The organism is Nocardioides bruguierae (assembly GCF_023656415.1).
Classification (GTDB): domain Bacteria; phylum Actinomycetota; class Actinomycetes; order Propionibacteriales; family Nocardioidaceae; genus Nocardioides; species Nocardioides bruguierae.
In genome coordinates this window covers 1-48,702 of sequence record NZ_JAMOIL010000033.1, presented here as the reverse complement: position 1 = coordinate 48,702, position 48,702 = coordinate 1, and the positions used below count along the sequence as shown (strand labels likewise).

Annotated in this window: 50 protein-coding genes, 2 tRNA genes and 2 pseudogenes; 22 read left to right on the top strand and 32 right to left on the bottom strand. The window is 73.8% G+C overall.

Translation table 11 applies throughout. The features are described from left to right. Positions 1-112 (top strand): annotated as a pseudogene (locus M8330_RS22765) (IS5-like element ISMt1 family transposase); the annotation flags it as partial. Between the two features lie 11 nt (positions 113-123). Here the strand turns inward: M8330_RS22765 and M8330_RS19020 are convergent. The 6 genes from M8330_RS19020 to pilM all read right to left on the bottom strand — a co-directional run bounded on the left by M8330_RS19020 (position 124) and on the right by pilM (position 6,726). Beyond that, positions 124-1,422: an MFS transporter gene (locus M8330_RS19020; protein WP_250828604.1), complete on the bottom strand. Its 1,299-nt coding sequence runs from the start codon at positions 1,420-1,422 to the stop codon at positions 124-126. A gap of 146 nt (positions 1,423-1,568) precedes the next feature. Beyond that, positions 1,569-2,402, bottom strand: coding sequence for a prepilin peptidase (locus M8330_RS19015; protein ID WP_250828603.1), 834 nt, complete (start codon positions 2,400-2,402; stop codon positions 1,569-1,571). Then, positions 2,399-3,955, bottom strand: coding sequence for a diguanylate cyclase domain-containing protein (locus M8330_RS19010; protein ID WP_250828602.1), 1,557 nt, complete (start codon positions 3,953-3,955; stop codon positions 2,399-2,401). The genes M8330_RS19015 and M8330_RS19010 overlap by 4 nt, the downstream gene beginning before the upstream one ends. A 1-nt stretch (position 3,956) precedes the next feature. Next, entirely contained in the window at positions 3,957-4,571 is a 615-nt protein-coding gene (locus M8330_RS19005; RefSeq protein WP_250828601.1) for a hypothetical protein, read from the bottom strand. Continuing rightward, positions 4,568-5,569, bottom strand: coding sequence for a PilN family protein (locus M8330_RS19000; protein ID WP_250828600.1), 1,002 nt, complete (start codon positions 5,567-5,569; stop codon positions 4,568-4,570). Before M8330_RS19000 ends, M8330_RS19005 begins: the two co-directional genes overlap by 4 nt. Next, entirely contained in the window at positions 5,566-6,726 is a 1,161-nt protein-coding gene (pilM, locus tag M8330_RS18995) for a pilus assembly protein PilM (RefSeq protein ID WP_250057621.1), read from the bottom strand. The genes M8330_RS19000 and pilM overlap by 4 nt, the downstream gene beginning before the upstream one ends. A 218-nt stretch (positions 6,727-6,944) precedes the next feature. Here pilM and M8330_RS18990 point away from each other — a divergent pair, with 218 nt between their 5' ends. Genes M8330_RS18990 through M8330_RS18970 form a run of 5 tightly spaced genes read left to right on the top strand, consistent with a single transcriptional unit; the run spans position 6,945 to position 13,401 of the window. Further along, positions 6,945-8,237, top strand: coding sequence for a type IV pilus twitching motility protein PilT (locus tag M8330_RS18990; protein WP_250828599.1), 1,293 nt, complete (start codon positions 6,945-6,947; stop codon positions 8,235-8,237). Continuing rightward, positions 8,234-8,743: an RsiG family protein gene (locus tag M8330_RS18985; protein WP_250828598.1), complete on the top strand. Its 510-nt coding sequence runs from the start codon at positions 8,234-8,236 to the stop codon at positions 8,741-8,743. Before M8330_RS18990 ends, M8330_RS18985 begins: the two co-directional genes overlap by 4 nt. Beyond that, positions 8,740-10,521, top strand: a complete 1,782-nt coding sequence (locus tag M8330_RS22590) for a GspE/PulE family protein (RefSeq protein ID WP_250828597.1) — start codon at positions 8,740-8,742, stop codon at positions 10,519-10,521. The genes M8330_RS18985 and M8330_RS22590 overlap by 4 nt, the downstream gene beginning before the upstream one ends. After that, the gene (locus M8330_RS18975) at positions 10,508-12,187 is read left to right on the top strand and encodes a type IV pilus twitching motility protein PilT (protein WP_308196316.1); all 1,680 of its coding nucleotides are present in this window, start codon (positions 10,508-10,510) and stop codon (positions 12,185-12,187) included. Before M8330_RS22590 ends, M8330_RS18975 begins: the two co-directional genes overlap by 14 nt. After that, entirely contained in the window at positions 12,184-13,401 is a 1,218-nt protein-coding gene (locus M8330_RS18970; protein WP_250828596.1) for a type II secretion system F family protein, read from the top strand. The genes M8330_RS18975 and M8330_RS18970 overlap by 4 nt, the downstream gene beginning before the upstream one ends. Before the next feature lie 160 nt (positions 13,402-13,561). Here the strand turns inward: M8330_RS18970 and M8330_RS18965 are convergent, their stop codons facing one another. Genes M8330_RS18965 through M8330_RS18950 form a run of 4 tightly spaced genes read right to left on the bottom strand, consistent with a single transcriptional unit; the run spans position 13,562 to position 18,072 of the window. Then, positions 13,562-15,037 (bottom strand): hypothetical protein, encoded by a 1,476-nt coding sequence (locus M8330_RS18965; protein WP_250828595.1) that lies wholly within the window; start codon positions 15,035-15,037, stop codon positions 13,562-13,564. Further along, positions 15,034-15,750, bottom strand: a complete 717-nt coding sequence (locus M8330_RS18960) for a PilW family protein (protein ID WP_250828594.1) — start codon at positions 15,748-15,750, stop codon at positions 15,034-15,036. The genes M8330_RS18965 and M8330_RS18960 overlap by 4 nt, the downstream gene beginning before the upstream one ends. Next, the gene (locus M8330_RS18955; protein ID WP_250828593.1) at positions 15,747-17,606 is read right to left on the bottom strand and encodes a type IV pilus modification PilV family protein; all 1,860 of its coding nucleotides are present in this window, start codon (positions 17,604-17,606) and stop codon (positions 15,747-15,749) included. The genes M8330_RS18960 and M8330_RS18955 overlap by 4 nt, the downstream gene beginning before the upstream one ends. Beyond that, complete coding sequence (locus tag M8330_RS18950) at positions 17,590-18,072, bottom strand: GspH/FimT family pseudopilin (RefSeq protein ID WP_250828592.1); 483 nt, start codon at positions 18,070-18,072, stop codon at positions 17,590-17,592. The genes M8330_RS18955 and M8330_RS18950 overlap by 17 nt, the downstream gene beginning before the upstream one ends. A gap of 278 nt (positions 18,073-18,350) precedes the next feature. Between M8330_RS18950 and M8330_RS22175 the strand changes: the two genes are divergently transcribed. Together M8330_RS22175 and M8330_RS18940 are read left to right on the top strand one after the other, a co-directional pair. Continuing rightward, on the top strand, positions 18,351-18,803 hold the full coding sequence (locus M8330_RS22175; RefSeq protein ID WP_308196315.1) for a type IV pilin protein: 453 nt from the start codon (positions 18,351-18,353) through the stop codon (positions 18,801-18,803). Between the two features lie 110 nt (positions 18,804-18,913). Beyond that, entirely contained in the window at positions 18,914-19,909 is a 996-nt protein-coding gene (locus tag M8330_RS18940) for a FliA/WhiG family RNA polymerase sigma factor (RefSeq protein ID WP_250828591.1), read from the top strand. Positions 19,910-20,006: 97 nt separating this feature from the next. Here the strand turns inward: M8330_RS18940 and M8330_RS18935 are convergent, their stop codons facing one another. From M8330_RS18935 to M8330_RS18920, 4 genes are all read right to left on the bottom strand, one after another. After that, complete coding sequence (locus M8330_RS18935) at positions 20,007-20,360, bottom strand: DUF1304 domain-containing protein (RefSeq protein WP_250828590.1); 354 nt, start codon at positions 20,358-20,360, stop codon at positions 20,007-20,009. Between the two features lie 34 nt (positions 20,361-20,394). Further along, positions 20,395-21,345, bottom strand: a complete 951-nt coding sequence (locus tag M8330_RS18930; RefSeq protein WP_250828589.1) for a DMT family transporter — start codon at positions 21,343-21,345, stop codon at positions 20,395-20,397. A 236-nt stretch (positions 21,346-21,581) separates the two neighbouring features. After that, positions 21,582-22,259, bottom strand: coding sequence for a response regulator (locus tag M8330_RS18925; RefSeq protein WP_250057647.1), 678 nt, complete (start codon positions 22,257-22,259; stop codon positions 21,582-21,584). Continuing rightward, positions 22,256-23,464 carry a sensor histidine kinase gene (locus tag M8330_RS18920; protein ID WP_250828588.1) on the bottom strand — a complete coding sequence of 403 codons (1,209 nt, stop codon included), beginning with the start codon at positions 23,462-23,464 and terminating at the stop codon, positions 22,256-22,258. The genes M8330_RS18925 and M8330_RS18920 overlap by 4 nt, the downstream gene beginning before the upstream one ends. A gap of 121 nt (positions 23,465-23,585) precedes the next feature. Here M8330_RS18920 and phoU point away from each other — a divergent pair, with 121 nt between their 5' ends. Next, positions 23,586-24,239: a phosphate signaling complex protein PhoU gene (phoU, locus tag M8330_RS18915; RefSeq protein WP_250057651.1), complete on the top strand. Its 654-nt coding sequence runs from the start codon at positions 23,586-23,588 to the stop codon at positions 24,237-24,239. Between the two features lie 144 nt (positions 24,240-24,383). Here phoU and M8330_RS18910 read toward each other — a convergent pair whose 3' ends face one another. The 3 genes from M8330_RS18910 to M8330_RS18900 form a co-directional block, all read right to left on the bottom strand. Then, positions 24,384-25,124 carry a phosphoglyceromutase gene (locus tag M8330_RS18910; protein WP_250828587.1) on the bottom strand — a complete coding sequence of 247 codons (741 nt, stop codon included), beginning with the start codon at positions 25,122-25,124 and terminating at the stop codon, positions 24,384-24,386. 5 nt (positions 25,125-25,129) lie between these two features. Then, positions 25,130-25,666: a copper chaperone PCu(A)C gene (locus tag M8330_RS18905; RefSeq protein WP_250828586.1), complete on the bottom strand. Its 537-nt coding sequence runs from the start codon at positions 25,664-25,666 to the stop codon at positions 25,130-25,132. A 77-nt stretch (positions 25,667-25,743) separates the two neighbouring features. Next, positions 25,744-26,505, bottom strand: coding sequence for a UbiA family prenyltransferase (locus tag M8330_RS18900; RefSeq protein WP_250051428.1), 762 nt, complete (start codon positions 26,503-26,505; stop codon positions 25,744-25,746). A gap of 285 nt (positions 26,506-26,790) precedes the next feature. Here M8330_RS18900 and M8330_RS18895 point away from each other — a divergent pair, with 285 nt between their 5' ends. Then, positions 26,791-27,276, top strand: a complete 486-nt coding sequence (locus tag M8330_RS18895; protein WP_250051431.1) for a CarD family transcriptional regulator — start codon at positions 26,791-26,793, stop codon at positions 27,274-27,276. Positions 27,277-27,384: 108 nt separating this feature from the next. Here the strand turns inward: M8330_RS18895 and M8330_RS18890 are convergent, their stop codons facing one another. Beyond that, entirely contained in the window at positions 27,385-28,203 is an 819-nt protein-coding gene (locus tag M8330_RS18890) for a dioxygenase family protein (RefSeq protein WP_250828585.1), read from the bottom strand. A 124-nt stretch (positions 28,204-28,327) separates the two neighbouring features. On the opposite strand from M8330_RS18890, the gene M8330_RS22585 reads away from it, so the two are divergent. Continuing rightward, positions 28,328-29,083 carry a 2-C-methyl-D-erythritol 4-phosphate cytidylyltransferase gene (locus M8330_RS22585; RefSeq protein ID WP_250828584.1) on the top strand — a complete coding sequence of 252 codons (756 nt, stop codon included), beginning with the start codon at positions 28,328-28,330 and terminating at the stop codon, positions 29,081-29,083. A 30-nt stretch (positions 29,084-29,113) separates the two neighbouring features. On the opposite strand, the gene M8330_RS18880 is transcribed toward M8330_RS22585, so the two are convergent. After that, positions 29,114-29,845: an IspD/TarI family cytidylyltransferase gene (locus M8330_RS18880; RefSeq protein ID WP_250828583.1), complete on the bottom strand. Its 732-nt coding sequence runs from the start codon at positions 29,843-29,845 to the stop codon at positions 29,114-29,116. Positions 29,846-30,070: 225 nt separating this feature from the next. On the opposite strand from M8330_RS18880, the gene nirD reads away from it, so the two are divergent. Continuing rightward, positions 30,071-30,436 carry a nitrite reductase small subunit NirD gene (nirD, locus tag M8330_RS18875; protein ID WP_250051438.1) on the top strand — a complete coding sequence of 122 codons (366 nt, stop codon included), beginning with the start codon at positions 30,071-30,073 and terminating at the stop codon, positions 30,434-30,436. 24 nt (positions 30,437-30,460) lie between these two features. On the opposite strand, the gene M8330_RS18870 is transcribed toward nirD, so the two are convergent. Beyond that, positions 30,461-31,399 carry an alpha/beta fold hydrolase gene (locus tag M8330_RS18870; RefSeq protein WP_250828582.1) on the bottom strand — a complete coding sequence of 313 codons (939 nt, stop codon included), beginning with the start codon at positions 31,397-31,399 and terminating at the stop codon, positions 30,461-30,463. Positions 31,400-31,460: 61 nt separating this feature from the next. Next, positions 31,461-31,949 carry a 2-C-methyl-D-erythritol 2,4-cyclodiphosphate synthase gene (gene ispF, locus M8330_RS18865; protein ID WP_308196314.1) on the bottom strand — a complete coding sequence of 163 codons (489 nt, stop codon included), beginning with the start codon at positions 31,947-31,949 and terminating at the stop codon, positions 31,461-31,463. Positions 31,950-32,068: 119 nt separating this feature from the next. Here ispF and M8330_RS18860 point away from each other — a divergent pair, with 119 nt between their 5' ends. Next, the gene (locus M8330_RS18860; protein WP_250828581.1) at positions 32,069-33,613 is read left to right on the top strand and encodes a molybdopterin-dependent oxidoreductase; all 1,545 of its coding nucleotides are present in this window, start codon (positions 32,069-32,071) and stop codon (positions 33,611-33,613) included. Positions 33,614-33,637: 24 nt separating this feature from the next. On the opposite strand, the gene M8330_RS22580 is transcribed toward M8330_RS18860, so the two are convergent. Next, complete coding sequence (locus M8330_RS22580; protein ID WP_250828580.1) at positions 33,638-34,933, bottom strand: C39 family peptidase; 1,296 nt, start codon at positions 34,931-34,933, stop codon at positions 33,638-33,640. Between the two features lie 204 nt (positions 34,934-35,137). Between M8330_RS22580 and cysS the strand changes: the two genes are divergently transcribed. From cysS to M8330_RS18840, 3 genes are all read left to right on the top strand, one after another. Beyond that, positions 35,138-36,547 carry a cysteine--tRNA ligase gene (gene cysS, locus M8330_RS18850; RefSeq protein ID WP_443689929.1) on the top strand — a complete coding sequence of 470 codons (1,410 nt, stop codon included), beginning with the start codon at positions 35,138-35,140 and terminating at the stop codon, positions 36,545-36,547. Positions 36,548-36,550: 3 nt separating this feature from the next. Beyond that, the gene (rlmB, locus tag M8330_RS18845; RefSeq protein ID WP_250051447.1) at positions 36,551-37,501 is read left to right on the top strand and encodes a 23S rRNA (guanosine(2251)-2'-O)-methyltransferase RlmB; all 951 of its coding nucleotides are present in this window, start codon (positions 36,551-36,553) and stop codon (positions 37,499-37,501) included. A gap of 262 nt (positions 37,502-37,763) precedes the next feature. Next, positions 37,764-39,545 carry a metallophosphoesterase gene (locus M8330_RS18840; RefSeq protein WP_250828578.1) on the top strand — a complete coding sequence of 594 codons (1,782 nt, stop codon included), beginning with the start codon at positions 37,764-37,766 and terminating at the stop codon, positions 39,543-39,545. Positions 39,546-39,563: 18 nt separating this feature from the next. Here M8330_RS18840 and M8330_RS18835 read toward each other — a convergent pair whose 3' ends face one another. Both M8330_RS18835 and M8330_RS18830 read right to left on the bottom strand, forming a co-directional pair. Beyond that, positions 39,564-40,790, bottom strand: a complete 1,227-nt coding sequence (locus M8330_RS18835) for a DUF4032 domain-containing protein (protein WP_250828577.1) — start codon at positions 40,788-40,790, stop codon at positions 39,564-39,566. 37 nt (positions 40,791-40,827) lie between these two features. Then, positions 40,828-42,702, bottom strand: a complete 1,875-nt coding sequence (locus M8330_RS18830; protein WP_250828576.1) for a glycoside hydrolase family 13 protein — start codon at positions 42,700-42,702, stop codon at positions 40,828-40,830. Positions 42,703-42,820: 118 nt separating this feature from the next. Between M8330_RS18830 and M8330_RS18825 the strand changes: the two genes are divergently transcribed. From M8330_RS18825 to M8330_RS18805, 5 genes are all read left to right on the top strand, one after another. Further along, a tRNA-Thr gene (locus M8330_RS18825) sits at positions 42,821-42,919 on the top strand. Positions 42,920-42,936: 17 nt separating this feature from the next. Continuing rightward, positions 42,937-43,012: transfer RNA gene (locus M8330_RS18820), tRNA-Thr, on the top strand. A gap of 50 nt (positions 43,013-43,062) precedes the next feature. Then, positions 43,063-43,329: a DUF3263 domain-containing protein gene (locus M8330_RS18815; protein WP_250828575.1), complete on the top strand. Its 267-nt coding sequence runs from the start codon at positions 43,063-43,065 to the stop codon at positions 43,327-43,329. A 157-nt stretch (positions 43,330-43,486) separates the two neighbouring features. Then, positions 43,487-43,687: a hypothetical protein gene (locus M8330_RS18810; RefSeq protein ID WP_250828574.1), complete on the top strand. Its 201-nt coding sequence runs from the start codon at positions 43,487-43,489 to the stop codon at positions 43,685-43,687. Between the two features lie 31 nt (positions 43,688-43,718). Then, positions 43,719-44,288 carry a hypothetical protein gene (locus M8330_RS18805; RefSeq protein ID WP_250828573.1) on the top strand — a complete coding sequence of 190 codons (570 nt, stop codon included), beginning with the start codon at positions 43,719-43,721 and terminating at the stop codon, positions 44,286-44,288. A gap of 78 nt (positions 44,289-44,366) precedes the next feature. Here the strand turns inward: M8330_RS18805 and M8330_RS18800 are convergent, their stop codons facing one another. Genes M8330_RS18800 through M8330_RS18780 form a run of 5 tightly spaced genes read right to left on the bottom strand, consistent with a single transcriptional unit; the run spans position 44,367 to position 47,023 of the window. Then, positions 44,367-44,876, bottom strand: coding sequence for a hypothetical protein (locus M8330_RS18800; protein ID WP_250828572.1), 510 nt, complete (start codon positions 44,874-44,876; stop codon positions 44,367-44,369). 2 nt (positions 44,877-44,878) lie between these two features. After that, the gene (locus M8330_RS18795) at positions 44,879-45,778 is read right to left on the bottom strand and encodes a hypothetical protein (RefSeq protein WP_250828571.1); all 900 of its coding nucleotides are present in this window, start codon (positions 45,776-45,778) and stop codon (positions 44,879-44,881) included. A gap of 17 nt (positions 45,779-45,795) precedes the next feature. Beyond that, positions 45,796-46,077: a hypothetical protein gene (locus M8330_RS18790; protein ID WP_250828570.1), complete on the bottom strand. Its 282-nt coding sequence runs from the start codon at positions 46,075-46,077 to the stop codon at positions 45,796-45,798. Further along, a complete protein-coding gene (locus M8330_RS22160) occupies positions 46,077-46,736 on the bottom strand; it encodes a hypothetical protein (RefSeq protein ID WP_284704942.1) in 660 nt (219 codons plus the stop codon). Before M8330_RS22160 ends, M8330_RS18790 begins: the two co-directional genes overlap by 1 nt. Continuing rightward, complete coding sequence (locus tag M8330_RS18780) at positions 46,733-47,023, bottom strand: hypothetical protein (RefSeq protein ID WP_250828569.1); 291 nt, start codon at positions 47,021-47,023, stop codon at positions 46,733-46,735. Before M8330_RS18780 ends, M8330_RS22160 begins: the two co-directional genes overlap by 4 nt. Positions 47,024-47,197: 174 nt before the next feature. On the opposite strand from M8330_RS18780, the gene M8330_RS18775 reads away from it, so the two are divergent. Continuing rightward, positions 47,198-47,470: an excalibur calcium-binding domain-containing protein gene (locus M8330_RS18775; RefSeq protein WP_250828568.1), complete on the top strand. Its 273-nt coding sequence runs from the start codon at positions 47,198-47,200 to the stop codon at positions 47,468-47,470. Between the two features lie 356 nt (positions 47,471-47,826). Here the strand turns inward: M8330_RS18775 and M8330_RS18770 are convergent, their stop codons facing one another. From M8330_RS18770 to M8330_RS22760, 3 genes and pseudogenes are all read right to left on the bottom strand, one after another. After that, the gene (locus M8330_RS18770; RefSeq protein ID WP_250828567.1) at positions 47,827-48,243 is read right to left on the bottom strand and encodes a hypothetical protein; all 417 of its coding nucleotides are present in this window, start codon (positions 48,241-48,243) and stop codon (positions 47,827-47,829) included. Continuing rightward, positions 48,240-48,566, bottom strand: coding sequence for a hypothetical protein (locus M8330_RS18765; RefSeq protein ID WP_250828566.1), 327 nt, complete (start codon positions 48,564-48,566; stop codon positions 48,240-48,242). Before M8330_RS18765 ends, M8330_RS18770 begins: the two co-directional genes overlap by 4 nt. 24 nt (positions 48,567-48,590) lie before the next feature. After that, a pseudogene (locus M8330_RS22760) lies at positions 48,591-48,702 on the bottom strand (IS5-like element ISMt1 family transposase); the annotation flags it as partial.

The following is a 48,702-nucleotide window of genomic DNA, read 5'->3' as shown; positions in this document are numbered from 1 at the left end:
CTTCAACGACCACAAGCAGTGGCGAGGGATCGCCACCCGCTACGACAAGCTGGCTGTCGTCTACCGAGGCGGCGTCGTGCTCCGCACCATCACCATCTGGCTACGCGAATAACCAGACACTCCCTAGGAGCGCGCGCCCCGCGTCCGCCAGAACACCACGAGCGCGGCGAGCACGCCGATGCCGAGGTAGGCGAAGGACAGGTCGGCCAGGCCCACGACGTGGGTGAGGCGGCCGGCGACCAGGCTGGGGAACGCCGCCCCGGCGTAGGAGAACAGGTACACCGACGCCATGACGCCGGAGCGCTGCGCGGGGGCCACGTGCGGCAGCAGCGTCTGCACCGAGCCGGTGAATCCGGTGCCCATGCCGGTGCCCGCGACGACGCCGGCGGCCAGCACGAGCGCCACGCTGCCCAGGTGCAGGCCCAGGACGATGCCGGCGACCCCGACCGCGAAGAGGGTGATACCCAGGCGCTGGGCCCCCACCGGCGTCATCCGCGCCGTGATCGGGATGCCCAGGCCGTAGGTGATCATGAACGAGGCGAAGACCAGCGAGCCGATGAACGGGTCCTCGGTGCCCAGGTAGGTGGCCGAGATCGTGGGGCTGAAGGACTGGTAGAAGCCGCCCAGCGACCAGGTGCCGCAGAAGACCGCGACGGCGGCCGGCAGCAGCGGGCGCACCGACGACGGCAGGGCGACCTGCGGCCGCAGCGAGCGCAGCAGCCCGGGACGCACGTCGCTGCTCGGTGCCAGCGCGAGCAGGGCCAGGCACACGAGGAGCAGCGCCAGCACCACGACGTAGGAGCCGGTGGTCGGCCACGGCGAGAAGCTGGCGAACAGGCCGGTCAGCAGCGCGCCGGTGGTGATACCGACCTGCGGGCCGCCGGCCACGAGGGCCGGCGCGATCCATGCGCGCCGCGGCGGGGAGAGGTCGAGCAGGTAGGCGGCCACGGCGGAGGTGGCGAAGCCGCACGCGAGCCCCTGGAGGACGCGGGCCGTGGCGAGCGCGCCGAGCGAGCCGACGTCCAGGAGGACGAGGGAGCCGACGATCGCCAGCACCACCGACGTCATGGCCACCGGCCGGCGCCCGAGGTGGTCCGAGACGCGGCCCAGCACGAGCAGCGCGACGAGGACGGAGGCCAGGTAGGCGACCGTGGCCAGCGCCAGGTCGGCCGTGGTGAGCCCGTCGGTGACGCGGTAGGTCTCGTACAGCGGGATCGGGGACCCGGAGGAGATGAAGACCGCCACCAGCGAGACCGCCGCCGCCACGAACCCGAGCGTCGGACGGTGCCGGCGGGTGCGCCGGGCGCGGGGGCCGCCGTGCGGGTCGGGCTCGACGACGTCGGCCACGCCCGCCCGCGGCACCGGACCGGTGACCTCGTGCTGGGGCGCGGTGGCCTGGTGAGCGGTCGACTGCTCGGTCACGGGGTCCTCTCGGGGACGGGGAGGGCGGCTCGTTGCCGAGGTCCACCTTCTCCCGCGCCGGGGCTCGCTGACCAGGGTCGACGACGGCGAGAGTCATCACAGCGAGCGTGGGAATGCGCCCGCGCCCGTCCTCCGCGGAGCAGCCGCTACAGGCCCACGAGCCCGGCGTACGCCTCCGCGAGCGGCACGCCGCAGGGCACCGCGAGCAGCGCGCCGCCCACGAGGAACGGCCCGAACGGCAGGACGCGGCGGCGCGAGCGGTCCGCCAGGAGCAGACCGCCGCCCACGAGGGCGCCGCCCACGAAGGCGAGGGCGAGGCCGACCAGCGCGGCCCCGGGCACGAGACCGGTGACCGTCAACGACCCGGTGGCCGCGCCGAGCACCGGCGCCAGCGCCACGTCGCCCAGGCCCATGCCGCGCCCGGCGGTGAGCACGTGCAGGCCGCCGATGACGGCGAGCCACACCAGCGCACCGACCAGCGGCGGCAGGAGCAGGCCCGGGTCGCCGACCGCGACGGCACCGCCGGCCAGGCCCGCGAGCACGAAGCCGCCGGTCCAGGCCGTGACGGCGAAGGGCAGGCGGTGCAGCGCGAGGTCGACCGCCACCAGCGGCACGCCGCCGGCGACCACGGCCAGCCAGGCGACGAGGCGGCCGGCGTCCCAGGCCGTCCACGACCCGACGGAGTCGGGCAGGAGCAGCACCGCGAGCAGCACGAACAGCACGGCGGTGGCGGCCTCGACGGCCGGATAGCGCCACGGGATGGTGGTGGCGCAGTCGCGGCACCGACCGCGCAGCAGCACCCAGGAGAGCACGGGCACGTTGTCACGCTCGCGCACCGCGTGCCCGCAGGCGGGGCAGGCGGAGCGCGGACTGACCACCGACAGCCCGGCCGGCACGCGGTGCGCGACCACGGTGCCGAAGGAGCCCAGCGCCAGCCCGAGCAGCCCGAGGACGACGCAGACGGCGAGCAGGACGCTCACCGGCTCGCCCCGCCCACCGCGTCGGGGCAGGTCTCGCCCGCCGCCGCCGACTCCGACTCGGTGGCCGCGGACACCGCCTGCCGGCCGCGACCGCACTGGACCGCGTCGCAGCCCAGCGAGAGCAGCCGCTCGGCCACGTCCTGGTCCGCGACACCCTGGGCGACGACACGCACCCCGAGGGTGTGCGCGGCCCCGGTCAGCCGGCGGACGCGCTCGGCCTCGCCGGCGTCCTGGGCGGCGCGGGCCACGAAGGACGGCTGGAGCCGGACCTCGCCGACCAGCGGGTTGGCCCACACCAGGGCCAGCGCCGGTCGGGTGCCGCCGTGCTCGGGGATGCTGAGCCGGGCGCCGGTGGAGGTGAGGGCGTCGAGCGAGGCCGCGTCCCCCAGCAGCGAGCCCGCGGACTCGCTGACCTGGAGCAGCAGCCGGGCCGCGGGGTGGTCGGGGTCGTGGTCGGCATGGCCGGCCTGCCGGGCGGCGCGGGTGATGATGCCGGGCAGCGCGGGGTCGAGCAGGGTGCGGGCGGACACGTCGACGGCCACCGTCGTGCGCGGCGAGCCCACGCGGGGCACGGTGCCGGTGGTGGCACCGGGCGTCCCGACGAGCGCGGCGAGGCCCTCCAGGGCGCGGCCGACGGCCCAGGCGTCCAGGCAGCGGGCCAGCCCGTGCCGCTCGGCCAGCGCGCGGGTGCGTGCCGCGGGGATCGACCCGTGCCGCAGGTCGCGCCACCGGAGCACCGCCTCGACGCCGTACAGCTCGCCGTCGGGCCCGGTCCGCGGGTGCAGGCGCACCCCGAGCCCGGCGCCGTCAGGGTCGGCGACGGCCGAGGCGAGGGAGGGGAGGAGCACCTCGTCGGAGGGTCCGGTCACGACCTCGGTCTCGGCGGCGCCGCGGGCGCGCTGCTTGTCCCGGTACATCCGCTGGTCGGCACCGGCGACCAGGTCGGGCAGGGTGGTGCCGTCCTGGCCGGCGACGGCCACGCCGACGGAGGCCTGGAGCAGGTTGCCCGGGGCCCCGTCGGGCCCGAGCGTCGGGGTGCGCGAGCCGCCCAGCTGCTCCCGCAGCCGCTCCTCGAAGGACGCGGCGACGGCGGTGTGGTGCAGGGGCTTGACCAGCACGAACTCGTCCCCGCCCCAGCGGGCCACGAGCGCGCGGGGGCCGGCCACGGCCCGCAGCCGCTGCGCGGTCTCGACGAGCAGGTGGTCGCCGGCGCTGTGGCCGAGCGCGTCGTTGACCTGCTTGAGCCGGTCGACGTCGACCAGCGCGACCGCGACGGACGCGCCCTGCTCGAGCGCCTGGGTGACGAGGCCGGGCGCGGTGCGCTCCATCTCGTCGCGGGTGAGGAGACCGGTGAGCCGGTCGGTCTGCCACGACGCGGGCGCCCCGGCCCCGCTGGGGGCGGGGCCGGGGTTCCGCGCCGGGTCCGGGACGGGGACCGGTCGGGGGGTGGGGTGGTGGGCGTGGGCGCGCGCCGGCTCGAGCGGGCTCAGGCGGGCCGGGGGGAGGACCTCGGGGAAGGGGCCGGGCGTGGCGGCACGGGGGGAGTGCTGCACGTCAGGCGCCCGGGACGGAGGCCGGCTCGGCGATCTCGGGGGCGAGGAAGGTGCTGCTCTCGACGAGGAGCACCCACTGGTCGCTCTCGGACTGCGACAGGGAGACCGAGGAGACGAGCATCGCCCGGTCGAGCTTGCCGATCTCGGCGAGCATCGTGCGGCAGGCGTCGTAGTCGGCCTCGACGCTGATCGTCACGGTCTGCACGGCCAGCTCGGCGCCGGTCGGCACGCCCGCGGCGGCGACGCCGGAGGCCGAGGCCCACTCGACGGGCGTGCTGGGGGAGAGCGCGGTGACGTGGTCCAGCGGGATGCCGGCCTTCTTGGCGGCCTTGTCGACCAGCTCGAACAGGCCGGGCTGGTCGGCGGTGGTGGGCACGAGGACGTCGAGGTCGGCGGCGAGCGAGCGGACGTCGCCGAGCTCGTCGCGCAGCTTCTCCAGGCCGGCGAGCTTCACCTGGAGCAGGTTGTTGGCGTCCTGGGCGGCGACCGTGGCGTCCCGGGTCTCGCCGAGGGCGCCGAGGTAGCGGCCGACGACGCCGAACCAGCCGGCCACGAGCACGAGGAGGACGACGAGCGACCCGACGACGACCGTGGCGAGGGGGGTGCGGAGGTTCACGGGGTGGTCTCCTCGTCCTCGGTGGTGGTGGCGGCGGTGGCGTCGGTGGTCTCGGTGTCCTCGGCCGTCGCCAGCGGCGGCAGCAGGGCCGAGGCCAGGTCGTCGTAGGTGCCGGTGAAGGCCACCGACGTGACGCCGACCGTGCCCGCGAAGGTGACGCCGTCCTCGCCGGCCGTGGTGGTGGTGATGAAGGGCTCCGAGAACATCTCGTCGGACTCGAGCCGCTCGACGAGGCGGGCCACGGCCTGGCGGTCGGGTGCGGTGCCGGCGATCGAGACGCAGGTGAGCACCGGGTTGGCGCCGAACGGGTCCGGGCCGGCGCAGGTGGCGCCGATGCCGCGGTCGGGGTCGACGGCCGCCGTGGCGTCGGTGGCCGCGCCGTCGGTGGTGGTGCCGTCCGTGGTCGTGGCGGCGTCGGTGGTCGTGTCGGCCGCGGGGGCGAGCGTGAACGTCAGGCTCGCCAGCTCCGCCCCGTCCGGGAGAGCCTTGTCGAGGCCCTTCACGACGGCGGCGGTGTCGACCTGGGTGCTCATGAGCGTGCGGGTGACGAGACCGCGGCCGCGCACGGAGCTGACGTAGGCGGAGACGTCGTCGAGCGCCGAGATGCGCAGCTGGAGCCCGTCGGTGACAGCCTGCTCGCCGCTGAGCTCGGCCTCGGCCTGGGCGAGGGCGAAGTGCATGCCGGTGCCGACGAGGCCCAGGACGAGCACGAGGCTGCCCACGCCGTAGACGAAGCGGCGGCGCAGGTGCCGCACCCGGTGCTGCTCGAGCACCCAGGGGGAGACGAGGTTGACGCCGTGCCGGGGCGGCGGGGCGACCGGAGCCTTGCCCGCCTTGCCGCCCTTCGGCGCCTTGCCGGGCTTGCCCCCCTTCGAGCGGCCGCCCTTGCGCGAGGTGAGCGCGGCCGGGCTGTCCGGCACGGGCACGGTGGGGTCGAGCGGGGCATCGGCCGCGCGGCGGCCGGCCTTGCGGGTGCCGGTGGTGGCGGCGCGGCTCATCGGCGGCCTCCCGTGGTGGTGGCGGGCAGGCCGGGGCTGCACAGCCCGAGCGGGACGACGAGGTCGCTGCTGGGCAGCAGCGGGCCGTGCGGGCCGTCGCCGAGGACCTCGACGGGCAGCCCGACGACGGCGCGGCAGTGCTCGGCCAGGCCGGGCAGCAGGGAGCCGCCGCCGGTCAGCAGCATGTGCGTGGGGGAGTGCCGGGGGTCGTGGGAGACCTGGAAGTCCAGGGTCGCGCGCACCTCGGCGAGCATCCGGGAGACGGCCTCCTGGGCGAGGGCCTGGTCGCGGTCGACCGGCTGGGCGCCGGGCACCGGCAGCAGCCGCGTGCGGCGCTTGAGGTCCTCGGCCTCGTCGCGGGTGCGTCCCGTCTGCTCCACGAGCATCCGGGTGAGCAGCTCACCGCCGAGGCCGGCGGCCACGCGCACGGAGCGCGGCCCGTCCGGGCCCTCCACGGTGACGCCGACGGTGTCGGCGCCGACGTCCAGCACCGCGCGGGCGGGCAGCGGAGCAGCGGCCACGGCGGACGCGGGGAGCCGCTCGCCCTCCTCGCCCGGAGCACCCACGAGGGTCGGCACGGGCGTGACCGCGGGCTGGGGCGCGGGAGCGGGGCCGAGGCCCGCGGCGCCGAGGCCGCGCAGGGCGGCGAAGGCGGTGAGGTCCGCCGAGAGCACCCGCAGCTTGGCGGACTGCGCGGCGCGGACGAGGCCGTCGACGGCCTCGCGGGCGGAGGCGACGAGCAGGATGCGGGTGATCCGGCGGGTGCGGCCGTCCTCGTCGACGATCGTGTCCTCGCCGAGCGGCAGGTGGTCGATGTTGGCGTCGTCGATCGGCACCGGCAGCAGGTCGGCCACCTGGTAGCGCAGCGAGCGGCGCAGGTCCTCGTCGCTCATCCAGTCCAGCTCGAGCTGGCGCACGAGCACCGAGGCCGAGCCGACCGCCAGACGGACGTCGCGGGCCTTGGGCTGCAGCGTGCCCACCAGCTCGCGCAGGGCGTGCGCGACCGCGTCGTCGTCGCGCACCACGCCGGCCTCCACCGCACGGGGAGGAAGGGGGACGCGGGCGTGCCGGCGCAACGTCGGTGCACCGCGTCTGGTGCGTACCTCGACGGCGCGCACGCTGCTGGTCCCGATCTCGAGACCCACGAGGTTCGCCATGGATGATCTCCGTCCTGCTCGAGGAGGTCATCGGCCGCGCGGAGCAGCGACTTGACGATCGGGACGGAATTCCTGGGATGAAAATTTTACGACGTTCTTGGTCAAGTCCGGAGTGTCGGAGCCCGATCACTCTCACGATACGTCAAGTCGGAATGGACCGGTCCGCCTGCGCCCCCAGCGCTGCGACCCCCGTTCCGAGGGACGGAGGACGACCCCCAGTGAGCACGCACGCCCACCACCTGACCGACGGGACGGCCGGCCGGGACGCCGCCCACGCGGCGCCCCTCGGCGCGCCCTCGAGCGCGCCCGCAGCCACCCCCACGCACGCCGCCGGACACGCCGCCGGACACGCAGCCGGACAGTCCGCCGCGCCGTCCGCCGGCGGCCTCGACGCCGGCCAGGTCCTGGAGGCCCTGCTCGCCGAGACCGTCCGACGCGGTGGCTCCGACCTGCACCTGCGCGCGGGCGTGCCGCCCCGCGTCCGCGTCGACGGCGACCTGCTGCCCCTGGGCCGCGCCCTCCCGGGCGCCCTGCTCACGCAGATGCTGCGCGGCGCCATGCCCGCGGACGCGCTCGAGGTCTACGACCGCGACCTGGAGGCCGACCTGGCCATCACCATGACCGGCATCGGCCGGTTCCGCGTCAACGCCTTCCGCACCCGCGGCGAGGACGCGGCGGTGCTGCGTCGCGTGGCCGAGGAGCCGCAGAAGCTCTCCTCGCTCGGCATGCCCCCCGTCATCCGTGACCTGGCGCTGCGCCGCCGCGGGCTGGTGCTCGTCACCGGCCCCACGGGCTCGGGCAAGACCACCACGCTCGCCGCGATGATCGACGCGATCAACGACGAGCGCGCCGTGCACGTGCTCACGCTCGAGGACCCCATCGAGGTCGTGCACTCCAGCCGCGCCGCCACCGTCACCCAGCGCGAGCTCGGCTCGGACTCCCGCTCGTGGTCGGGCGCGCTGCGCGCCGCGATGCGCCAGGACCCCGACGTCATCCTCATCGGCGAGATGCGTGACGCCGACACGGTGCACGCCGCCCTCTCGGCCGCCGAGACCGGCCACCTGGTCATGTCCACGCTGCACACCACCGACGCGCTCGAGACCGTCCAGCGCGTCATCGACTTCTTCCCGCCGCACGAGCAGCCGCGCGTGCGCGCCGCGCTCGCCGCCTGCCTCCAGGGGGTCGTGTGCCAGCGCCTCGTCCCCACCGTGGACGGCGGCCGGGCGCCCGTCCTGGAGATCGCGGTCGGCGACGTCCGGCTGTCCGAGGCCGTGGCCGACCCCGAGCGGACCGGCGAGATCCCCGACGTGCTCGCCGAGAGCGGCTACTCGGGCATGCAGACGTTCGACCAGCACCTCGTGCGCCTCGTGGTCGAGGGCGTGCTCAGCGAGGACGACGCGCGCGGCGCGGCCAGCAAGCCGCACGACTTCGGCGTGATGCTGCGTCGCACCGGCTGGCGCCCGGACGCACCGACGCCGGCTGCCTCCGCCTTCGCGGGAGGTGCGCGATGACCGCCCTCGCCCGCCGCCCGGAGCACACTGCCCCGCGCACGGCTGCCCACGCCGCTCCCCACGCCGGCCACACCGCCGGTCGCCCTGCTCCCGCCGACGCCCCGCTCGACCTGCACCGCCTCCGCACGCTGCGCACCGCGCTGCGCGAGGAGGAGGAGCGGATCAGCTACTGGCGTCGGCTGCTGCACGCCCGCATCGACCTGGTGCGCGCCGGCGCCGGCACCGACGGCCACCTCACCCTCGAGCAGGTCGAGCGCGCCCTGGGCGACACCGGCCGCGGCCACGGTCGCGAGGTGTTCCTCCGCGTCCGCGCCTTCGACCCGCTGCCCGGCCTGCCGGTGCTGCGGACGCTGTGGAGCAGCGAGGACGTGGCCGAGCTCGAGGTCGCCGCCGAGGAGCTCTCCGTCTACCGCACCGCCCTGCACGAGCGGATCGACTCGCTCACCGACGCGCTCGTCGAGCACTACCGGGAGGACCCGAGCCGGGCCCTGACGGTGCTCGGGTGAACAGCCTCGCCTGGGACAGCCTCGAGCCGGTCGAGCCCCGTCCGGAGGTGGACGCGGTCGCCCGCCGCCGGGCCGACCGCTGGCAGACCGAGGACTCCCGCATCCACACCACCGCGGAGACGACCACGGCCGCGCTCGTGGCGCACGGCCTGGTCACGGCCGAGCAGCTCGCGCAGGCGCAGGCGGCCGTCGCCTCGACCCACGGGTCGGTGATCGAGGCGCTGCTCGTGCTCGACGTCGACCGCGCCGCCGTCCTCGAGCTCGTGGCGGGCGTCGCGGGCGTGGGCTTCGTGGACCTCGCCGAGAACGGCGTGGACGGCGGGGCCGCGGCCCGGCTCTCCGGCGACGTGGCCCGCCGCTCCGGGGTCCTGCCCTACGCGTGGCTGGGCGACGCGCTGCTGGTGGCCGTGCCGGTGCGTCGCCTCGGCGACCTGGAGCTGAAGGACGACCTGGTCCGGCTGACCCGCTCGGCGGTCACGTTCGTGCTCGCCGGCCGCGCCGACATCGAGGCGCGGCTGAACGAGACCTACCGCGCCGAGGCCGAGCTGCAGGGCCTCACCACCGGCCTGGTCGAGGAGACCCCCGAGCAGGGGCTGGACTCGCTCACCGAGGTCGTCGACGACGCCCCCGTCGTCCGCTTCGTGAACCTGCTGGTCAGCCAGGCCATCGCCGACCGCGCCTCCGACATCCACCTGGAGCCCACGCAGGACGACCTGCGCGTGCGCTACCGCATCGACGGCGTGCTCGTCGACGCCCACCGTGCGCCCCGCGCGATCACCGGCGGCGTGGTCTCCCGCTTCAAGATCATGGCCGGCATGGACATCGCCGAGCGGCGCATCCCGCAGGACGGCCGCATCAGCATCAACCACGACGGCAAGACCGTCGACCTCCGCGTCGCGACCCTGCCGACCGTGTGGGGCGAGAAGATCGTCGCGCGTGTGCTCGACAACTCCACCGCCCGCCTCGACCTCGACGACCTCGGCTTCGAGCCCGGCAACCGGGAGCGCTTCGCCCGCTCCTACCGCAAGCCGTACGGGATGATCCTGGTGACCGGGCCGACCGGCTCGGGCAAGTCCACGACGCTCTACGCGACGCTGAACATCCTCAACAACGCCGACGTCAACGTCATCACCGTCGAGGACCCGGTGGAGTACCGGCTGCCCGGCATCAACCAGGTGCAGACCAACCCCAAGGCCGGTCTCACGTTCGCCTCGGCGCTGCGCTCGATCCTGCGCTCGGACCCCGACATCGTCCTCGTCGGCGAGATCCGCGACCACGAGACCGCGTCGATCGCGATCGAGGCCTCGCTCACCGGTCACCTCGTGCTCTCCACCCTGCACACCAACGACGCCCCGTCCGCGGTGACCCGCCTCGTGGAGATGGGGATCGAGCCGTTCCTGGTGGGCTCCGCGCTCGACTGCGTGCTGGCCCAGCGGCTGTGCCGGGCGCTGTGCGAGCGCTGCCGGCGCCCCTACCGCGCCGACCCCGCCGAGCTGGACCGGCTCGGCTTCCGGCTCCCCGCCGAGCACGACGGCGTCCTCTTCGAGGCCGTCGGCTGCTCGGCGTGCTCCCGCACCGGCTACCGGGGACGCACCGCGCTGCACGAGGTGATGCCGGTGAGCGAGGAGATCGAGCGGCTGACCGTCAGCCGCGCCCCGACCGACGAGGTGGCTCGGACCGCCCGCGAGCAGGGGATGACGACGTTGCGCTACGACGGGTGGGCGAAGGTGCTCTCCGGTCGTACGACCGTGCAGGAGGTGCTCCGTGTCGCAGGATGACCAGCAGACCGGTTCGACGGGGTCCTGGGACACGTCCTGGGCCCAGTGGGACACGCCGGCGGAGACGCCGGCCGCGCCGGCCCCCACCCCTTCTGCCGGGGCGCGCCGGCGGGCCGACGTGCCGGAGGGCTCCGCGCCGAGCACCGGCTCGACCTCCCTGTGGGACCAGGTGATGGCCGGCTCCGACGCCGACCCCACCGAGGACGTGCCGCGCGTCGCGCCCGGGGGTGGACGACGGGTCGCCGCCGCGTCCGCGGACGCGTACGAGCCGCCCACCTACGAGGCACCCACCTACCAGCCGCCGACCTACGAGCCGCCCTCGTACGAGGCCCCGGCCTACGAGCCGCCCACGTACGAGACCCCCACGCCCGCCTACCGGGAGCCCGAGCCGGTCGCCCCTGCTGTGGCCCCGGTGACCGCCGCGGCTCCGGTCGCGGCTGCGCCGGTCGTCGCGGCTGCGCCGGTACCCGAGCACGTCGAGCCCGAGCACGTCGAGCCCCTGGGCCTGGACGAGCTGCTGACCCAGGTGGTCGAGCTGAGCGGCTCCGACCTGCACCTCACCGTGGGCGTGCCGCCGACGGTCCGCGTGCGCGGCGAGATGCGCGCGGTCGAGGGCCAGCCGGCGCTGGAGGCGCGGTCGCTGCAGGAGGCGGTCTACGCGATCCTCACCGAGAAGCAGCGCAAGACGCTGGAGGAGACCCGCGAGCTCGACTTCGCCTACACGGTGCCGGGCGTGGCCCGCTTCCGTGCCAACGTCTTCTGGCAGCGCAGCGCGCTCGGCGCGGTGCTCCGCCTCATCCCGTGGGAGATCAAGACCGTCGGCGACCTGGGCCTGCCCGCCGTCGTCTCCGGCTTCGCCGAGCTCAAGCGCGGGCTGGTGCTCGTCACCGGGCCGACCGGCTCGGGCAAGTCCACGACGCTCGCGGCCGTCATCGACCAGGTCAACCGCACCCGGCGCGGGCACATCATGACCATCGAGGACCCGATCGAGTTCCTCCACGACCACAAGGGCTGCATCGTCAACCAGCGCGAGGTCGGCGGCGACACCCTCGGCTTCCGCAACGCGCTGCGCCAGGTGCTGCGCCAGGACCCCGACGTCGTCCTCGTCGGCGAGCTCCGCGACCTGGAGACCATCTCGGTGGCGCTCACCGCCGCAGAGACCGGTCACCTCGTGCTCGCCACGCTGCACACGCAGTCGGCGCAGGACACCGTCTCCCGCGTCGTCGACGTCTTCCCCGCCGAGCAGCAGCAGCAGATCCGCACCCAGTTGGCCGCGACCCTCCAGGGCGTCGTGTGCCAGACCCTCGTGCCGACCGCCGACGGGCGCTCCCGCACCGCCGCGCTGGAGATCATGGTGTGCACCACCGGCGTGCGCGCGATGATCCGCGAGAACAAGCTGCCGCAGATCCCCGGCGCGCTCCAGGCGGGCGTGGACGTCGGCATGCAGACCCTGGACGGCCACCTGGCCGACCTGGTCAAGCAGGGCCGGGTCACCCGTGCCGTCGCGCTGGAGCACTGCGCGGACAAGGAGAGCCTGCTGGCCCTCATCACCAGCACCGGCCTGCGCGGCCCGGGCCAGGGCGGCCAGGGCGCGGCCTCCGCGCACGGTGAGCTGCTCACCGGCTGGAGCGCCCCGCTGGCCACCGACGAGGAGAGTGCGTCGTGACCGCCCAGAGCTTCGAGTACAAGGTCCGTGACGCCGACGGCAAGTTCCGCGAGGGCAAGGTCAAGGCCGCCTCGGCCGAGGCCGTCGCCGACCGGCTGCGCTCGCTGGGCTACGTGCCGCTGCAGATCAGCAAGGCCGGCCAGGGCCTGCAGACCGAGATCAAGCTGCCCGGCTCCAAGCGGGTGCCGCCCAAGGAGCTGGCGATCGCCACCCGGCAGCTGGCCACCATGGTGCAGTCCGGCCTGCCGCTGCTGCGCTGCCTGGCGATCCTCTCCGACCAGGTCGAGCACCCCGAGCTGGCCCGGGTGCTGGGCGAGGTCCGCGCCGGCGTCGAGGCCGGCCACAGCCTCTCCTCCTCGCTCCAGGGCGAGCCGCGCACCTTTCCGCCGCTGATGATCAACATGGTCCGCGCCGGCGAGCTCGGCGGCTTCCTCGACACCGCGCTCGCCCAGGTCGCCGAGACCCTCGAGGCCGAGGTGCGGCTGCGCGCCAAGGTGAAGTCGGCGATGACCTACCCGGTGGTCGTGCTGGTGATGGCCGCCCTCATGTGCATCGGCATGCTGCTGTTCATCGTCCCGGTCTTCGAGAAGATGTTCACCGACCTCGGCGGCGTCCTGCCGCTGCCCACCCGCATCCTGGTGTTCCTCTCCGACGCGATGGTCTTCATCCTCCCCGCGCTCGCCATCGGCACGTTCGTCTGCGTCGTCTGGTGGCGCCGCAACGGCCACGAGCGGCGGGTGCGCGAGGTCGTGGACCCGCTCAAGCTCAAGATGCCGGTCTTCGGTGACCTCGCGGCCAAGATCGCGCTGGCCCGGTTCAGCCGCAACCTCGGCACGCTGCTCGGCGCGGGCGTGCCGATCCTCCAGGCCCTCGACATCGTCGGCGACACCTCCGGCTCCACCGTCATCGCCCACGCCACGGAGGACGTGCGCCGCTCGGTGGCCGGCGGCCAGTCGATCGCCGGCCCGCTGGGCCGCCACGAGATCTTCCCGTCGATGGTGGTGCAGATGATCGCCTCGGGCGAGGAGTCCGGCGCCGTCGACGTCATGCTCGGCCGCATCGCCACGTTCTACGACGAGGAGGTCGAGGCCACCACCGAGGCGCTCACCTCGCTCATCGAGCCGCTGCTCATCGCCGGCCTCGGTCTCGTCGTGGGCGGCATGATCGTCGCCCTCTACATGCCGATCTTCTCGGTCTTCGATCTGATCCAGTAGGGCGCGACGAGCCTCGTCCCCGGCAGTCGCGGGGGCGGGTCACCCAGCGCAGCAACACCAGGACGCCGGCGGGGCGATGCCCCGCCGGCGTCCTGCTGTCTCCGGGTCTGTCGTCCCCGGGTCGTGCGTGGTCCTGGGTGGTCCTGGGTGCCGTTCCGCCTCAGCGGTCGACCTCGAGGTAGCGACCCACGCCCTGGCGCAGGAGGCTGGGGGAGACGTTCGCGAGGAAGCACTCGTCGAGGGAGAGGTTGGCCGTGCCGGTGAGGTCCACGGCGTCGGCGAACAGCGTGCCGATCAGGTCCGCGGTGCCGTTGTTCTTCGACACCTTGCCGTAGGGCGAGCGGGAGGTGAGCACGATGCTCGCGGCCATGTTCGTGTTGCTGTTGAGCCGCACGTCGCCGTTGACGATGACGATGAGCAGGCTCTGGTCCGGGCACTGCGCCGAGTCGGCGACCACCTCGCCGGTGTCCTCGCGGCCCCAGTCGTCGAAGTCGGCCTGGGAGAGGTTCACCAGCGCGCTGCTGGAGTTCGTGGGGCTGAGGTCGAAGAACATCACGGCGTGCGGCGTCACCGACGGCGAGGGGACGCTCCAGCCGCTGTTGGTCGTCCAGTAGAGGCCCTGCGACTGGGCCACGGCCCGCAGGTCGTCCAGCTCGTCGGCGCTGAAGGGGTCCTCGCCGATGCCGAACAGGGTGCGCAGCGCGTCCTCGGAGCCGATGCGGGAGCCGTCCACGTCGGTGGTGCCGTCGCCGTCGAGGTCCTGCGCGCCGTAGTAGGCGGGGTACGCGGCGGCCACCGACGCGCACGCGGTGCCGGCCAGCGGACCGCCGTAGGCGTCCTGGTCGTAGGGGAACTCCTCGTTGCAGGCGCCCGCGGCGTTGCTCGCGCTCCAGGAGTGGATGGGGCCGTTCTTGCCGCTGCCCTTGGCGTCCGAGCAGTACTGGTTGTTGCCGTTGGCGTTGGTGATCACCTGCGAGGAGTGCACGGCGGCGGGGATGCCGTAGGCGGCGTCGATGGTGTCGGCGACGTCGATCTTGTCGCGGCGGTAGACGCAGCCGGTGGAGAAGACGCTGACCCGGGTCGTGGAGTAGTTGCCGCCGCCGGAGATCTCGCGGCCGAAGAGGCCGAGCGGGAGGCTGGCGATGGGGCTGAGCGAGACGTCGACCTCGACGGCGCGCACGCCGGAGCCGGAGCGTCCGGTGCTGTGGATGCGGTACGTGGCCGGGTCGTTGTCGGGCCAGGGGGCGATCGGCTCGATCCAGGCGGTGTAGGACTGGCCGGCCGAGCCGGGCAGGTCGTCGCCGAACGGGGCGCTGCTGCTGCCCCAGGCGTTCGTCGTGCAGTCCGGCGAGCAGCGCAGTGAGCGGGAGCCGCTGCTGCGCAGGTAGGCCAGGGCCTGGGCGACGCCGGCGTCGGCGGCGTCCAGGGCGGCGGCCGAGGCACGCGAGGCCGAGGAGGCCTGCATGCCGTTGACGGTGACCCGCAGGATCGTGGTGCCGAGCACCAGCACGAGAGCCACCACCGTCATGGTGATGACCAGGGCGGAGCCGGTGTCGGCGGGCCGGTCCGGCCTGGGACGGGGGCCACCGGTGGCTCGGCGGGCGGCACGGTGCCGGTGGGCGCGCAGGGCGATCATCCGGCGCCTCCTTCCTGGTTGCGCAGGTCGACGCGGAGGGTGAAGTCGCGGCTGACGTCGCCGTCGCGCACGGTCATCGAGACCTCCACGAGGTCGAGGTGGGCCAGCTCGGCGCCGTCGGGGCGGCCGTTGCCGTTGCCGCCGAGGGCGGGGTAGGCGTCCAGCTCCTGCCAGGTCGTGCGCCCGTCGCCGTCGGCGTCGGGCTCGAAGGCGGAGGAGAGCAGGCGCAGGTCGAAGCGGCTGACGACCTCGGCCAGCACGGGTCGGGTGATCGCGGCGCCGTCGGCGTCGTTGGCGGTCAGGGTGAGGCGGCCGCCGGTCGGGTCCCACCGGTAGGTGAGCACCTCGGGGTCGGAGATGCCGGTGTCGCGCAGGCCGTCGCCGTCGAAGTCGGTCCACACCGTCAGCGAGGTGGTCTCGTCGCCGAGCGAGGTGAGCTCCACCTTGTCCACGGCGGCGGTCTGCCGCAGCTCGCGGGAGAGCCGCTCCACCGCGAGCCGGGACTCCTGGGTGACGTCGGCGGTGGACTGGATCTCGTCGGTGACCTCGGCGGTCGAGAGCGCGAGCCCGAGCAGCAGGGTGGAGACCACCCCGAGCAGCCCGATCGCCACGAGCAGCTCCACCAGGGTGAAGCCGCCGTCGCCCGGGTCCTGTCCCGGGGCCTGCGCAGGCTCGTGCCCAGAGTCGTGTCCGGATTCCTGCGCGGCGCTCATCGGTCGTCCTGCGCGGTGCACGAGACGGCGCCCAGCGTCACCGAGAGGGTGGAGGACGGCTCGGCGACGGGCTGCCCCGCCTCGTCCGTGACGACGGCGCCGTCGGAGTCGACCTGCTTGCGCAGCGGCTGGGTGCGCAGCGTGATGACACCGGGGATCGTGACCTCGGCCGCGCCGCCGGAGGCGGTGCGCGTGGTCTCGCCGACCGTGAGCGCGGACCAGGAGGCGATCCAGTCGTCGAGGTAGCCGTAGGTGCCGACCGGCACGGTCGACAGGTCGATCGACTCCAGCGCGTCGGTGGTGGAGGCCTGGGTCGTGGTGGGCGTCGTGGGGGTGACCGCCACGTAGCCCGTGGGCGTCCACCGGCGGACCGTGGCCGACCAGGCCGCGGTGGTGGAGGCCGCGTGCCCCGTGCCGGCGACGCGGCAGCGGGCGGCGGCCCCGGTGAGGTCGACCTGGAGGATGCCCTCGGGGGCGAAGGTGGTGGGCAGCACCTGCACGGTGCCGGCCCGGGCGGTGCCGCAGGCCTCGACGGCGGAGGGGTCCGTGGTGTCGTCCGTGGCGGTCGAGGTCGCCCAGCCGGTGGCCGCGAGCCGGACGGTGCCGCCGCTGGTGCTCACGGAGCAGTCCGAGCCGGTGGCGCTGGGCACGGTGGCGCTCGTCATCTTCACCAGGCGCCCGGTGAGGGCGAGGCCGTCGCGGTAGAGGAGCAGGCTGCCCGTGCCGGCGCCGACGCCGAGGGCGGTGCCGCTGGACGAGGGGGAGGCCAGGGTGGCGCCCACGGGGGAGAGGGCCGAGCCCAGGCCGGGCAGGGCGTCGGCGACCCGCGCGGCCAGCGAGGTCGTCTGTGTGCCGCCCCAGCAGGCGAGCTGGCAGCCGCTGGCGCCGAGGCTCGACTCGCCCGCGCCCTGCGCGGCCACGGTGGTGGCCGGTGGGGCGACCACGTCGGCGGTGGCGCCGCGTCCGGTGAGGCTGGTGCCCACGTCGGCCGCGACCGAGGACGCGGTGCCCGAAGCGGTGGAGGCGTAGGAGAGGCCGGTGGCGAGCTGGAGTCGGCCCGCGTCCACGTTGACCGGCACCTCGCCGGTGACGGTGGGCGTCGAGGTGCCGACCGCGAGCGTGGTGACGTCCACGGAGGCACGCAGCCGGGTCGCGGCCTGGCGGGTACGGCTGATCTGGGTCCAGCTGCTCACTGGCGCCAGGGTGGCCCCGGTGCGCAGCACCGTGACACCGACGCCGATCTGCGAGGCGGGCCGCGCGTCGCGGCCGACCACCTGCGTGGTCCAGCCGCTCGCCGGCACCACCACGGTGGGCGGCGTGCCGTCGGAGAGCAGCTGGGTGGCCACGACCACGGTCCAGCCGTCGAGGTCGCCGTCCTCGGCGTCGGTGATCACCCGGCGGTAGAACGCGCCGGCCGGCTCCCAGGAGCAGCGGGTGGCGCCGGCGGCGACGAAGCCGTCGGACGCGGAGGTCGGCGCCACCGCGTCGCCGTCTGCGTCGGTGCAGGCCGGCGCCGTGACCGGGGTGGTGAGGTCGGTGTAGTACCGGTCGAGCACGTCGATGTAGTCCCCGGCATCCGGGGCCACGTGGAAGGGCAGGTTGCGCATCTGCTCCAGCTGGCCGAGCGCCAGGGACTTGGCCTGGGTGAGCTCGCGCGAGGTGGCGTTGCCGCGGATGCCGCTGAGGATCACCGGCAGGGTGGCCACCAGCACCACCACGAGGATGCCGACGCTCACCATGATCTCCACCAGGCTGAAGCCGCCGTCGGACGGCACCTCGGGCCTCGGCTCGGGCTCGGGCTTCGGATGGCGCTGGAGCGCGCCCTGGGTCGCGCGCGGCTCAGCGGCGGGAGACACGGCCGGTCAGCCCCTCGACGTGGATGACGATCTCGCGGTCGGAGTCGTCGCGGACGACCGTGACGGTGCCGGCGGTGGCGGTGCCGCGCGAGCTGAAGGTGACGCCAGGCAGCGTGCCGTCGTCGTCGGTGGTGAACGCGGGGTCGAGCAGGTGGGTACCCTGGCCGTCGAGCGCCACCGGCTCCTGGAGGGCGGTGCGGTCGTCGTCGGCGCACCGGCCGCTGAACAGCTGGTAGTCGGCGTCGGTGAACATGACGCAGAGCGACCGGCCCTCGGTGACGGCCCGCTGCTGGGTGGCGCGGAGCGCGGCCTGCACCTGCTCGGCGGTGCCCTCCTGGGCGTTGGCGCGCGTCCACTGGACCCAACCCGAGATGGCGATGCCGAGCACGATCGTCAGCACCGTCACCGTCGCCATCAGCTCCACGAGGGTGAAGCCGCGGTCGCGCGGGTCAGTGGGCTGCGTCACGGGCGGTCGCTCCGGGGTCGGCGGCGCACGGGGCCGGGCGCCGAGGGCTGGCTGGCGGCGTGCGGGCGGGCCGGGGCGGTGCTGGAGCAGCCGGACCCGGAAACCCGGACCCACTTGTTCTGTTTCGGCATCCGCGCAGGTCACCTTGAGCCAGAATGGAGACATCTAGACCGCTCTCAAGGCGGCCTGGGGTCGCGCCGATCCACCGGGATGAACCGTCCTCGCCCCGGTCTCATGCACCCCCCAGGGGGCCGGGCCGACCGCCATTGGAGACAACCGTGCAGACCACCACCAGCAACGCCCCGGAGAGCCGGGACAAGGGATTCACCCTGATCGAGCTCCTCGTCGTCGTCATCATCATCGGCGTGCTCGCCGCGATCGCCATCCCGGTGTTCCTGAGCCAGCGCCAGAAGGCCGCGGACGCCGGCACCCAGTCCGACCTCAAGAACGCCGCGACGCTCATGGAGACCTGGTTCGTCGACCACCAGACGTACCTCGACGGCACTGCCGCTGACGAGACGAACACCCTCGCGACCCTCAAGGGAACCACGAACGTCACGGTGGAGATCCTGAGCGCAGACACCAGCGGGTTCTGCCTTGAGGGAACCAACTCGGGCAGCACCAACACCTTCTACTACGACTCCAATGAGGGCGGTCTGCTGACCGGGGACGCGACGTGCAGCACCTCTTCGTACACGACCGCCGGCACCGTGGCCGCTGACGGCGAGTAACCCACTCGGCCGCACGGCCTCCGCGTGGCGCGCCGCCGCAGATTTTGCCGCGGCGCGCCCCGCGCGTCCGGGACACCGGACACCACCTTCCCCGAAGATCCAGGACCACCATGACCGAGCTTCTCGATCGCGTCACCCCGCCTGAAGGGCCCCGCCCCCACTCCGAGGCCGCCGCCACGCCGCAGCCCCGGAGTCCGGAGGAGTCGACCACGGAGTCGCGCCGTCCCGGCGCCCACCGCCGGCCCGAGCCCCTGCCGACCTCGTCGGACGCGCAGGGGCCCGGCCTCGCAGACCCCACCCCGGACGCCGCCGGCGTGCCGGGGCCCCGTCACGTCCGGCCCGTGCCCGACGACGAGCCCTTCGCGCACGTCAGTGCCGACGAGGGCGAGGACGGCGACGGCGCGCTGTGGCGCGCCATCCGCGAGCGCGGCGACCTCGCCGCCCGCAACGAGCTGATGCTGCGCTACGCCGGCCTGGTCAAGTACGTGGCCGGCCGGGTCCGCTCCGGGATGCCCGCCTCCGTCGAGACCGGCGACCTGGTCTCCGAGGGCATGATCGGCCTCATCGACGCGATCGAGCGCTTCGAGCCCGACCGCGGCCTGCGGTTCCCCACCTTCGCCGTGCCGCGCATCCGCGGCGCGATCCTGGACGCGGTGCGCGCCGACGACTGGGCGCCCCGCTCCGTCCGCCGCCGTGCCCGCGAGCTGGAGCGCACCGCGCACGCCCTGCGCACCGACCTGGGCCGCCAGCCCACCGACGACGAGCTCGCCTCCGCGAGCGGCCTGGAGACCGAGGAGGTGCGCACGGCGCTGCAGCCGCGCACCTGGGTGCGCTACGCCTCCGTCACCGAGCTCGACGAGCTGCACGAGGTCGGCCGCGACTGGACCGACGCGCTCGAGGACGAGGAGGTGCGCGAGCGGCTGCTGCCGGCCGTGCAGGCCCTCCCCGAGCGCGACCGCGTGATCCTGGCCCTCTCCTTCTTCGAGGGCCTCACCCTGGCCGAGATCGGCCGCGTGCTCGGTGTCACCGAGTCCCGCGTCAGCCAGCTACGCACCCGCGCCACCCGCGAGCTGCGCCAGGTCCTGCTCCAGCAGACCGCCGGCTGACCGCCGGCTACCCCCCCAGACCCGACGAGGGCCCGGCACCATCCCCCTGGCGCCGGGTCCTCGTCGTACGCCCGGGGCCCGGGCGAGCGGTGCGGTCTCAGACCGCGAGCAGCGCCAGCACAAGGGTGACCAGACCGGGCACGGCCTGCACCCACAGGATGCGGCGGCTCACGGTCAGGGCACCCACCGCGCCCGCGACGAGCACGCACGCCGCGAAGAAGACCTGCACCTCGGTGCGGGTGCTGAGCGCGCCCCACACCAGGCCGGCCGCCAGGAACAGGTTGTAGAGCCCCTGGTTGGCGGCCAGCACACGGCTGGCCTGCGCGAACTCCACGTCGGTGCCGAAGATGCGGCGCCCCGTGGGCGTCGCCCACAGCACCGCCTCGAGGTAGGCGAACCCGACGTGCAGGAGGGCGAGGAGGCCGCAGGCCACGCCGGCGAGTATGGTCACGAACCGGATCGTCCCACGTCCGGGTGCACGCGTGTCACGTCTGCGCGGAGACCGGCTCCTCACGCCGGGCACGGGCAGCCCGTGCGCGGCCACCGCGTCGCGTGAGCGCCACGCCCACCAGCGCCAGCGCGCCGCCCGCGTAGGCCAGCGCCGGCGGCGTCTCGGCCAGCAGCAGCCAGCCCATCACGATGGTCAGCGGCGGCACGAGGTAGGTCGTCACGCCCAGCGTGGACGCCGAGAGGTGCCGCAGCGCGTAGGCGTAGGTGGTGAACGCCAGCGCCGTCGGCAGCGCGCCCATGTAGACCATCCAGAACGTGGACGACGGCGGGGCGGCCGCGACCTCGCGCACCAGCTGCGGCGCGAACGGCAGCGACACGACGCACCCGATGGTGGCCGCCAGCCAGGTCACCTGGATCGCCGGCAGCCGCGCCACCAGCGGCTTCTGCACCACCAGGCTGATCGAGTAGGCCACCGCGGCCACCAGGCACAGGAGCACGCCCGTGCTGTCGCGGTCGGCCGCGTCGGAGGTGGAGAGCGAGATGACCACGACGCCGGCGAACGCCACCGCCAGGCCGAGCCCGAGCCACCGGGTGAACCGCTCGCCCAGGAAGATCGCGGCCAGCACCGAGATGAGCACCGGCGAGACCTGGATCAGCATCGAGGCGGTGCCCGCGTCGACCCGGGACTCGCCCTCGTTGAGCGCCACGCTGTAGAGCGCGAACCACAGGACGCCGATGACCGCCATCCCCGCCCACTCCCGGCCCGTTGGCCGGCGCAGCGAGCGGCGGGCCGAGAGGAGCGCGACGACCGCCAGGCAGACCGAGGCCACCACCAGCCGCCCCAGCGTCAGTGCGCCGGGGGAGAAGTCCTCGTGCAGGTAGCGGATCGCCACGAACGCGCTGGCCCACAGCACCAGGGTGGTGGCCACCGCGGCGAGCGGGAGCCAGGGAAGACCGGTGGGGGAACCGGGGGCGGGAGCGTTCACGGCCGCAGCCTAGGCGCCGGCACCGACACCGCTGCACCGGCCGGTGGTCGAGGTGCGACGAGCCCCGGCGAGGAGCCACGAGACCCCCGCAGCCGGCGTGCCGGCGGAGCAGATCTCGACACGGCCAGCACCGCCTCGTCCCTCGGCGGTGGGCCTGCTCGATCCTCCGGCGCCCACGCCGCGGGCTCGTCCCTCGCCCCCGGCTGCGCCGGAGGCGCGTTGGATCTCCTCCTTCGTCAGAGATCCAACTTGTACCCCAGCCCGCGCACCGTCACGAGGTACTTGGGCTCGCTCGGGTCGGGCTCGATCTTGGCCCGCAGCCGCTTCACGTGCACGTCGAGGGTCTTGGTGTCGCCGACGTAGTCGGAGCCCCAGACCCGGTCGATCAGCTGCCCGCGGGTCAGCACCCGGCCGGGGTTGCGCAAGAACATCTCGAGCAGCTCGAACTCCTTGAGCGGCAGCTTCTGCTCGTGGCCGTCCACGGTCACCACGTGCCGCTCGACGTCCATCCGCACCGGGCCGGCCTCGAGGGCCGCGGGTGCGGCGTCGGGCTCGATGCCGCGGCGCAGCACCGCCCGGATGCGGGCGGTGAGCTCGCGCGGGGAGTACGGCTTGGTGACGTAGTCGTCCGCACCGAGCTCGAGGCCGACGATCTTGTCGATCTCGTCGTCCTTGGCGCTGACCATGATCACCGGCACGTTCGAGCTCTGCCGGATGACCCGGCAGACCTCGGTGCCGGGGATGCCGGGCAGCATCAGGTCGAGCAGGACGATGTCGGCCCCGTTGCGCTCGAAGTCGTTGATCGCCGTGTTGCCGTCGGCCGCCACGGAGACCTCGAAGCCCTCCTTGCGCAGCATGTACGAGAGAGCCTCGGAGTAGCTCTCCTCGTCCTCGACCACCAGTACCCGTGTCACGGGCGTTCCTCCTGCTCGTCGTTCCCCGGGGAGCGCCCCCGGTCGTCCATCGACCCCAGGGAGAGGTCGTCGTCGGGGGTGCTGTCGGTGCCGTAGTGCTGGGGGAGCGTGAGGGTGAAGGTCGAGCCCTGACCCTCCGCCGACCAGACCCGGACCTCGCCGCCGTGGGTGGCGGCGACGTGCTTGACGATGGACAGGCCCAGGCCCGTGCCACCGGTCGAGCGGTGCCGGGCGGGGTCCACCCGGTAGAACCGCTCGAAGATGCGGTCCAGCTCCTCGGCGGGGATGCCGATGCCCTGGTCCACCACCGAGATGTCGACCGACCCCTCGTCCACCCGGGTCGTCACGACCACCGTGGAGTCGGGCTCGGAGTAGGAGACGGCGTTGGAGACGAGGTTGCTCACCGCGGCGAGCACCTGCTTCTCGTTGCCGTAGACCTGGACGCCGGGGACGCCGCCGACCAGCACGTGGATGCGCCGGTCCTCGGCGGCCATCGCGCTGGTGTCGACCGCGGTCGCGATCACCTCGTCCAGGTCCACGGCGATCGGCTCGTCGAGCGGGTCGTCGGCCTGGAGCCGGGAGAGCTGGATGATCTGCTGGACGAGCTTGCCGAGCCGGTCGGACTCGGTGAGCATCCGGGCGGCGAACCGCTTGACCGCGTCGGGGTCGTCGGCCGCGTCCTCCATGGCGTCGGCGAGCAGCCGAATGGCGCCCACCGGGGTCTTCAGTTCGTGGCTGACGTTGGCCACGAAGTCGCGGCGGACCTCCTCGACGCGCCGCTCCCGGGTGCGGTCCTCCACCAGCGCCAGCACCAGGCGGGAGCCCAGCGGCGCCACGCGGGCGCTGACGAAGCGTGCCGGCACGCCCGGGCGGGTCAGCCGCAGCTCGGTCTCGCGGATCTGCCCGTCCCGCCGGACCTGCCGCACCATGTCGGCCAGGTCATCGGAGACCAGCCGGGTGCCGCGCACCAGGCCGAGGGCGTAGGCGGGCGCGGAGGCCTTGAGCACCAGCTCGGAGGAGTCGATCACCACCGCGCTGGAGCGCAGCACCGAGAGCACGGTGGCCACGCCGTCGGGCAGGGCCGGCTGCTGGAGCGGCACGGCCGCGCGCTGCTGCCGGTCGGACACGTGCCAGGCGAACACGGCGCCGCCGGCGACCAGTGCTCCGACGAGGGCAGCGAGAAGTGCCTGCGTCGTCGGGTCCACGAGCAGGATCGTACGCACAGCCTTCACCCCCCGTTCGCCGCCGGAGGCCGACGTAGCAACAGTTCACCCCGCATTCACCGCCGGCAGCGCCGTCGTTCGCCGCGCGCTCTAGGCTTGCGCCATGCGTGACACGTTCGACGAGCAGCTCAGCCAGGTCTTCGGCGACCTGGTCTCCATCTGCGGCATGGTCCAGGTGGCGGTGAACGTGGCCACCCAGGCGCTCCTGGAGGGCGACATCACCCTCGCCGAGGAGGTCATCTCCGGCGACCGCGCCATCGACGTGGCGCGCGAGGAGGTGGAGGAGAACGCCATCGGCATGCTCACCCTCCAGGCGCCCGTCGCGCGCGACCTGCGCTCGGTCGTGGCCGCGCTGCGCATGGTCACCGAGCTGGAGCGCATGGGCGACCTCTCCGTCCACGTCGCCAAGATCGCTCGCATGCGGGTCCCCAACATCGCCATCCCGGACGAGGTGGCGCCGACGATCCGCAAGATGGCCGAGGTCGCGGAGGACATGGTCGTCCGCGTCGGCCAGATCATCGCCGACCGCGACGTCAGCGCCGCGATCGAGCTGGGCCGCGACGACGAGATCATGGACGGCCTGCGCCGCGCGTCCTTCGTCGAGCTGCTCTCCGACGACTGGTCCCACGGCGTCGAGGCCGCGGTCGACCTGGCGCTGCTGGGCCGCTACTACGAGCGGATCGCCGACCACGCCGTCTCGATCGCGCAGCGCATCGTCTTCGTCGTCACCGGCGAGACCGACAAGCGCGTCGGCTGAGGCTGCCACCGGGAAACGACCCAACGTCAGGCATGTTTCACGGCCCGTGAAACATGCCTGACGTTGGGTCGTTTCGCGTCCAGCCGGAACGACGAAGCGCCGGCCCCCTGGTTGGGACCGGCGCCTCGTGCGTGCTGAGCCGCGTCAGCGGCCCTGGTTCGCGACCGCGGCAGCGGCGGCGGCGGCCGCCTCCGGGTCGAGGTAGCGACCGCCCTTCTCCACGGGGGAGAAGGAGTCGTCCAGCTCGTAGACCAGCGGCTGGCCGGTGGGGATGTTCAGCCCGGCGATGTCGTCGTCGCTGATCCCGTCGAGGTGCTTGACGATCGCGCGCAGCGAGTTGCCGTGCGCGGCCACCAGGACGACCTTGCCGGCCGCCAGGTCGGCGGTGATGTCGGACTCCCAGTAGGGGAGCATCCGCTCGATGACGTCCTTGAGGCACTCGGTGCGGGGCATCTCGTCGCCGAGGTCGGCGTACTGGGGCAGGCCCACCTGCGAGAACTCGTCGTCGTCGGCCAGGACCGGCGGCGGCACGTCGAAGGAGCGGCGCCAGAGCATGAACTGCTCCTCGCCGTACTCGTCGAGGGTCTGCTTCTTGTTCTTGCCCTGCAGGCCGCCGTAGTGGCGCTCGTTGAGGCGCCAGGAGCGCTTCACCGGGATCCAGTGCCGGTCGGCCTCGCTCAGCGCCATGGCCGAGGTGTTGATCGCGCGACGCAGCAGGGAGGTGTGCACGACGTCGGGGAGGACGCCGGCCTCCTTCATCAGCTTGCCGCCGCGGACCGCCTCGTCACGGCCCTTGTCGTTGAGGTCGACGTCCACCCAGCCGGTGAACAGGTTCTTGGCGTTCCACTCGCTCTCGCCGTGGCGGAGCAGGATCAGGGTCGACATGCGTCTCAGTGCTCTCCGTAGGTGACCACGGGCTCCTCGGCCTCGCAGTCGTAGGTCTCGCCGGTCGCGGTGGTGCTGGCGGTGTCGAAGCCCTCGAACTCGCGGCAGGCCGGGACGACCGGCACGTCCATCGTCGCGGACTCGCCGTTGTCGAACGTGAAGGTCAGCTCGAGCACGTCGCCGGCGGCGAACGAGCCGGTCAGGCCGATGCCGTCCTCGGTGGTGCCGACGCCGGTGTAGCCGTCGGGGGCGACGTCGACCGGGTCGAAGTCGGCCACGGTGACGCTGGTGTCGGCGGCGCTGAGGCCGGTCAGCGACAGCTCGTCGGCGGCGGTGTTGGCCAGGCCCCCGACGAAGGTGCCCGCGTCGTCCTGCGCGGCGACCACGACGGCCGAGAGGACGTTGACCTCCGTCTCGCGGTCGTTGGTGCCCGCGGCGGGCGTGTACACCTGGTCGGTGGCGAGGTCGAAGCCGCACGACGAGAGGGTCGTGGTGAGCGCGACCGCGCCGGTGACGAGCGCGAGGTTGCGGCGCAGAGACATGTTCGGTGCCTTCGTGTCGGACGTGGAGCCAGCGGGTAGAGGGTACCGCTGCCGGGGGTCGGTGCCGCGACCGGGCGTCAGGTGCCGGACGGCGCGGCGACGCCCAGCCAGAGCAGGCCCGCGGCCACGGCGGCGAGGAACACGACGGTCAGCGCGAGCAGCCGGTTGGCGCCCAGGCCGAGCCCCAGCCGCAGGGGCAGGGTGTCCCACCCCTCGTCCCGGTCGTCGACGAGCCCCCAGACGGCGGTGAGCACGTGCACGCCGACGCCCGCGAGCGCGGCCAGCCCCACGGCCAGCGGGTGCGGCGGCTCGCCCACGTGCAGCCCGCCCCAGCCGCCGTAGGACAGGAAGCCCGGGTAGAGCGCCCAGGCCAACGCCCACGGCCACCACGACGCGGGCCCGCGCCGGCCGACGCGGGTGCCGACGACGCCGATCGCCACCGACGCCAGGTAGAAGCCGGCGGCCACCAGGCCGTTGGCCACCGACAGCGGGACGAGGACCAGCACCGCGCACGCCGCCGCGAACCCCGCCGTCCCCCGCTCGAGCCGGCCGTCGGCCACGGGCTTGCGGCGCCGCCGGTGCCGGGCGTCGAGGTCGGCGTCGGCCACGTCGTTGACCCAGCCGAGCACGAGCTGGCCGACGGCCACGGTGGCGGCCACCAGGGCGACCTCGCGGCCGGGCCTGCCGGTGACCGCGGCGGCGACGGCGAGGGCGACCGTGACGGCCAGGGCCCGCGCGGGGTGCGCCGCCAGCACCAGGGCCACCGGGGCGGGCAGGGGGCGGCCGGTGGGAGGCGCCGCCACGTCGTTGACGTCGGTCTGCTGCTCGGCGGGGGGCATGTGGCCAGTATCACCGTTCCCGCCCACGGTGGTGGGAGCGCCGTGCGGGCGGCCCTGACCTGGGGCGGGTGGTCCCGGGCGGGGGTTCGTCCGTGGCCGACGTTCGGCCCCCGGCGTCCGACCCACCGGAGGCTTGCCTGGCGGGGCGGGACTTGCTATCGCGTGCGTGAGCCACCCGGGTTTCGGCTTGTCAAGCCCGGATCAAGGCCCTGACCTGCACAAACAGTGGCCGGGGGCAACGAGGTCGTGCTATCGTTGTCCACCTGAGGAAGGGGAACCTGGCACATGACTTTCACTGTCGGCGAGACCGTCGTCTACCCCAATCACGGGGCTGCCGTCATCGAAGACATCGAGACCCGCAAGATCAAGGGCGAGGACCGTCAGTACCTGGTCCTGCGCATCGTGGCACAGCAGGACCTGGTGGTCCGGGTCCCGGCGTGCAACCTGGACCTCGTCGGCGTGCGTGACGTCGTCGACAAGGACGGGCTGGACCGAGTGTTCGACATCCTGCGTGCGCAGCAGGTCGAGGAGCCGACCAACTGGTCGCGTCGCTACAAGGCGAACCTCGAGAAGCTGCACAGCGGCGACGTCATGAAGGTGGCCGAGGTCGTCCGCGACCTGTGGCGCCGTGAGCGCGACCGCGGGCTGTCGGCCGGCGAGAAGCGCATGCTGGCGAAGGCTCGCCAGATCCTGGTCTCCGAGCTCGCGCTCGCGGAGTCCACCAACGAGGACAAGGCCGAGGCCATCCTCGACGAGGTGCTCGCGTCCTGACCTGACGGTCCGGCACGACCCACGCGACCGACCCCCGCCACCCACCAGGGTGACGGGGGTCGTCCGCGTCCGGAGGCCCGCAGGTGCCGAGCGGCCCGACCGGGGTGCTCAGACGTCGATCGGCACCTGGAGGTAGGCGCGGTAGCCCCGGCGGAGCGTGCCCTTCACCCGGGCGAGCTGGTCGACGCCGCCGTCGTCGCCGAACACGTTGTCGCTGGACAGCGAGATCTGGTCCAGGTTGGTGGCCGAGTCGCCGTAGAGCCGAGGACGCTTGCCGTAGACGTGGGCGGCCACCTTGCGCGGCAGCGCCAGCTGCGAGGTCGCCACCGGGGTGCCGGAGCGGGTCGCGGCGCGCTTGGAGCGGTAGACCTCGAAGTGGACGTGCGGCCACCGGCCCGGGTAGCAGCCGGGGAGGACGCTGCGGAAGCGCACGATGCCCTTCTCGCCGCTCACCTGCACCCCGCGCAGCCAGTTCTGGTCGGTCACCCCGGCGGAGTACATCGAGTAGCGGCCCTTGGCGTCGCAGTGCCACGCGTACACCGCGTAGCCCTCGAGGGGGTCGCAGTCGCCGGTGGAGACGAGCCGCAGCGTCAGGGTGAGGTCGATGCCCTGCGCGCGGCGGTGGGTGTCGCCGAAGCTGCGGCGGATGTCGCGGCGCACGACGCCGCTGTCGTCCAGGACGTTCGGTCCGTTGGAGCCGTCGCCGGGGTAGGGACCCGCGGTCTCGGCCGGGATCTCGCTCCCCGAGCAGGTCGCCGCCGAGGCCGGCGTGCCGGAGCCGAGCAGCAGCGCGCCGCCGGTGCCGAGGGCGCCCGCGCCGAGGAGGGAGAGGACCGTGCGACGGTCGCGGAGGTAGGCCAGGTCGAACCGGAGCCCGCGGTCGAGGAGGTCCCCGCCCTGCTCCTCGCTGTGGTGGTGGTCGGTCATGGCAGGGGAGACAAGCGCCCGCACCTGTGAGACCGGCCGCGACCCGCCGTGGCACGCCTGTGCGGGGCCCGCGTCCCGCGCCGACCCCGCGGCCGGGACGGTCGCGGGTCGCTACCGTGGCCCCGTGGACGAGCGCGACGACGACGTCCGGTTCGACCTCTCCTTCGACGTCGACGCGGACCCCGGCACGGACGACGGCACCGCGGAGACCCCGGACCAGGGCCCGGAGGACGTCGACGCGATCGAGGACCCCTACGCCGACCTCCCGGACCCCGACGGGGCCGTCGACGAGCTCGACGACGAGGACGATGATGAGGAGTGGGTCGAGCCGCCCGAGGCGCTGGCCGTGCTGCTCACCGACCACCGCGGCTCGCTGCCGTTCTCGCTCCTGCACGGCGAGGCGCTGGTGGCCTGCGCGGCCTGGGCGCTGGGTGAGTCCGGCGCGCTGCAGGTCGACGAGGGGACGGCCTGGCAGGCGCTCGTGGACGCCGAGGAGACCGTCGTCCTGCACGACGTGCTGTGCCCCATGACCCCGCCCTCCTTCCTGGTCGAGTGCGTCCGGCACTCCCAGGCGCACGGCGCGGTCGTCGTGGGCGTGCGGGCCGTGACCGACACCGTCAAGGAGGTGGACGAGGCGGGCGTGCTGGGCGAGACGGTTGACCGCGACCGCCTGCTGGCCGTCGCCTCGCCCGTGGTTCTGCCGCCGAGCGTCGTGGCCGCGCTGGACGACGGGCTGCCCACCGACGACCTGGCCGCGCTCGTGCCCCTGCTGGCCGCCCGCTGGCCGGTGCGCACGCTCGCGGCCCCGCCCCAGGCCCGCCGGGTGGCGGACGCCGACGACGTGGCCGTGCTGGAGGCGCTCACACGCGGCGAGCGCTGAGCCCGCTTCCGCCTCGTCCGGTGTGGCTGCTCAGCCCTGCGGGTGCAGGAGTCGCTCGGCCAGCGCCACGTCCTCGGGCCAGGTGACCTTGAGGTTGCGGGCCCCGCTCGGCACGACGACCACCGGCAGGCCGGTGAACCGGGCGAACGTGACGGCGGTGTCGGTGCCCCCGAAGCCCGCCTCCGCGGCCGCGGCGTAGGCGCCCAGCAGGTCCGCGGCGCGGAACGACTGCGGCGTCTGCACCCCCACGAGGGCGCCCACCGGCGAGGGGCGCAGGTCGCGGCCGACGAGGCCGGTCACGGGCGCGGCTGGCAGGGCGCCGCCGTGCTCGCGGGCCCGGGCCACGGTCTCGTCGAAGAGGGCGGACGCGGCCAGCGGCCGGGCGCCGTCGTGCACCGCGACCACGTCGACGCGGCCGGCGTCCACGTCGGCGCGCAGCGCTGCGAACGCCGCGTCCTCGGAGTCGTGCCGGGTGGCACCGCCCTCGACCAGGCGCACCTCCGGTGCCCCCGAGGTGGGGCCGGCCGGCAGCCAGGGGCCGAGCGCCTCGGCGACCTCGGAGGCCTCGCCGGGCGCGGCCACGACGACCACGACGCGCACGTCGGTCACCGCGAGGGCCGTGGTCACCGACCAGGCCAGCAGGGGGCGGTCCCCGAGCGGCAGGAGCACCTTGTTGCGGTCGGCGCCGACGCGGCTGCCGGAGCCCGCGCCGAGCACGACGACGGCGACGCCGGGAGCCGCGGAGGGGGAGGGTGCGAGCACGGTCGGAACGCTACCGCCGAGCGCGCCGCCCTCGCCCCGACGGGTGACACCGGCGCGTCAGGGCCGCCCGACGACCGCCTGGTCCCGCCGGGCCGTGAGGGCGCCGGGGAGGGTTTGCACGGACGTAACACTGTGAAACCTCCCGGGTACACGGCGGGCCCTAGTTTCGGCCCCGGGTCCGCGCACCGTCGGGCCCCGCGGACGACGCCGAGGGAGGGTGCTCGCGTGACACCCCGACGCGCGGCGAGCGAGGAGGGCTGGCAGCCGGTCTGCCGCCTCGAGGAGCTCGAGGTGGAGCGAGGCGCCACCGCCCTCGTCCACGGCCAGGCCGTGGCGCTCTTTCGCATGCCCGACGACCAGGTGCACGCCCTGGGCAACCACGACCCCTTCGGCCGCACCTCCACGCTGGCGCGCGGCATCGTCGGCGTCCGCGACGGCGTGCCGTTCGTGGCGTCGCCCTCGCACCGGCACGGGTTCGACCTGCGCACCGGCATCTGCCTCGACCAGCCCGGCGTCACCGTCCCCGCCTTCGAGGTCAGGGTGGACGGCGGCGTGGTGCTCGTCGGGGCGCGCAAGCACGTCGCGGCCTGACTCCCAGCCCGCGCGGCCGGGTGATCAGGCCGGCGCGGGCTCCGTGACGGCGGAGCGCACCGCCGCGTCCACGAGGGCGGCGAGCTGCTCGCTGACCACCGCGTCCCGCTCGAGCGGCAGGTAGTGGCCGGCGCCCGGCAGCACCAGCAGCCGTGCGCCCCGGATGCCCGAGGCGAGCCGGCGGCCGTGGGAGAGCGGCGTGAGCCTGTCGGCGGTGCCGACCAGGACGACGGTGGGCACGGCGTCCCAGGCGCGCAGCAGGTGCTCGCGGTCGTGCAGGCGCAGGTCGCGCACGAACCCGGCCATGGTGGCGGGGGAGGCGGCGGCCAGCTGGTCGGCGATGAGGCCGGCGTCGCGGGGGCGCACCGGGCTGCCGACGAGCATCCTGTCGACGACGGCCTGCTCCACCCGGGGTGAGCGGCGGCGGACGCCGGCCCGGGCGCTCAGGCGGCGCGCGCGGTGGCCGAGCACGGCGGGGAGCCGGTCGACGAGGTGCTCGCCACCCGGGAGCCGGGCGGCGAGGCGGTCGATGCCGGCGCCGAGGTGACCGGCCGAGGTGGCCACCAGCAGCAGGCCGGCGGCGCGGTCCACCAGGTCCGGGCGCAGGTCCGGCAGCGCCATGAGCGTCATGCCGCCGATCGAGTGGCCGGCGAGCACCAGCGGGCCGGCGGGGGCGAGCGCGTCCGCCACCGCCCCGAGGTCGCGGGCCAGGTCGGTGATCGTGCAGGCCGCCTCGTCCGGCACCTCGGAGCGGCCGTGCGCGCGGGCGTCCCAGGTGACCACCCGGACCCGTGCGCCGGGGTGGCCCGGCACCTCGCGGGAGAGCAGGGAGGCGACCTGGTAGTGCCACAGCTGCTCGTCGGCGGTCCAGCAGTGCGCGAGGAGCACGGTGACGTCGGCGTCGGCCGGGCCGTAGGCGGTGGCGTGCAGGCGCAGCCCGTCGTGGGTGAGCACGGTGGTCATGGGGCCTCCAGGGATGGGGGAGCGACAGGGGGTGGGGGCGAGGGTGGGGGTGTCGGGTTGCTCAGACCGGGACGACGAGCGCGGTCGCGAGGGCGGCGACGCCCTCGCCGCGGCCGGTGAGGCCGAGGCCGTCGGTGGTGGTGGCCGAGACGGTCACGTCGGCACCGGCGGCCGCGGAGAGCGCCGCGGCGGCCTCGGCCCGGCGGGGCCCGAGGCGGGGGCGGTTGCCGATCACCTGCACCGCCACGTTGCCGATCTCGAAGCCGGCGGCGCGGACGCGGCGGGCGGTCTCGGCGAGCAGGGTCGCGCCGGACGCGCCGGCCCACTGCGGCTCGGCGGTGCCGAAGTTCGAGCCGAGGTCGCCGAGCCCGGCGGCCGAGAGCAGGGCGTCGCAGGCGGCGTGGGCCGCCACGTCGGCGTCCGAGTGCCCCTCGAGGCCCTGGGGCTCGTCGGGCCACGCGAGGCCACCGAGGTGCATGGGCACCCCGTCGACCAGACGGTGGACGTCGGTGCCGATGCCGGTGCGCGGCAGTCCAGGAGGGAGGTTCACGTCTCGCATCCTGCCGCACCCGGGGCGCCGCGAGAACCTCTGCGGCGACCTTTATTGACATTTGTTCAACGAGTTGGCGCGGATGCACCGGGTGTGCACCGACCCGGCACACTGGAGGGGTGACTCCGCAGCAGCGCTACCTCTGGCCGGCCGCCGGGATCGTGACCCTCGTGGCGGGCCTGCTCACCAGCGAGGCCGCGGCGCGGCTGCTGTCGGTCCGCTCCTCGCCGGTCGTGGCGGTGGCCGAGTCGGTCATCGAGGTGCTGCCCGAGGCCGTGGTCAAGCCCGCGATCAACCTCCTCCAGGAGCTCGACAAGCCGTTCCTGGTCGCGGTGATCCTCGTGGCGCTGCTGGCGTTCTCCGCCTTCGTCGGCCGGGTCGCGCGCGACTCCGGCGACGGCTCTGCGCAGATCGGCTTCGCGCTGCTCGGCGGGGTCGGCCTGGCGGCGGTGCTGTTCCGCGAGAGCGGCGTCGGGCCGGTGATCCCGGTCGCCGTCGGGGCCATCACCTGGGTGGTCGTGCTGCCGGTGCTGACCAAGCCGCTGCGCGAGGGCGCGATGCTCGCGGCCGGAGCCGGCGACGACGCGGACCGGCCGCTCGGCGAGTCGCGCCGGGCCTTCCTCGTCCGCGCGAGCGTCGTGGGTGGCGTGGCCGTGCTCCTCGGCCTGGGCGGCTCGGTGCTCGGCGCCGGGCGCAGCGCCGTGGAGTCCGCGCGCCGCTCGCTGAGCCTGACCGGCGTCACCGACCCCGAGCCGCCGGCCGGGTCGTCCCTCGACGTCGACGACCTCGGCCCCTGGCAGACCCCGAACGACGACTTCTACCGGATCGACACCGCCATCGCCGTGCCCACCGTCAGCCCCGACGAGTGGAGCCTGCGCATCCACGGCATGGTCGAGAACGAGCTCACGCTGACCTACGACGACCTGGTCTCCCGGTCGTTCACCGAGTCGTGGGTGACACTGACCTGCGTCTCCAACCCGGTCGGCGGCGACCTGATCGGCAACGCCCGCTGGTCGGGCGTGCGGGTCGCCGACCTGCTGGCCGAGGCCGGTGTCACCGACGGCGCGGACGCGGTGAAGCAGACGAGCAGCGACGGCTGGACCTGCGGCACCCCGCTCGAGGCCCTCACCGACGAGCGCGACGCGTTGCTCGCCGTCGCGATGAACGGCGAGCCGCTGCCGATCGAGCACGGCTTCCCCGTCCGCGTGGTCGTGCCCGGGCTGTACGGCTACGTCTCGGCGACCAAGTGGGTCACCGACCTCGAGGTCACCCGCTTCGCGGACTTCTCCGCCTACTGGACCGACCGGGGCTGGGCCGAGAAGGGCCCGATCAAGCTCGCCTCCCGGGTCGACGTGCCACGCTCCGGCGCCTCGGTCGACGCCGGCACCGTCGCGCTGGGTGGCGTCGCCTGGGCGCAGCACACCGGCATCGAGGCCGTCGAGGTCTCCGTGGACGGCGGGGCCTGGCAGGCCTGTGACCTCGGCACCGTGCCCAGCGCGGACACGTGGGTGCAGTGGTCGGCGTCGCTCGACCTGGACGCCGGCGACCACACCGTCCGGGTGCGGGCCACCGATGCCGAGGGCACCGTGCAGGACTCGACCGTGCGCGACGTCCTGCCCGACGGCGCCACCGGCTACCACCAGGTCGACTTCACCGCCTCCTGACGCGGCCCGGGCTGAGGCGCTGGGTCAGGCGAAGCTCGCGCCGCGCGGCATGGCGCGGCCGTCGCTGATCACGTACGCGGTGCCTCCCGAGGCCTCGAGCCACGCCCGCTCCAGCTGGCCGCGGTCGTAGGTGCGGCGCACGCCCTTGTTGCGGGCCGCGGCCGGGTCGTTGACCACGACGTCGCCGTCGGCCCGGAACCCGACCACGACCAGCAGGTGGCCGTTGCTCGCGGAGATGGGGGCGCCGTCGAGCTCGCCGGCCCCGAACGCGATCGAGATGACGACCGGCACCCCGGCGGCCACGAGCCGCTCGGCCGCACGCAGGTCGGCCAGCCGGGTCACGTACGACTCCCGGGTGTGCAGCCCGGCGTAGGCGGTGTTGAACGGCCAGTTGCCGGCGCCGCGGTAGCCGTGGTCGTAGACGCGCCGGGCCGTGTCGTCCACCCAGGGGTTGCGGTGGTCGTCGGCCACCCACGACCACTGGCGCGCGTGCGGCAGGGCGTCGTAGTAGGAGAGCACCATCGAGGTGGAGGTCGGCGAGCACCAGGACTCCCCACCGCCGCCGTACTGCGGGTAGTCGCCCTCGTGGATCATCTGGCTGTAGCGCGGCACGCGCAGCACCCGTCCGCCGGCCCGGGCGACCACGCCGGGGGCGCTGGTGGCGGGCGTGCTCGCCGGCTGCCGGCTGACCACGGCGCCGACCGTGCTCAGCCGGGGCGAGGCGGTGCGGGCGCCGGCGCGGCGCAGCAGGCTCACCCGCAGCTGGTAGCCGCGCAGCCCGGCGTCCTCGCGGGCGACCCAGGTGTCGACGTTGACCGAGGCCAGGTCGTCGGCCTGGCCGGAGAGGGTGGTGCGCAGGACGTGCCGGTCCCCGGAGGTCCAGCGGGCCAGGGTGTCCCACGAGGACGTGGCCCCGTCGGCGTCCCGGCCGCGCACCTGCACCACCACCAGGCTGTCGCCGGGGGTGCGGGCGCGCCAGGAGGCGATCAGCTCGGTGAACCCGAAGGCGGTGGACTCCCACGGCGAGATCCAGCGCCCCACGTCGTACCGGGTGCCGCCGAGCCGGGTGCTGCTCGTCCGCTCGTCCAGCACCACGGCGCCGCGGGCGGTGCGGGTGCCGCTCAGGCGGCCGGCGCGGAACCCCACCCCGTCGTCGGTCTGCCGGTAGCTGATCTTCGCGGTGCCGGCGCGGGCGGCGGTGGCGCCGTCGGCCGCCGTCGCGGCCGTCGTTCCGGCAAGCGAGGCGGCGGGCGTGAGCAGGGCGAGCGGCAGGACCAGCGCGAGGAGGGTCGGTGCCAGGCGGGGAAGGGGGGAGGGCACCGGTCGACGGTACGTCACATCCGTCCCGTGCGCCCCAGGTTCCTCGTCTGCTTCACCGAACCTTGTCGGGGTGGCGCGACGGCGCGGGGTACGACCCACCACATGCGTGGTTCCGGACGGTCGGAACCACGAATGTGGTGGGTCGTACCGGGGTGACCGGCGACGATGAGCACCGCACACGTCGGCACTCCTAGACTGGCCTGCGTGAGCCTGCGCCTGTACGACACCGCGACCCGCGACGTCCGCGACTTCACCCCTCTCGTCGAGGGGCGCGTCGGGGTCTACGTCTGCGGCCTCACGGTGCAGAGCGAGCCCCACGTGGGCCACGTGCGCTCCGCGGTGAACTTCGACGTGCTGCGCCGCTGGCTGGCGCACCGGGGCTACGCGGTCGACTTCGTCCGCAACGTCACCGACATCGACGACAAGATCCTCACCAAGGCCGAGGCCAACGGCGTGCCCTGGTACGCCCACGCCGCCGCGATGAAGCGCGAGCTCGACCGTGCCTACGCGCTGCTCAACGTCGCCCCGCCGACCTACGAGCCGCTGGCCACCGGCCACGTGCCGGAGATGCTCGAGCTGATCGAGCACCTCATCGAGCGCGGTCACGCCTACGCCGCGCCCGACGGCTCCGGCGACGTCTACTTCGACGTGCGCTCCTGGGCGTCCTACGGCGAGCTGACCCGCCAGGGCGTCGAGGACATGGAGGCCGCCGAGGACGCCGATCCCCGCGGCAAGAAGGACCCCCGCGACTTCGCCCTCTGGAAGGGCTGGAAGTCCGAGACCGAGCCGCGCACCGCGTCCTGGCCGAGCCCGTGGGGTCGCGGCCGCCCGGGCTGGCACATCGAGTGCTCGGCGATGGCCGGCAAGTACCTCGGTGAGGCCTTCGACATCCACGGCGGTGGGCTCGACCTGCGCTTCCCCCACCACGAGAACGAGCTCGCGCAGTCGCGCGCGGCGGGCCACGGGTTCGCGTCCTTCTGGATGCACAACGCGTGGATCACCACCGCCGGCGAGAAGATGAGCAAGTCGCTCGGCAACAGCCTCACGATCCCTGCGGTGCTGCAGCGCTTCCGCGGCGCGGAGCTGCGCTACTACGTCGTGGCCGCGCACTACCGCAGCCACGTGGAGTTCTCCTTCGAGGCGCTGGAGGAGGCCGCGAAGGGCTACCAGCGCATCGAGGCGTTCCTCGAGCGCGCGGACGCCGCCCTGGCCGCGCCGGTGGCCGCGGGCGAGGTGCCCGACGCCTTCGCCGCGGCGATGGACGACGACCTCGGGACGCCGGCCGCGACCGCCGTCCTCTTCGACACCGTGCGCGAGGGCAACCGGCTGCTGGCCGACGGCACCGACGTGACCGCCCAGGTCGCGGCCGTGCGGGCCATGCTGGGCGTGCTGGGTCTCGACCCGGCGGACGAGGCGTGGGGCCCTGCGGCCTCCGCCGGCGCGGACGAGGCCCTGACCTCGGCCGTGGACGCACTGGTCGCCGGGCTGCTGGAGCAGCGCGCGGCGGCCCGTGCGGCGAAGGACTTCGCCACCGCGGACGCGATCCGCGACCAGATCAAGGCGGCCGGCATCGAGGTCACCGACACCCCCGACGGTCCGAAGTGGAGCGTGTGAACCATGGCCGGTAACTCCCAGCGCCGAGGCGCCATCAAGAAGACGGGCAAGGGCAACCCGACCGCCGGGTCCGGCGGCCGCGTCCGCCGCGGGCTCGAGGGCAAGGGCCCGACCCCCAAGGCCAAGGACCGCCCGTACCACAAGGCGTTCAAGGCCGAGGCCGCCAAGCAGCGCGAGGCCAACAAGCGCCCGCAGCGCGGCGGTCGCAAGACCACCGACGTCGAGTGGATCGCCGGGCGCAACCCCGTCGTCGAGGCGCTGCGCGAGGGCGTCCCGGTCAACGCGGTCTTCGTGGCCGAGGGCGCCGAGCGGGACAACCGCCTGCGCGAGGCGTTCGAGATGGCCGCCGACCGCGGCATCGCGCTGATGGAGGTCAGCCGCACCGAGCTCGACCGGCTCACCTTCGGCGCCGTCCACCAGGGCCTCGCCGCGCGCATCCCGGCCTACGAGTACGCCCACCCGGACGACCTGCTCAACCGTGCCAAGGACGAGAACCAGCAGCCGCTGATCGTCATGCTCGACTCGGTCACCGACCCCCGCAACCTCGGTGCGATCGTCCGCTCGGCCGCCGCGTTCGGCGCCCACGGCGTCGTCATCCCCGAGCGTCGTGCCGCCGGCATGACGGCCTCGGCGTGGAAGACCTCGGCCGGTGCCGCCTCACGCATCCCGGTCGCCCAGACCGTGAACCTGACCCGCCAGATCAAGGCCTACCAGGACGAGGGCTGCATGGTCGTCGGCCTGGCCGCCGACGGCGACGCGCAGATCACCGGACTCGACCTCGCCGACGGCCCCCTGGTCGTCGTGGTCGGCTCCGAGGGCAACGGCATCTCCCGGCTCGTGGCCGAGACCTGCGACCAGCTCGTCTCCATCCCGATGGTGAACTCGGTGGAGTCGCTCAACGCCGGAGTCGCCGCCTCCGTGGCGCTGTACGAGGTCGCCCGCCTGCGCGGCTGACGTCACCGGTGATCGAGGTGTGAGGCCGGCTACGGCCGAGCCTCGAGATCGCCGCACCTGTCCGTGGCGCCCACCCTGTCCGTGGCGCGCGCCCTGGGTGGGTGCGGGCGTCTCGTGGCTCGTCGCCGGCGCTCCTCGCACCTCGACGACCGGTGGAGCGTGGCCGGCCTGGCACCTCGACGACCGGCAGCGACCGACGCGTGTGACGCTTCCGTGAACGGATGCGCGGTCGCCGGGTGCGCGCGCGTACCGTGGACGGTCTATGCCGGACACCCCTGAGACCGAGCCGCAGGTCACCCCGGAACCTGCGGAGCCGGACCCCACCCAGCACCCCACCACCCACGCCGCGCACCACGCCCCCGGCCCGCACAGCCGGCGGCGCCGCACGGCGTTCATCGGCGTGCTCGCGGCGATCTGGCTGGCGGTGGCCGCACCGGCGTCCGTGCTGATCTTCCTGGGCTCCGAGCGCGAGGTCAGCCTGGCCAGCCACGACACGGTGCTGACCCCGACGCTGAGCGGGTACGTCCTGCTGCGCACCGGCCCGGTGCTGCCGGACCTGCGCCTGGCCACCGGCACCCCGCTGGGCATCGACCTCCAGCTCGGCAAGACCGAGGCGTCCAGCACCTCCGAGCTGGTCAAGCGGTACGCCTACCTCGCCTCGGCGCCCGACGGCGTCGAGGCGAAGATCCGCGGCGAGCTGGTGGACCTGGCCCAGGAGTCGCTGCTGCGCGGCGCGGTCGTGGGCCTGCTCCCGGTCGTGGTGGTGCTCGTCCTGGGTCGCCGGCGCCGCGGTGAGCTGCGTCGGGCGATCCCGACCCGGCAGGGGGCGGTGGCCGGCGTCGTGACGGTGGCGTTGGTGCTCGGCTGGTGGCAGCCGTGGTGGCCGGACGACGGCCGGGTCACCGACGACCGCTCCTGGGAGAGCGTGCAGGACTTCCTGGGCGACGAGGTGACCCTGCCCAGCGCGGTGGCCGCCGAGCTCGACGGCGTGGAGATCCGCGGCGACGTGACCACCAACCAGACCCAGCGGCTCATCGAGTCCGCGATCGACACCTACGACAAGTCCAAGGCGTTCTACGACGCCGCGGCCGAGGACGCCGCCGACCTGCCGGTCCGCACCCCGCTCGAGGGCGAGCAGGTCGTGCTCCTGGTCTCCGACCGGCACGACAACGTCGGCATGGACGCCGTGGCCCGGGCGGTCGGGGACGCCGGCGGCGCCACCGCGGTGATGGACGCCGGCGACGACACGTCCACCGGCTCCACCTGGGAGGCGTTCTCCCTGGACTCCCTCCAGGCCGCCTTCTCCGACCTGCCCCGGTTCTCCGTCTCCGGCAACCACGACAACGGCACGTTCGTCTCCACCTACCTCGCCGACCTCGGCTGGACCGTGCTCGACGGCCAGATCATCGAGGGTCCGGCCGGCTCGACGCTGCTCGGCACCGCCGACCCGCGGGCCTCGGGCCTGGGCAACTGGCGCGACGAGTCGGGACTGTCGTTCTCCGAGGTCGCGGACCGCATCGCCGACGCCGCCTGCGACTCCGAGGAGCGGGTGACCACGCTGCTCGTGCACGACGCGAACATGGGCGACCCGGCGCTGGAGCGCGGTTGCGTCGACCTCGTGCTCGGTGGGCACACCCACGTCGAGGAGGGCCCGACGGCCGTGCTCGGGGAGAACGGCGAGCTGGGCTACTCGTTCACCACCGGCACCACCGGCGGTGCCGCCTACGCGATCGCGCTCGGCTCCAAGCCCCGGCGCGAGGCGCAGATGACGCTGCTGACGTACCGCGACGGCGTGCCGGTGGGCATCCAGGGCGTGGTGCTGCAGACGGACGGCTCGTGGGACGTGGAGGACTACGTGCGGCTCAGCGGGCTCGACGCGGACGTCGACACCGCCACCGAGGAGGCCGAGGCGGCCGCCGAGGCCGAGGGCGAGGACCCGAACGAGGGCGTCGCCACCGACACGGTGCCGACCAGCTCGGGCGCCGCCACGGCGACCCCGGACAGCAACGACGGCCCGACCGAGAGCCCGTCCGCCACCCGCTGAGGACCGGAGGCGGGGCGCTCAGACCTCCGGCTGCTCGGCGTCGGGGTCGACGGCGAGCGCCTCCTCGGGCTTCTCGTGCAGCTGCGTGCGGATGTAGTCGGCCGCCGCGTCCCGGATGCGGACGTGGTGGCCCGCCTGCTCGGAGAGGTACCAGCGGTGCTCGAGCACCTCGTGGAAGAACTCGGCCGGCTCCAGCTTGCCGCGCTGGTCGGCCGGGATCATCGTGGTGACGGGCTCGTAGACCTCGCTCATCCAGCGGGCGGCCACGAGCGTGCGGTCCTCGCGGCCCAGGTCGCGGCTGGCGGTGTAGGCGGCGATGTCGTTGAGCAGCCGCCGAGCCTGGTTGTCCTCGACGTCCAGGCCGGTGAGCGACTGCAGCTCGCGTCGGTGGTGGCCCAGCTCGACGACGCGGGGGCTGATGCGCACCTCGTCACCGTCGATGTCGGTGACGATGTCGAGCTCCTCGACGTCGAAGCCCATCGAGTTCAGGCGCTCGATGCGGGCCTCGATCCGCCAGATCTCGTCGGCGGAGAACGCCTCGGTGCCGGTCAGCTCGTCCCACAGCGCGGTGTAGCGGCTGCGCAGGAGGTCGACGACGTCCCACGGGTCGACGTCGTCGATGGCGCGCGAGGCCTGCAGGTCGAGCAGCTCGGCGAAGACGTTCTCGCAGGCCACGGTGAGGTCGTGCTCGCGCAGGGCCGGCGATAGGGTGGTCTTGAGCTCGCCGGTCTCGGCGTCGACCAGGTAGGCGGCCAGCTCGCCGGCGCTGCGCCGGAACAGCACGTTGGAGAGCGACACGTCGCCCCAGTAGAAGTCCGTGAGGTGCAGGCGCACCAGCAGGACGACGAGGGCGTCGACGAGCTGGGGCAGGCTGGTGCGGCGGGCGCCGTGGGTGAAGAGGCTGCGGTAGGGCAGGGAGAACTGCAGGTGCTCGGTGAGCAGCGCCGCGGGCAGCGGCTCGCCGTCGGCGTCCACCCGGCCCGTGACGACGCCCTGCGGCACCACCGACGGGATCGCGATGCGCTGGAGGTCGCGCAGCATCTGGTACTCGCGGAACGCGATCGGCTCCTGGGTCTCCTTGACCGCGTAGACCCGCTGCCCGAGGCGCACCGTGCGCACCACGTGCCGCGAGAGGCCGCGGGGCAGGGGGACGACGAACTCCTCGCCCCACTCCTCGAGCGGGGTCGACCACGGCAGCCGCACGATGGCCGGGTCCGGCCGGGCGGCGACGATCCTCAGTGCCACTCGGGCAGGGTACGCGGCGGCGCCGAGGATCTCCGCCTCACAGGCTCCAGACGGTGAGCCCCGGTCCGCCCGCGGGCAGCTGCACGGTGCCCTTGCGGACCTTCAGGTCCGCGGCACCCTTCTCGGTGGAGAGCAGCAGGTCGCCGGCGATCTCGTCGGCACCGGTGAGCATCGCGGACGCCGGCAGGGCCACCGCGTCGCCCGCGGCCCGGCGCGCGGCCACCAGCACCGAGCCGGCGGGGTGCTCGCGCACGAACACCAGCGTGTCCTCGTCCGCGTGCGCCCAGCGCAGGCTGCCCCGGGTCAGGGCGGGCGTGGAGGTCCGCAGCCCGGCCAGGGCGCGGTAGGCGTCGAGGGTGGCGGTGTCCCACGACTCGGGGCGGTGCCAGGGCATGGTGCGGCGCGAGTCCTCGCCGAGGACGCCCTCGAGGCCGATCTCGTCCCCCGCGAAGAGCATCGGCACGCCCGGCAGCGTGAACTGCAGGCCCGCGGCGACGCGGTGCACCGCCGCGTCCCCGCCCACCTGGGTGCGGATGCGGGCGGAGTCGTGGGAGCCGAGGATGTTCCACGACTGCGCGGTGGCGCGCCAGCCGTAGCGGGCGGCGAACTCGCGCAGGCTGGTGAGCACCTCCGAGCCGCCGCGGCGCGGCACCGCGAGCGGGCGGCCGAACGGGCGGGCGGGGGTGTCGGGGTGGCGCAGCCACGACCACACGGGCCAGGAGAAGCCGGAGTAGTTCATGGTGCCGTGCCAGCCGTCGCCGTCCAGGTCGGCGGAGGCGTCGTGGTTGTGCTCGCCGATGACCCAGGCATCCGCGCGCTCGGCCTCGGCGGTGCGGCGCACCGCGCGGGCGGCGTCGTGGGCGCCGTCGACGACCCCGAGGCGGCCGGTCATGTTGGCGACGTCGATGCGCCAGCCGTCCACGTCGAACGGGGGCCGCAGCCAGCGGGCGACCACCGAGTCGGGGCCCTCGACCATCGCGGCGCGCATGTCGGTGTTCTGGTAGTTGAGCTTGGGCAGGGTGTGGTGGCCCATCCAGGTCTCGTAGCCGCCCTGCGGGCGGAAGCAGTACCAGTCGCGGGTGGGGGCGTCCTCGTCGGCGGCGGCCTGCTGGAACCACTCGTGGGTGTCGCCGGTGTGGTTGGTGGTGAGGTCGCCGAGCAGCCGCATGCCCTTGTCGTGCACCGCGTGCGAGAGCCGCTCGAACGCCTCGTCGCCGCCGAGCAGCGGGTCGATGCCGTCGAAGGTGGAGGCGTTGTAGCGGTGGTTGGACTCACCGGGGAAGACCGGCGTCGTGTAGAGCACCGTGACGCCCAGGTCGGCGACGTGGTCGAGGTGCTCGGTGACGCCGTCGAGGTCGCCGCCGAAGAACTGCAGCGGGGTGCGGGGGTCGGTGCCCTCGAAGACGACCGTGTCGTCCCACTCCGCCGGCACGGCCCAGTGCGGGGTCGGACGCTCGTCGGCGGCCGCGGAGCGGGCGAACCGGTCGGGGAAGATCTGGTAGACGACCGCCTCGCGGCCCCAGGCCGGTGCCTCGGCGTGGGTGGAGAGCTTGAAGTCGAGCGCGTCGGCCGGGTCGTGGGTGACCACCCCGGCCGCCGTCAGCCAGGACTGGTTCTCCTCGGCGTCGGCCAGCAGGAACCGGTAGTGGGTGACCGGGTTGTGCACCGGCAGCTCGCCCTCCCACCACGTCGACCCCGCGGGCAGGCCGTCACGCTGCACCTGGACGCACTGGTGGTAGACCGGCTCGGCGTCGTACGTCGTCCGTATCCACATCTGGGTGGTCGGGTCGTCGGGGTCGGTGCGGACGCGCACCTTGACCGCCCAGCCGATCGTCGGGGTCTCGGCGTCGCAGTAGAGCGGGGACCCGTCGTGGTGGGGCTGGCGGAGCAGGTCGGTCAGCGCGTCGGTCATGGCGACACTGTGCCGAACCCGTGTGTCGCGCGGGTGACCGGGCGGGTGAGTGCTCGGTCACCGGACGCCCGCCGCTATCCTGCTCCGCGACCCGGCGGTGCGTGCCGACCGGGCTCGCCGGTGTAGCTCAGTTGGTAGAGCGCCTTACTTGTAATAAGGATGCGGGAACGCTCAACACGCCAACCGACAGGACGATTGTCAGCCATTGTGTCAGCCATCGTCCATCCGGAACCCGCCGCGTTAGCTCAGATGGCAGAGCATCCGTCTTGTAAACGGAAGGCCGTCGGTTCGATCCCGACACGCGGCTCCACCCCGCCCGGGCGCACCGTGGTGTCGGAGGCCGGTGGCACTCTGCACCGCATGCCCGAGCCGACGCCCGCAGACCTCACCTCCGAGCAGCTGGGCATCCTCGAGTTCGCCCGCCTGCGCTGGGCGCACGCCGGCGCGAAGGAGACCGCCATCCTCGAGCGGTTCGGCATGTCCCTGACGCGCTACTGCCAGGTGCTCAACGACCTGCTCGACAGTCCCGCGGCCTTGGAGCACGACCCGGCGCTCGTCCGCCGGCTCAGGCGGCTCCGCGCGGCGCGGCGCGATCAGCGCAGCGCACGGGCGCGCGCTATCGGCTAGGCCGGAGTGGACCCGGGACAACGCGGGTCGAGGCACGGGCCGAACAGCTGGTCGCACTCGGCGTGGAGGTCGTCGTCCTGGTCGCTCGTCATGCGCTCCAGCGTGCCCTGCCGGGCGCCGATCGTGCTGGCGTCCTCCACAGGTACCGTCCGGGCTCGTGGACGAGCAGGACTGGTGGGACACGCCGATTGACTACGGTGGCGCGCGGCCGATGACGCCGACCGAGATGCGCGAGCAGGTCGGTCGTCGGCTCGCTCAGGTGCAGCTCACCAGCGACGGCGAGCGGCAGATGGCGCTCTTGGTCGACTACCTCGTGAAGCGCCTCGCCGTACACGAGAAGACTCAGATGGACGGCTGACGGCAGGGAGCACCTGACCTACGCTCACGGCATGCGTCTTCTCGCGCCACTCGCTGCGCTGCTCATGTTGGTCACAGCCTGCGGTTCTGACTCGTCATCGACGCCCGCTCCGTCAGTGACGGTCACCGCGACCACCACCGCGACCACCACCGCGACGGCCAGCGAGACAGCCTCAGCATCGCCTGCTGAGCCCAGCACGTCCTCGACGCCGGAGGCCGATCCGGCTGACAGGCGGACCTGGCGAACCCCGGAGACCACGATCACGGTCAAGCGCTCGCGCCAGGACGTCTCGGAGTACGGCAAGCAGCCCGGGACGCGTCTCGATGCAGTGCTAGTCAGGACGTGCATCAAGGTCACGGGCGGCGGATCGGTCAGCTGGAGCCCCTGGAGTCTCGTGGACAAGCGTGACGGCCGGTACCCGGCGAGTTCCAGCACGTGGAGCGACTTCCCGCTGCCCGAGTACCCGTTCGCTGGAGTCCAGATCGGTGAAGGTGAATGCGCGCAGGGCTGGATAGTTTTCCGGGTCCCCGCCAAGTGCGGCAAGGCCGTCGCTCTGGTCTACGACAACGGCTCGCGCCAGCACCGTTGGAACTTGGGCTGAACGCTAGAAGCGCCCCCTCCCGGCTCGTGGCCAGGAGGGGGCGGGGTCCCGCAGCGGGGAGGGTGAGGGCGCTGCGGGTCAGGTGAGCAGCACGGCGAGCAGCGGCTGCAGCAGGAGGAACGCGAAGAGCACCACCAGGGGGACGGCCGCGGCGACCAGGATGGCCGGGACGGGCCGGGTGTGCCCGGCGTCGGTGACCACCGTGCTGGTCGGCGTGCTGGTCGGCGTGGTGGAGCCGTTGGCCGGGCTGATCTGGCCGCGCATGACGAGCGTGGTGAAGGTGCCGACGAACGTGGTGGCCACGGCGATGAACTCGGGGCTCAGCCCGACGCCGAACGTCATGACCAGCACGAGCACGGACCGGGCTCCGTCGACGAGCAGCGCCACCTCGAAGGGCCGCGTCGCCCAGCCCTTGAGCAGGGCGATGGCCGCCATGATGACGGCGGTGATCGCGGCGGTCTGGTCGTCGGTCAGCGCGACGCCGAGGGCTACGAGCAGCACCAGGGCGGTCTCGACGGCGTCCAGGAGGAGGGCGGGCTCGCGGCGGATGCTGGCCACGAGGCTGGTCAGGTACTCGGACATGCTCATGGTCAGGCCACCTTGAGGTTGCGGAGGGACTGGCCGCCGGCGCGGCGCAGGGCGTTGCGGCGGGTCTGGAGATCGGAGATCTCGGCCCGCAGGTCGGCGATGTCGTCGTTGAGGTCGAACGCGCGGAGCAGCTTGCGGGCGGCCTGCTTGGCCTCGCGGGGCCGGTCGCCGTCGCCGTCCTCGGCGAGCCGCTCGAGCAGGGCCTGGGCCTTGGCGGGCCGGTCGTCGGCCAGCGCGGTGAGGACCCGGCTGATGAGCGGGGTGCTGGCCGGCTTCTGGGCGTTCGGACGCCACACGCGGACGTCGTTGACGGTCGGGGCCCAGAACATCTCGGTGTAACCCCACGCGGCGGCGAGGACGTCGGCGCGGACCTTGCCGTACCGGCCGCGGGGCCAGTCGGTGGACAGGACCATGCCGTCGCCAAGCGAGGGGGCGATGTGGCCGTACTGGGACAGGGGACCGGTCCAGTAGACGATCGCGCCGCGGGGGATGCGCGCGACGGCGTCGCTGGTGATCGCGACGCGGTGCGCGACGCCGAGCTCCTGCGCGCCGGCCAGCGACAGCTTCGCCGCGGCGTAGAGCGCCGCCACGTTGAAGTACTGCCGCGACTCGCGCAGGCAGTAGCCGGGGGTGACCGTGCGCCCGTCGCGGGCGTAGGAGACCGCGAGGGCGAGCGCCTCGCGTCGGGGCCGCACGTAGGTGGGGATGGCGCCGGGGCCGGTGCTGGCCGGGCCACCGCGGCCCTCGACGACGTCGTCCTGCCCGCCGGCCAGCTCGGGCGGGGCGGCGAACTCGCCCAGGTCGGTGTCGAGCTCGATGGTGGGCAGCAGTGCGGCGTCGGGGTCGAGGGTGAAGTCCTCGGCCGTGAGGTCGAGGTCCAGGGCTTCTCCTGCAGCGAGCATGGGCATCTCCTGTGAGGTCAGGTGTGGCGGGGACGGTGGGGCCAGATGAGGCCGACGACGACCAGCGCGCCGCCGAGGGTGACGGGGACGATGGAGAGGTCGACGGGCGCGTTGGTGAGGTACTTGATCGCGGACCCGGCGGCGCCGGCGGCTTGGAGGATGACGAGGCCCTCGAAGATCAGCCGGGCGCCGCGGGTGTGGCTGGGCCAGGTCTCGGCGAGCCGGATGAGGGTGCCGATGCAGGCGAGGGCGAGCAGCGGGGCGTTGATCAGGCGCATGAGCTCGAGGAGGTCGGCCATCACGAGGCGGCTCCGGGCGCGTCGGTGGTGCAGTCGTAGGCGCGGTCCTCGTCGGGGTCGGTGCAGGTGTAGGTGGCGCCGGTCCGGTCGGTGAAGGTGAAGGTCTCGGGGTAGCCGGCGGGGCCGGCCGCTCCGGCCTCGCCGCGGGGCCCGGTGGCGCCGGTGTCGCCCTTGGGCCCTGCAGGTCCTTGCGGTCCGGTCGCGCCCGTGGCTCCAGCCTTGCCGTCGGTGCCGTCGGCTCCAGCTACGCCGGTCGCTCCCGCGGGCCCGGTCTCGCCCGTGGCGCCGGTGCGGCCGCGCTTCCCGTCACTGCCGTCCTGCCCGTCGGCGCCGTCCTCGCCATCCTGGCCGGCGGGCCCACGGGGGCCGGGTGGCCCGACCGCGCCCACAGGGCCGACCGGGCCGGTGGCGGGCTCGATGTCGGAGGGCGTGACGACGGGGGTTCCGCCGAGGCGGCGGACCTGGCGGGCGAGGCGGTGGGTGATGTTCTCGGCCTCGCCGAGCGCGGCGGCGTTGTCCGCTGCGGCGACTCGGTTCTCGTGGGCGTCGTCCTCGGCCTGGTCGATGCGGCCGGAGAGCCCGTTGATGAGCACGACGATGGTCGTGATGAAGACGGCGAACACGACCGCGTAGAGCAGCCGGCGGGTGGTGGGGTTCATGCTGGTCCTCCGACCTGCGCGGCGACGTAGAGCATGATCAGAGCCACGATCACCGGGGCGATGATCGAGGTGAGGATGAGGCGGCGGTCGGCCGCGCGCTGCTGGTCGCCTCGGTCCATGCGGGTGGCGAGCTGGCGGACGTCGTCCCTGACGCCTTGGAGCTCGGCGTCCCGGGCTCGCTGGTCGGACTCGTAGACGTCCTTGCGGACGAGCTCGGCGCGGAGCTGGTCGATGCTGCTGGTGAGCCGGTCGACGGCCCGCTGCAGCTCGGGGGCGGGGTCTGTCACGTGGTCTCCCGTCGTGGGGCGGCCGGCCCGGTGGTTCCGGGTGGGGTCCGGGCATGACGAAGCCCCGCCGGCTGGGGTGCCGTGCGGGGCTGTGCACTGGATTCCGCTGCGGGGCGGCTGGCTGGCGGTTTACCTTCCGCCGGTAAGGATTCACCTCACGGAAGGGGCATGTGGATGGCCCGACACTTCATCGGCTCGGCGGCGGTCGCAGCGCTCATGGTCGGCTCGCTGACCGCGGTCGCGGCGCCGGCCCAGGCGGCGACGGACTTCGCGAACTGCGACGCGATGCACAAGGTCTACAAGTACGGCGTGGCGAAGTCGAAGCGGGCGGCGAAGCGCCAGGTCCGCTCTGGGCACTACCGGCCGGCGGTGCGGCTGAAGGTGTACCGGGCGAACCGGGAGAGCGACGCCGACAAGGACGGGACCGCCTGCGAGGTCACCGCCTGAGGCTCCCGCGGCCGAGCGGGGAGCCCGGCCTCCGCGTCGCCTGAGCGGGACGCTGGGAGGCCGGGCCACGGCCCCTCAGGACATGGGGTACCCGAGGCCGCCGAACGTAGCGCCGTCTGCTGGTGGCCGTGAAGTGCCCGTTCGGGTGTGCGTGGCCCAGCTCCGGGGTCGGGGACAGACGGCCCGGGCCGGGCCACGCGGCGTGCCGGCGCGGTGGGGTAGGCCATGCACGCGAGCAGCCCGTGCGGTGACCGGTCTCGGGTCCGTTCACCACACGGGCTGTCAGGTCAGTCTAGGCGACGCCGACCCTGCGAGACGCATGAAAGAGCGGACTCCTCCGGGTGAGTCCAGCCACGTCAACTGCGTGGGGGCGACGTTGGTGGCTCATTCGCTTCGCGGTCGCTCGCCACGCAGATGGCGTTCACAACGTCGTCGAGGGAAGGTCGGTGTGCGAACTTCCACCACTCCCGCACTGTCCAGATCAGCGAGACAACTGCACCGATTGCAAAGCCTGTCTTCCAGGAGGCGGCAGGGACTCCGATGAAGGACTGGAAATCCGACGTGAGTAGGGCGACCAAGAAGGCAAGGAAAACTCCTGTGGCTGCGATGGCTTGTTCCATTGAGGTGTAGCCCGGGAGTTGTCGTCGCAGCGCTAGTTCGATCTTCTCGCGGGTGGTCACGAAGTACTCCTGCCTGATGTTGGTGCTGACTGTCGCTTGGCTCGTGATCTCACGTGCCATGTCGAAGTTCAGGCCCTGGTCCCCGTCGCTCATTTGTCGTCGCCCCGCTCTGGGGTCTCACCGACGTGGTCTTCGCCCGGCTTCATCTGCAGTAGCCCGATCATGCCAAGAGCGTGGAAGTCCAGGTGTCCACAGTTTGGGCAGACCAACATGGCGGCAGGGACGGTAACTTCTCTGACAGCTCCGCTGATGGCAGACGCGACGGTCTGTAGCTCGAAGCTCATCAAGCGATTCATCGGGAGCATCCCTGCCTTGCCACACCGCAGACAGAGCCCTGAGGCAGATCGCTCGTCCAACGCCTGCTTGATCTGCTCAAGCTGAGCCTTGGTCAGGTTGATTTCACGCTTCGCTGCCATCCCTGCAACCTAGGGAGTGTCTGGTTATTCGCGTAGCCAGATGGTGATGGTGCGGAGCACGACGCCGCCTCGGTAGACGACAGCCAGCTTGTCGTAGCGGGTGGCGATCCCTCGCCACTGCTTGTGGTCGTTGAAG

Bases quoted from the DNA above. Each gene is read 5' to 3' on its own strand.
- M8330_RS19000 (WP_250828600.1), bottom strand. From the start codon at position 5,569: ATGAGCCGCGCCGCCACCACCGGCACCCGCAAGGCCGGCCGCCGCGCG.
- pilM (WP_250057621.1), bottom strand. From the start codon at position 6,726: ATGGCGAACCTCGTGGGTCTCGAGATCGGGACCAGCAGCGTGCGCGCC.
- M8330_RS18985 (WP_250828598.1), top strand. From the start codon at position 8,234: ATGACCGCCCTCGCCCGCCGCCCGGAGCACACTGCCCCGCGCACGGCT.
- M8330_RS18965 (WP_250828595.1), bottom strand. From the start codon at position 15,037: ATGATCGCCCTGCGCGCCCACCGGCACCGTGCCGCCCGCCGAGCCACC.
- M8330_RS18960 (WP_250828594.1), bottom strand. From the start codon at position 15,750: ATGAGCGCCGCGCAGGAATCCGGACACGACTCTGGGCACGAGCCTGCG.
- M8330_RS18940 (WP_250828591.1), top strand. From the start codon at position 18,914: ATGACCGAGCTTCTCGATCGCGTCACCCCGCCTGAAGGGCCCCGCCCC.
- phoU (WP_250057651.1), top strand. From the start codon at position 23,586: ATGCGTGACACGTTCGACGAGCAGCTCAGCCAGGTCTTCGGCGACCTG.
- M8330_RS18910 (WP_250828587.1), bottom strand. From the start codon at position 25,124: ATGTCGACCCTGATCCTGCTCCGCCACGGCGAGAGCGAGTGGAACGCC.
- M8330_RS18905 (WP_250828586.1), bottom strand. From the start codon at position 25,666: ATGTCTCTGCGCCGCAACCTCGCGCTCGTCACCGGCGCGGTCGCGCTC.
- M8330_RS18900 (WP_250051428.1), bottom strand. From the start codon at position 26,505: ATGCCCCCCGCCGAGCAGCAGACCGACGTCAACGACGTGGCGGCGCCT.
- M8330_RS18895 (WP_250051431.1), top strand. From the start codon at position 26,791: ATGACTTTCACTGTCGGCGAGACCGTCGTCTACCCCAATCACGGGGCT.
- M8330_RS18890 (WP_250828585.1), bottom strand. From the start codon at position 28,203: ATGACCGACCACCACCACAGCGAGGAGCAGGGCGGGGACCTCCTCGAC.
- M8330_RS18870 (WP_250828582.1), bottom strand. From the start codon at position 31,399: ATGACCACCGTGCTCACCCACGACGGGCTGCGCCTGCACGCCACCGCC.
- rlmB (WP_250051447.1), top strand. From the start codon at position 36,551: ATGGCCGGTAACTCCCAGCGCCGAGGCGCCATCAAGAAGACGGGCAAG.
- M8330_RS18840 (WP_250828578.1), top strand. From the start codon at position 37,764: ATGCCGGACACCCCTGAGACCGAGCCGCAGGTCACCCCGGAACCTGCG.
- M8330_RS18830 (WP_250828576.1), bottom strand. From the start codon at position 42,702: ATGACCGACGCGCTGACCGACCTGCTCCGCCAGCCCCACCACGACGGG.
- M8330_RS18815 (WP_250828575.1), top strand. From the start codon at position 43,063: ATGCCCGAGCCGACGCCCGCAGACCTCACCTCCGAGCAGCTGGGCATC.
- M8330_RS18805 (WP_250828573.1), top strand. From the start codon at position 43,719: ATGCGTCTTCTCGCGCCACTCGCTGCGCTGCTCATGTTGGTCACAGCC.
- M8330_RS18800 (WP_250828572.1), bottom strand. From the start codon at position 44,876: ATGAGCATGTCCGAGTACCTGACCAGCCTCGTGGCCAGCATCCGCCGC.
- M8330_RS18795 (WP_250828571.1), bottom strand. From the start codon at position 45,778: ATGCTCGCTGCAGGAGAAGCCCTGGACCTCGACCTCACGGCCGAGGAC.
- M8330_RS18790 (WP_250828570.1), bottom strand. From the start codon at position 46,077: ATGGCCGACCTCCTCGAGCTCATGCGCCTGATCAACGCCCCGCTGCTC.
- M8330_RS22160 (WP_284704942.1), bottom strand. From the start codon at position 46,736: ATGAACCCCACCACCCGCCGGCTGCTCTACGCGGTCGTGTTCGCCGTC.
- M8330_RS18775 (WP_250828568.1), top strand. From the start codon at position 47,198: ATGGCCCGACACTTCATCGGCTCGGCGGCGGTCGCAGCGCTCATGGTC.
- M8330_RS18770 (WP_250828567.1), bottom strand. From the start codon at position 48,243: ATGAGCGACGGGGACCAGGGCCTGAACTTCGACATGGCACGTGAGATC.
- M8330_RS18765 (WP_250828566.1), bottom strand. From the start codon at position 48,566: ATGGCAGCGAAGCGTGAAATCAACCTGACCAAGGCTCAGCTTGAGCAG.